This window comes from Ruegeria sp. CDSA077 (genome assembly GCF_059612265.1).
In genome coordinates, this window is sequence record NZ_JBXWQG010000019.1 from 1 (window position 1) to 55,635 (window position 55,635).

At 55.1% G+C, this 55,635-nt stretch carries 44 protein-coding genes and 6 pseudogenes; 32 read left to right on the plus strand and 18 right to left on the minus strand.

Features of this window, described 5'->3' with window-relative positions; all coding sequences use genetic code 11:
• From AC2FLE_RS20270 to AC2FLE_RS20280, 3 genes and pseudogenes are all read left to right on the plus strand, one after another.
• A pseudogene (locus tag AC2FLE_RS20270) lies at positions 1-158 on the plus strand (IS6 family transposase); the annotation flags it as partial.
• A 309-nt stretch (positions 159-467) separates the two neighbouring features.
• Positions 468-1,199, plus strand: a pseudogene (locus tag AC2FLE_RS20275) (IS6 family transposase).
• A 321-nt stretch (positions 1,200-1,520) separates the two neighbouring features.
• Positions 1,521-2,576 carry a tyrosine-type recombinase/integrase gene (locus AC2FLE_RS20280; protein WP_496699385.1) on the plus strand — a complete coding sequence of 352 codons (1,056 nt, stop codon included), beginning with the start codon at positions 1,521-1,523 and terminating at the stop codon, positions 2,574-2,576.
• A gap of 65 nt (positions 2,577-2,641) precedes the next feature.
• Here AC2FLE_RS20280 and AC2FLE_RS20285 read toward each other — a convergent pair whose 3' ends face one another.
• Both AC2FLE_RS20285 and AC2FLE_RS20290 read right to left on the minus strand, forming a co-directional pair.
• On the minus strand, positions 2,642-3,748 hold the full coding sequence (locus AC2FLE_RS20285) for a ParB/RepB/Spo0J family partition protein (protein ID WP_496699313.1): 1,107 nt from the start codon (positions 3,746-3,748) through the stop codon (positions 2,642-2,644).
• Positions 3,745-5,052 (minus strand): AAA family ATPase, encoded by a 1,308-nt coding sequence (locus tag AC2FLE_RS20290; RefSeq protein ID WP_496699314.1) that lies wholly within the window; start codon positions 5,050-5,052, stop codon positions 3,745-3,747. Before AC2FLE_RS20290 ends, AC2FLE_RS20285 begins: the two co-directional genes overlap by 4 nt.
• 458 nt (positions 5,053-5,510) lie before the next feature.
• On the opposite strand from AC2FLE_RS20290, the gene AC2FLE_RS20295 reads away from it, so the two are divergent.
• On the plus strand, positions 5,511-6,194 hold the full coding sequence (locus AC2FLE_RS20295) for a DnaA N-terminal domain-containing protein (RefSeq protein WP_496699316.1): 684 nt from the start codon (positions 5,511-5,513) through the stop codon (positions 6,192-6,194).
• A gap of 278 nt (positions 6,195-6,472) precedes the next feature.
• Here the strand turns inward: AC2FLE_RS20295 and AC2FLE_RS20300 are convergent.
• Positions 6,473-7,533: pseudogene (locus tag AC2FLE_RS20300) on the minus strand (tyrosine-type recombinase/integrase).
• Between the two features lie 49 nt (positions 7,534-7,582).
• Here AC2FLE_RS20300 and AC2FLE_RS20305 point away from each other — a divergent pair.
• Together AC2FLE_RS20305 and scpB are read left to right on the plus strand one after the other, a co-directional pair.
• The gene (locus tag AC2FLE_RS20305; protein ID WP_496699387.1) at positions 7,583-8,248 is read left to right on the plus strand and encodes a DUF1403 family protein; all 666 of its coding nucleotides are present in this window, start codon (positions 7,583-7,585) and stop codon (positions 8,246-8,248) included.
• Between the two features lie 3 nt (positions 8,249-8,251).
• On the plus strand, positions 8,252-8,845 hold the full coding sequence (gene scpB, locus AC2FLE_RS20310; protein ID WP_496699318.1) for an SMC-Scp complex subunit ScpB: 594 nt from the start codon (positions 8,252-8,254) through the stop codon (positions 8,843-8,845).
• A gap of 161 nt (positions 8,846-9,006) precedes the next feature.
• On the opposite strand, the gene AC2FLE_RS20315 is transcribed toward scpB, so the two are convergent.
• From AC2FLE_RS20315 to AC2FLE_RS20325, 3 genes are all read right to left on the minus strand, one after another.
• Entirely contained in the window at positions 9,007-9,873 is an 867-nt protein-coding gene (locus AC2FLE_RS20315) for a nucleotidyl transferase AbiEii/AbiGii toxin family protein (protein WP_496699320.1), read from the minus strand.
• Positions 9,866-10,483, minus strand: a complete 618-nt coding sequence (locus tag AC2FLE_RS20320) for a type IV toxin-antitoxin system AbiEi family antitoxin domain-containing protein (protein ID WP_496699322.1) — start codon at positions 10,481-10,483, stop codon at positions 9,866-9,868. Before AC2FLE_RS20320 ends, AC2FLE_RS20315 begins: the two co-directional genes overlap by 8 nt.
• 208 nt (positions 10,484-10,691) lie before the next feature.
• Entirely contained in the window at positions 10,692-11,810 is a 1,119-nt protein-coding gene (locus tag AC2FLE_RS20325; protein ID WP_496699324.1) for a peptidoglycan-binding domain-containing protein, read from the minus strand.
• 488 nt (positions 11,811-12,298) lie between these two features.
• On the opposite strand from AC2FLE_RS20325, the gene AC2FLE_RS20330 reads away from it, so the two are divergent.
• Positions 12,299-12,994: a hypothetical protein gene (locus AC2FLE_RS20330; protein WP_496699326.1), complete on the plus strand. Its 696-nt coding sequence runs from the start codon at positions 12,299-12,301 to the stop codon at positions 12,992-12,994.
• 153 nt (positions 12,995-13,147) lie between these two features.
• Here the strand turns inward: AC2FLE_RS20330 and AC2FLE_RS20335 are convergent, their stop codons facing one another.
• The gene (locus AC2FLE_RS20335; RefSeq protein WP_496699327.1) at positions 13,148-13,729 is read right to left on the minus strand and encodes a hypothetical protein; all 582 of its coding nucleotides are present in this window, start codon (positions 13,727-13,729) and stop codon (positions 13,148-13,150) included.
• A 551-nt stretch (positions 13,730-14,280) separates the two neighbouring features.
• Between AC2FLE_RS20335 and AC2FLE_RS20340 the strand changes: the two genes are divergently transcribed.
• Complete coding sequence (locus tag AC2FLE_RS20340; RefSeq protein ID WP_496699328.1) at positions 14,281-14,937, plus strand: hypothetical protein; 657 nt, start codon at positions 14,281-14,283, stop codon at positions 14,935-14,937.
• Positions 14,938-15,387: 450 nt separating this feature from the next.
• Here AC2FLE_RS20340 and sigJ read toward each other — a convergent pair whose 3' ends face one another.
• From sigJ to AC2FLE_RS20365, 5 genes are all read right to left on the minus strand, one after another.
• Positions 15,388-16,263: an RNA polymerase sigma factor SigJ gene (gene sigJ, locus AC2FLE_RS20345; RefSeq protein WP_496699330.1), complete on the minus strand. Its 876-nt coding sequence runs from the start codon at positions 16,261-16,263 to the stop codon at positions 15,388-15,390.
• Positions 16,260-16,802, minus strand: coding sequence for a hypothetical protein (locus tag AC2FLE_RS20350; RefSeq protein WP_496699332.1), 543 nt, complete (start codon positions 16,800-16,802; stop codon positions 16,260-16,262). The genes sigJ and AC2FLE_RS20350 overlap by 4 nt, the downstream gene beginning before the upstream one ends.
• Complete coding sequence (locus tag AC2FLE_RS20355; protein WP_496699334.1) at positions 16,799-17,185, minus strand: hypothetical protein; 387 nt, start codon at positions 17,183-17,185, stop codon at positions 16,799-16,801. The genes AC2FLE_RS20350 and AC2FLE_RS20355 overlap by 4 nt, the downstream gene beginning before the upstream one ends.
• A gap of 331 nt (positions 17,186-17,516) precedes the next feature.
• Entirely contained in the window at positions 17,517-18,902 is a 1,386-nt protein-coding gene (locus AC2FLE_RS20360; protein WP_496699335.1) for a transposase, read from the minus strand.
• Between the two features lie 319 nt (positions 18,903-19,221).
• Positions 19,222-19,638 carry a hypothetical protein gene (locus AC2FLE_RS20365; protein WP_496699337.1) on the minus strand — a complete coding sequence of 139 codons (417 nt, stop codon included), beginning with the start codon at positions 19,636-19,638 and terminating at the stop codon, positions 19,222-19,224.
• Positions 19,639-20,242: 604 nt separating this feature from the next.
• Between AC2FLE_RS20365 and AC2FLE_RS20370 the strand changes: the two genes are divergently transcribed.
• Positions 20,243-21,778: an AAA family ATPase gene (locus tag AC2FLE_RS20370; protein WP_496699338.1), complete on the plus strand. Its 1,536-nt coding sequence runs from the start codon at positions 20,243-20,245 to the stop codon at positions 21,776-21,778.
• Between the two features lie 232 nt (positions 21,779-22,010).
• Here the strand turns inward: AC2FLE_RS20370 and AC2FLE_RS20375 are convergent, their stop codons facing one another.
• Positions 22,011-23,396, minus strand: coding sequence for an IS1182 family transposase (locus AC2FLE_RS20375; protein ID WP_496699340.1), 1,386 nt, complete (start codon positions 23,394-23,396; stop codon positions 22,011-22,013).
• Positions 23,397-23,925: 529 nt separating this feature from the next.
• On the opposite strand from AC2FLE_RS20375, the gene AC2FLE_RS20380 reads away from it, so the two are divergent.
• The 4 genes from AC2FLE_RS20380 (at position 23,926) to AC2FLE_RS20395 (ending at position 25,834) form a co-directional block, all read left to right on the plus strand.
• Positions 23,926-24,711: an alpha/beta fold hydrolase gene (locus AC2FLE_RS20380; RefSeq protein WP_496699342.1), complete on the plus strand. Its 786-nt coding sequence runs from the start codon at positions 23,926-23,928 to the stop codon at positions 24,709-24,711.
• 162 nt (positions 24,712-24,873) lie between these two features.
• Positions 24,874-25,287, plus strand: a complete 414-nt coding sequence (locus AC2FLE_RS20385) for a VOC family protein (protein WP_496699344.1) — start codon at positions 24,874-24,876, stop codon at positions 25,285-25,287.
• A complete protein-coding gene (locus tag AC2FLE_RS20390; RefSeq protein ID WP_496699346.1) occupies positions 25,287-25,610 on the plus strand; it encodes a TfoX/Sxy family protein in 324 nt (107 codons plus the stop codon). The genes AC2FLE_RS20385 and AC2FLE_RS20390 overlap by 1 nt, the downstream gene beginning before the upstream one ends.
• A gap of 62 nt (positions 25,611-25,672) precedes the next feature.
• On the plus strand, positions 25,673-25,834 hold the full coding sequence (locus tag AC2FLE_RS20395; protein WP_496699348.1) for a hypothetical protein: 162 nt from the start codon (positions 25,673-25,675) through the stop codon (positions 25,832-25,834).
• Positions 25,835-26,402: 568 nt separating this feature from the next.
• Here the strand turns inward: AC2FLE_RS20395 and AC2FLE_RS20400 are convergent.
• Positions 26,403-26,762 carry a hypothetical protein gene (locus AC2FLE_RS20400; protein WP_496699349.1) on the minus strand — a complete coding sequence of 120 codons (360 nt, stop codon included), beginning with the start codon at positions 26,760-26,762 and terminating at the stop codon, positions 26,403-26,405.
• A 495-nt stretch (positions 26,763-27,257) separates the two neighbouring features.
• Positions 27,258-28,622, minus strand: coding sequence for a DMP19 family protein (locus AC2FLE_RS20405; protein ID WP_496699351.1), 1,365 nt, complete (start codon positions 28,620-28,622; stop codon positions 27,258-27,260).
• A 781-nt stretch (positions 28,623-29,403) separates the two neighbouring features.
• On the opposite strand from AC2FLE_RS20405, the pseudogene AC2FLE_RS20410 reads away from it, so the two are divergent.
• From AC2FLE_RS20410 to AC2FLE_RS20440, 7 genes and pseudogenes are all read left to right on the plus strand, one after another.
• Positions 29,404-29,595: pseudogene (locus tag AC2FLE_RS20410) on the plus strand (LysR family transcriptional regulator); the annotation flags it as partial.
• A gap of 56 nt (positions 29,596-29,651) precedes the next feature.
• Complete coding sequence (locus tag AC2FLE_RS20415; protein ID WP_496699353.1) at positions 29,652-30,224, plus strand: LysR substrate-binding domain-containing protein; 573 nt, start codon at positions 29,652-29,654, stop codon at positions 30,222-30,224.
• Positions 30,225-30,315: 91 nt separating this feature from the next.
• Positions 30,316-31,854 (plus strand): trimethylamine methyltransferase family protein, encoded by a 1,539-nt coding sequence (locus AC2FLE_RS20420; protein ID WP_496699355.1) that lies wholly within the window; start codon positions 30,316-30,318, stop codon positions 31,852-31,854.
• 62 nt (positions 31,855-31,916) lie between these two features.
• Positions 31,917-33,059 carry an NAD(P)/FAD-dependent oxidoreductase gene (locus AC2FLE_RS20425; protein WP_496699357.1) on the plus strand — a complete coding sequence of 381 codons (1,143 nt, stop codon included), beginning with the start codon at positions 31,917-31,919 and terminating at the stop codon, positions 33,057-33,059.
• 37 nt (positions 33,060-33,096) lie between these two features.
• Positions 33,097-33,954, plus strand: a pseudogene (locus tag AC2FLE_RS20430) (aminomethyl transferase family protein).
• 70 nt (positions 33,955-34,024) lie between these two features.
• Complete coding sequence (locus AC2FLE_RS20435) at positions 34,025-34,261, plus strand: glycine cleavage T C-terminal barrel domain-containing protein (RefSeq protein WP_496699358.1); 237 nt, start codon at positions 34,025-34,027, stop codon at positions 34,259-34,261.
• Positions 34,262-34,637: 376 nt separating this feature from the next.
• Positions 34,638-35,087, plus strand: a complete 450-nt coding sequence (locus AC2FLE_RS20440) for a cytochrome c (protein WP_496699388.1) — start codon at positions 34,638-34,640, stop codon at positions 35,085-35,087.
• Positions 35,088-35,203: 116 nt separating this feature from the next.
• On the opposite strand, the gene AC2FLE_RS20445 is transcribed toward AC2FLE_RS20440, so the two are convergent.
• Positions 35,204-36,094: a LysR substrate-binding domain-containing protein gene (locus AC2FLE_RS20445; protein ID WP_496699360.1), complete on the minus strand. Its 891-nt coding sequence runs from the start codon at positions 36,092-36,094 to the stop codon at positions 35,204-35,206.
• Positions 36,095-36,252: 158 nt separating this feature from the next.
• Between AC2FLE_RS20445 and AC2FLE_RS20450 the strand changes: the two genes are divergently transcribed.
• The 12 genes from AC2FLE_RS20450 to AC2FLE_RS20505 all read left to right on the plus strand — a co-directional run bounded on the left by AC2FLE_RS20450 (position 36,253) and on the right by AC2FLE_RS20505 (position 53,409).
• Entirely contained in the window at positions 36,253-37,017 is a 765-nt protein-coding gene (locus tag AC2FLE_RS20450) for an ABC transporter ATP-binding protein (protein WP_496699362.1), read from the plus strand.
• Entirely contained in the window at positions 37,017-37,718 is a 702-nt protein-coding gene (locus AC2FLE_RS20455; RefSeq protein ID WP_496699364.1) for an ABC transporter ATP-binding protein, read from the plus strand. Before AC2FLE_RS20450 ends, AC2FLE_RS20455 begins: the two co-directional genes overlap by 1 nt.
• A 93-nt stretch (positions 37,719-37,811) precedes the next feature.
• Entirely contained in the window at positions 37,812-39,026 is a 1,215-nt protein-coding gene (locus AC2FLE_RS20460) for an ABC transporter substrate-binding protein (protein WP_496699366.1), read from the plus strand.
• Between the two features lie 101 nt (positions 39,027-39,127).
• Complete coding sequence (locus AC2FLE_RS20465; RefSeq protein WP_496699368.1) at positions 39,128-39,985, plus strand: branched-chain amino acid ABC transporter permease; 858 nt, start codon at positions 39,128-39,130, stop codon at positions 39,983-39,985.
• A gap of 2 nt (positions 39,986-39,987) precedes the next feature.
• Complete coding sequence (locus AC2FLE_RS20470) at positions 39,988-40,944, plus strand: branched-chain amino acid ABC transporter permease (protein WP_496699369.1); 957 nt, start codon at positions 39,988-39,990, stop codon at positions 40,942-40,944.
• Positions 40,941-42,095 carry an acyl-CoA dehydrogenase family protein gene (locus AC2FLE_RS20475; RefSeq protein WP_496699371.1) on the plus strand — a complete coding sequence of 385 codons (1,155 nt, stop codon included), beginning with the start codon at positions 40,941-40,943 and terminating at the stop codon, positions 42,093-42,095. Before AC2FLE_RS20470 ends, AC2FLE_RS20475 begins: the two co-directional genes overlap by 4 nt.
• A gap of 2 nt (positions 42,096-42,097) precedes the next feature.
• Complete coding sequence (locus tag AC2FLE_RS20480) at positions 42,098-43,120, plus strand: zinc-dependent alcohol dehydrogenase family protein (protein ID WP_496699373.1); 1,023 nt, start codon at positions 42,098-42,100, stop codon at positions 43,118-43,120.
• Positions 43,121-43,122: 2 nt separating this feature from the next.
• Positions 43,123-44,682, plus strand: coding sequence for an AMP-binding protein (locus AC2FLE_RS20485; protein ID WP_496699376.1), 1,560 nt, complete (start codon positions 43,123-43,125; stop codon positions 44,680-44,682).
• A complete protein-coding gene (locus tag AC2FLE_RS20490) occupies positions 44,669-45,712 on the plus strand; it encodes an enoyl-CoA hydratase/isomerase family protein (protein ID WP_496699378.1) in 1,044 nt (347 codons plus the stop codon). Before AC2FLE_RS20485 ends, AC2FLE_RS20490 begins: the two co-directional genes overlap by 14 nt.
• Positions 45,713-45,724: 12 nt before the next feature.
• Positions 45,725-46,621: a 3-hydroxyisobutyrate dehydrogenase gene (gene mmsB, locus AC2FLE_RS20495; protein ID WP_496699380.1), complete on the plus strand. Its 897-nt coding sequence runs from the start codon at positions 45,725-45,727 to the stop codon at positions 46,619-46,621.
• 852 nt (positions 46,622-47,473) lie between these two features.
• Positions 47,474-50,821: an ATP-binding protein gene (locus tag AC2FLE_RS20500; RefSeq protein ID WP_496699381.1), complete on the plus strand. Its 3,348-nt coding sequence runs from the start codon at positions 47,474-47,476 to the stop codon at positions 50,819-50,821.
• A 710-nt stretch (positions 50,822-51,531) separates the two neighbouring features.
• The gene (locus tag AC2FLE_RS20505) at positions 51,532-53,409 is read left to right on the plus strand and encodes an adenylate/guanylate cyclase domain-containing protein (protein WP_299985808.1); all 1,878 of its coding nucleotides are present in this window, start codon (positions 51,532-51,534) and stop codon (positions 53,407-53,409) included.
• A 306-nt stretch (positions 53,410-53,715) separates the two neighbouring features.
• On the opposite strand, the pseudogene AC2FLE_RS20510 reads toward AC2FLE_RS20505, so the two are convergent.
• Positions 53,716-53,998 (minus strand): annotated as a pseudogene (locus tag AC2FLE_RS20510) (DDE-type integrase/transposase/recombinase); the annotation flags it as partial.
• A 407-nt stretch (positions 53,999-54,405) separates the two neighbouring features.
• Positions 54,406-55,425, minus strand: coding sequence for an IS110 family RNA-guided transposase (locus AC2FLE_RS20515; RefSeq protein WP_496699383.1), 1,020 nt, complete (start codon positions 55,423-55,425; stop codon positions 54,406-54,408).
• Positions 55,426-55,635 lie beyond the last annotated feature (210 nt).

Here is a 55,635-nt window from a genome sequence, read left to right on the forward strand (position 1 = left end):
TTATCAAGCGTCGTGTACGGCATATGTGTGGGTTCAAATCGTTCAGATCCGCATCAGCCACTTTGGACGGCATCGAAGTCGCCAATATGATCCGGAAGCGGCAATTCTCAAGTGATACGACTTCTGGCTTTCAGCTATTCGCAGAGATCGCAGGATAGGTGTATCCAGTAAGTCGCTGACTTTGACCGTTCCAAATGTTTGCGACACATCCGGGCCCGATTCAATCCGGCCCTCTTTTGGTGATCCTCCTCCACTGTAGTATTCCGCACCAATAGTTAGAAATCAGAGGATTTGGCCTTCTCCCCTTGTTCAGACCACCCGCCTGGAGACTTTCCGGGGGTTGAGACTCAGGGTGCTTGTAGCATGTTTGAGCCATTCATCAGAGAGATCGATGGGTTGTTCCCGATCGCGCGGTGAGGGCGAACTTCGTTGTGGCACCGTAAAGTTATAGCACGACCTTTGTTGATATTCGATGGGCCAGCAAGACCAAATTCAGTCGCTCTTCCCTTTATCGCCGCCATCGTTTTCCCCCAAACGTGATCGCCCACGCGGTTTGGCTGTATGTCAAGTTTCCACTCAGCTTGCGCATGGTCGAAGATTTGTTGGCCGAGCGGGGCATCATCGTCTCGCACCAAATGATCCGCATGTGGGCCAAGAAATTCGGGCGTGAGTACGCAGCCGACATCCGCCGCAGATCGGCAGGCCAGTTTGATAGCAAGTGGCATCTCGACGAGGTTGTGATCACGATGCGCGGCAAGAAACACTGGCTAAGGCGCGCAGTCGCTCAGGTCGGTTTTGTCCTGGATGTGCTGGTGCAAAACCGCCGCAATGCAACCGCGGCCAAGCGCCTCATGCGCTAACTTCTCAAACGACTGGGATCAATTCCACGCGTCATGATCACAGACAAATTGCGTTCGTACGGGGCAGCAAAGCGCAAAACTATGCCCGATCTGGAACACTGATCGCACAAGGGGCTGAATAACCGAGCGGAGAATTCCCATCAGCCAACACGACAGCGAGAAAGGGTGATGAAACGATTCAAATCGCCGGTGCAACTGCAGCGTCTTGTTTCCGTCCACGATCCCATCGCAAACTTGTTCCAGCTGCCTCGCCACGAAATGACATCTACTAAATTCCGGGAAATGCGATCACTTGCTATGCAAACCTGGCGCGAAATCGCACGGATTCCAACAACGTAATCCAACGATCCAGGGAATTCCCCAGCCTCGGTCAGTTAAGTTTACGGTGCCATGACCGGCAGTCATTCACGCACTAATTCCGAAAGCGTCAATGGTCAAAAGTTTGCAACAGAACCGTTGAAGCGATGAAACGGAGATAGAGCAATAGCTTTAGGCGAAGAGGGAAACTCCTGTGAATCAGCGCATATTATCACCTAACGCGCAAATTCTTTAAATTATGACTTCTACCTTCACATGTTGGAAATTGTTCCATTACACTCGATAAGTATCCCTTATCATGTTTAATTGATTTTCAGCAGAATCCGGCGTAAATTGGTGCCCATGAAGCCCCCTGCCCCATATATCCCCACCGCCTCCCCTGCTCTCTCCGCTGCCGATCAGGAGGCGCTGACAGATCTCTATGTGCGCGGCACACCGGAGAACACGTTAAGAGCCTATGAGCGCGATCTGTTGTATATCACCGCCTGGAAATCCGCACGCTTTGGCACGGCGCTGGACTGGCCGGAATCCGAAGCCACCGCCCTCGCCTTCATACTTGATCACGCGCGTGACCTAAGCGACGCACTGGAAACGGATGTTGCCCATGAAACCGCCGAAGCGCTGATCATACAAGGGTTGCGCAGATCCCTCATCTGCCAGGCCCCCTCGACACTGGACCGCCGTATCGCCTCCTGGCTTGCGTTTCACCGGATGAAGAACCTGACCAGCCCCTTTGGTGCGCCACAGGTCAAACAGGCCCGGGCCAAGGCGCGCCGGGCGGCCGCCCGCCCCCCTGCCCCAAAATCGCAGCACCCGATCACCCGCGACGTGCTGGAACAGCTGCTCGCCACCTGCCGCGGTTCACGTCGGGACTGCCGCGATCGGGCCATCCTGATGCTGGGCTGGGCCTCGGGTGGTCGACGCCGCTCGGAGATCACCGGGTTGATGCGCGAAGATGTCTCTCTCAAGGAATTCGACGACAAAGGCCTCATCTGGCTGTCCCTGCTGGAGACCAAGACCACCCGCAAAGGTGAGACGCCACGTTTGGTGTTGAAGGGCCGCGCAGCACAAGCCCTGGCGCACTGGATCGAGGTGGGAAAGATCGGCGACGGAGCGCTGTTCCGACCGATCTCGAAAGCCGACAGGGTATTGATGCGCCGCCTCAGCCCAGATGCGATCTACCAGATCGTCAGACACCGATTGAAACTGGCGGGCCTGCCAGACGGCTTCGCCTCGCCGCACGGGCTGCGTTCGGGCTTCCTGACCCAGGCGGCGTTGGACGGTGCCCCAATCCAGGCCGCGATGCGCCTGTCGCTACACCGATCGATGGCCCAGGCGCAGAAATATTACGACGATGTGGATATTGCGGAGAACCCAGCGACGGATCTATTGGGGTAAACCTTTGAAACACAAAACGCCGGGTCAACGACCCGGCGCTAGAGTTTTCAACAACGATCCAAATCTTACCCGCGGGTAAGATCGTCGTCCTCTTGCAAAGCGTCGATCAGCGTAGCGATTGCTTGCTCCAACTTGGCACGATCGACCCGGGTGAAATCCAGATCATACCGCAACTCGATCCGGCCGGTTGAGGCTGAGCATTTGGCCACCCCTGCCCTGCCCGATACCTGAAACGTGGTTTTCGCACGGCGGGTCTTACCAGCACCTGGGGTAGATGTTTTTTTGGGATCACTAATGCCCGGCTCTACAAACGACCGAAGAATGGCGACCTCGCGCGGTCCATCCCGGTCTGGTTCAGACATTACCACAGTACTTACATGACGGATCAACCCGGGATCAGTGTCGAGTTTGCGCTTCAGTTCGACTCCTAAGTTGCGCGGGATGTCATTGGGATACTTTAACACCTTATCCAGCATCATCAGCAAACTTGCAAAGGAGCGTATGTAGCTCCGTTTAGTATAGCTGGCGGACTTGAAAAGAACCGCGACCGCCTTGTCTACGTCCGGACACTCATTTGCCGGGTCCAGTGCATAGGCTCGCGCCAAAGCGCCCATCTCGGCAAAGGAAATACCCTTACGGATCAAGTTCTCATCCACCATACGCCGGTAGCTATCATTCACATCAGCTGCTTCGGAAACACCGGCAGGGATTCGGGCATAGGTCTCGTCACCGGTTTCTTCATGTAAAGACTTGAAAGCCGACAAACGGCGCATCCCTTGAATCAATTCGAACTGTCCATCAGCGCGACGCTCAAGCCGAATAGGATTGGACAATCCGATATCTCGGATCGACTCCCGCAATTCTTCAAGCTCGGGATCAGGTCCGGCTTTACGGTCGCGTGTCAGTTTTTCGGTAACAACATCCGACAAGGCAACATGTTCAATCACCAAGCCTTCAGACCGAAGCCGGACTAGCTCATGCGCCAGTCGATCGTTCTCTGCGCGGATTGTATTTTCGGTCGATTTCTGGTCGCGCAGTACATCAGCATTTTCAGAGATCGCTGCCGCCATTGGCCCACGACGCTTTTCCAATGCCTTGTCCGGCTCCTTGCCAACTGGGATATCCTCCATCGCTGGCATGTCGATGTCAAACATTCTGCGTTTGCGGCTCATGCGTCATCCTCCAGCTTATCCCAGGCCGACAGCATCACGCCCCGGAATTCCTCATACACATTGTCAAACGTCGAGCGCGCGCGGCGCCAGGTTTCGCGGGTCATTTCACGATAATCCATCTCATAGACGGAGCTTAGGAAGCGACCGGATTGTTCTACAGCCCGGGTCATCTCAACCGGGTGCTCCGCGACATGCTCGCCGAACACTTTCCTGAAGGCGTCGAACATCGCAAGATGAAGCGCGTTGCCTGGCTCATACCGAGTCAATAGAAAGCGCAGTTCGCAGAAAGTCTTAGGCAATCCGATCTTACCCGTGGGTAAGGTTTTGTCGAACCCATAGGCAAGGTCCTCCAACGCCTCGGCAAGTTGACCGATGAAAGACGTTGTTGAATCGTACTCCCAATACCCCGGACCCGAAGGCACATAGAGCATATCCGCAGCAAACACCGCATTCATAGATTGATAGCCAATTGCAGGCGGGCAATCGAATAGGATCAGGTCATAGGCATCATCTGGAATCTGATCCAGATACCGGGATACAGCGGCAAAAAAGGACCACTCGGGGTTTAGATGTCTGTATTGCGCCGAGGCAAATTCGACAAAGGCAGCGTTGGCGCAGGACGGAACCGCATCGATTGATGACCACGAGGTCTGTTTGATGAAATCCGCGATCCGCAGATCACCCAGGCCCAAATCGGTAATCGCTGGCGGCAACTCGCGGCGGGGCAGGGCGGTGCCGGATTCGGCGGCGGCAGGACGGATGTTCATCCGTTCGGTTTCACGGATCAGGTCGCGGGCCATAATGCCCCACACGGTGAAATCCTCAGCCACATCAGTCAAACCCATGGAGTGGCTGAGTGTGGCCTGCGGATCAAAGTCCACCACCAAGACTCGATAGCCGTCCAGCGCAGCGGCGTGGGCCAGATGTAGGGCAACAGTGGATTTTCCTGCACCACCTTTGAAATTGGCGACTGCCGCCCGAATGGCACGCTTGCCTACAGGCCGGGGCGGCATCAGGGATTTGCGATTCACCTTGAGTCGCCTGCGCAGTTCATTCACCTCTTCCAGACTGAACCAACGCTGACGCCCATCAGGCTCCACCTCACCCCCGGGCAGAGAGGGATCCGCTGCCAGTTTACCGCGAAAAGTTGATTGATTGACGCGAAAGATCAGCTCGGACACCTCCCAGCTTGAAAATCGGCGGAGCGTTTTTTCCATCTCGGGGCTAAAGGTCTGCTGGCGAATCCAGCCCTGCAGTTTGAGGGACTGATTGCGCAATGCGTTTAGGTCTTCGTGCGTGTACATGCCTCGGGTCTCATTAGTTAGGACGCTATTTGTTATATGTTTCTTATTTACGCCTGATTTGCGCTTTAGGCAAAACAAATTATTATGAGACTGCGATCTTACCCCTGGGTAAGAAAACAGGGGTTTTCACCGCCGGAATCGATTCGCTCAACCCATCGGCTCACAAATGGTGAAGATATATGTCCTCTTGCAACATTTAGGGGGACGTCACATATAGAATTGCTCTATATAGGGGGACATAAGTTGACATATGGGGGTCAAACAAGATGTCCCCCATCACCAATACTTCACCATTTTTCTTTTTGATTGTAGAATTGGGCCAAGTCGAAAATCAGTCTGTGCTTGACAGAATCGTTGCTTTGGACGCTAATCAAGTAATAATGATGAAAAGCGTTGGCAAATGACGCAAAACCAGCGATACCCCATCGCTTGAGGCAGACAGAGCAACGAGAATAGACATGCAGGCTGCAAAACCCGTCGGGCGAAATGCGCCCGCGCTGAAATATGACATTCTCTCGGCGTTGGCGGCTCATGCCTTGTCCGGGGACAAGCACCGTCAGCGCAGTATTCTTCGTATCATGGTTCTGATCACCACACGCTATAATTGGCGCAGCAATGAATTGTCGATGGGGCGAGAAGAGATCGCCCGGCTTTGGTCCGTGAATGAGCGGACGGTAAAACGAGAAATGGCAAAGCTGAAGACCATGGGTTGGATTGCTGTAAAACGTCCGTCTGCTCGGGGGCGCGTTGCGGTTTACGAGCTGGATCTGAAACAGGTTATGGTCGACACGACTGAAGTTTGGCCAATGATTGGGCGCGATTTCCAAGCTCGAATGACGGACGAGTCAGCCGAGGAAACCAACATTGTGCCGTTTAAGGTCAAGGCCACAGCACCGGACACAACAAACAAAGATGTCTGGGCACAGGTACAGTCGATCCTGCATGGGCGCGATCCTGAATTGTGGAGCAGTTGGTTCCAACATTTGACCGAAGCGAGGAGGGCAGGGGGCGTCGTAACACTGATAGCGCCCACGCGTTTCATGGCAGACTACATTGCCCAGAAATGGACCGGGAGATTGCTGGCCGCCTATAGCCGCGTGGACCCCGAGGCCAAGAGCATACGTATTGACACCACAGAATAATGGTCTTGGTCACTAAATGGCTGGCAAGGTGGAGAAGGGCGGCGCATAACCGTGAGTTCTTTAGGTCGGCGGCTTAGTTGGGTCACTCCCAGTACTACGACTGACAGGTCTGAAGTTTTGCTCCAGAACCATCGTTCTATTGCGACACTACCGGTCCGGGATTCCGTAGAAATTGGCAATCTCCGACATCAGAGAGTCCCGCAGGTAGAAGGTTTGGCTGAGCCGGGCGCGGCCAAGGTCTTCGAGACCTTTCATGGAACCGGATTTTTTGCATCCTCTCAGCGCCCCGCCGCTTTGGTCAGGTTCACGCGGAAGCGGTCGCGGCGACGCTGATAACAGCGGGTCATTTCGGCGGACGCGTGACCAAGCTGTTTCTAGACATAGCGCTCATCGACCTCAGCCGAGCTGGCCAGACCCGCGCGCAACGAGTGGCCCGAGAACAGGGCGAGGCGATCTTTCTCAGGTAGGTCTGACCGAATGCTGCTTTTCAGCAAGGTGGTTTTGATAAGACGGGCGACGTGTTTGTCGCTGAGCCGAGTTTCTAAGGCTTTCTTGCCATCTCGCGTGGTTCGGACAAATACCGGCCCAAAATTGATTTTGGCGAAATGCAGCCATTGCTCGCGCGCATGCACCGGACAGGTCTGGTCGGAGGACCCGCGCCCGATCTCAACCTCGTGCCAACCGGTCTTGGCGTTGAGTGTGAGCAGGGTGCCGCCGGTTTTGCCTTCGATGATCTTAATCCAACCACCGGTGTCCATGGTGTCGTCCTTGCCAATATCCAGGCTGACAATCTCGGAGCGCCTGAGTCCGTCGGCAAAGCCCAGAAGCAGGATCGCCCGGTCACGCATCCCGCGCAAATCAAAGGGCAGGGTGGCCACCATCATCAGAATATCCCCCGCCAGGATCGCCTCTTTCTGAACCGGTGGGCGCGCATGTTTGCGTTTGATGCCCGCGAGCACCGCGGCGATGTGCCTGTCCTTACGGTCAAGGGTAAAGCCGCACTGCGCGTAATTCCAGGCTAGCCCCGAAAGGCGGCGTTCGATGGTCGAGACCGACAGGGGTCGGTGTGCCGACTGCGATGGGGGCCCATTCGTCGGGGCAACAAGCTCGGTCAGGTAGAGGCCAATCATCTGCGGGTCGGGGCAGGGTGCCGAAAAAGGGTCCTCCCCCTGGCGGCGGCATAAGCCTTGTTGGTGTTTTCGGCCGTTGAGGCTTTGGCGTAGTCGCGGGCGGTGTCGACCAGTCGATCGAGCGAGCCGGAACCTGCGACATGGGAGGGCAGAGCAATCGGATTGCTTCTAGCTTGATCTCTCTCGTCTCCGTCGTTTTGTTGGCTCATCTTAGGGGTCTCCGAAAATTGCGCGTACGAGCGAAGGGGGAGGCAGCGCATTTCGGAACGGGCTGCAGAGTTGCGGGATGCAGTAGCGTTTTTACGGCCTGGAGACGCTGCCGGTCCAGCGGGTGAGGTTTACCTGTCATGGCGACGGGCGGCGTGGCGACCGCGCTCGATCAAGGCCCTGCATCGCGCTCTGCCGGAATTGGATCTGGACCAGATCGCAACCTGGCTGGACGCGGGGCAGGGGGCACCGATCCCTGGAGCCGCGGCCGTGCTGCAAGCTGTGGTCGAGGATCGACCGCGTGATCCCATTACGGCGCTACTATTGGCCGACGCGGCTTTGGCGCGGGCGCTCGGATGGACGCATGTCCTCCCGCTTCTGGCGCTTGGTCTCAAGTGCGGCGATCTGCGAAAGTCAGATGAGGAGTTTCGGTTGGCCTGCCATCGAGCGACTACTGCAGCAGTCGCGGAAGCGACAAGACAAGCCGCCGATCTGTCACACCGGGCCGCGCGATTGCGAGACGTTGCACACAAGCTGCGCCCCAAAGGAGCGGAGGAGGCTGTGGCAATGTTTCTGGCATCTGATGCTGTCGCGCCGACGGTACTCACCTCGCTGCGCTCCGACCGCGCGGCGCGGCGGTTTTGTGACCGTCTGGTGGACCTCGGCGCCATACGCGAACTCACCGGGCGCGACACCTTCCGGCTCTACGGAATCTGAGCAATGGCCAAGGACCACAAAGAAGAGGCGCTAGACCGGGAGTTGGAAGAATTGCCCGCCGAGTTGCGCTGGCGCGAATGGATGCGCCGGATCGAAGCCGTGCTCTTTGCGTCCGCCTCGCCGGTACCACGTGAGGATTTGGCGCGCATTGTAGGGCAGGGGGCGTCGGTTGACTTGTTGCTCGATGACCTGGTTGCTGATCTCGAGGGACGCGCGTTTGAATTGGCGACGGTGGCTGGCGGTTGGTTGTTGAGGACAAGGTCAGACTATGCACTGGCGATCCGCGTGGCAGCGGACGTTTGCGAACAGCATTTAGACCTGCGCGAAGTCGACGTCGCTGTGCTGGCCGCCATCGCCTATCACCAGCCTATCACGCGATACGGATTGAAGGACATCTTCGGCAAGGAGATCAGCCGCGATCTGATCGGCAGATTACATGCGCAAGGACTGATCGGGACAGGCCCACGTTCGCCGCGGCGCGGGGCGCCTTACACTTATGTCACGACCGAGAAGTTTTTGATCGCATTCGACATGGCGACTCTGCAGGACCTGCCCGACCGAGAGCAGCTCGAGGACGCAGGGCTGACGGAGGCGTGACACACAGTTCTGTCGCTCAGAATTTTGACTGTGATGAGTTATAGAAATGAATCCTATAACTCATAGGCGCGTTGCGGCGAAGCGCACTAACAGGGCAGCAAGGCAGTCACGCCGCGCGCGGTAGCCTGTGCCTGCTTGCTTCCGATGGAGGTCTGGTTTTCTCAGGTCGCACGACCGACGCGCGCGCAGATCGGTTCAAGCATCGCCCAGATATCATTGACGACGTCCGCGAGGCTCATGCCTTCGATCTCGGTGGCCTCGGAATAGGCGCGCCACTGAGCAGACTTTGTCGCGTCGCTGGCGAATGCCTCGGACAGTCCTGGCGGTCGCGCTTGCGGCACCTCCGTTTGACGTCGTTCAAAAGTCTTTTTGATGCTGGCCTGCAAACTGTCCAAATTGAGGTCCACTGCCTTCGGCAGCGCCCATAAGTCGTAGTAGTCCTTCATCCGACCGTTGATGATACCGAGTGCCACGATGGCCTGGAATTTCTCGGCGATGACCGTTTCGGGGGAATAGGCGCGCACCGAAGCGGACGGAAAGCCGAGCAGTGAGCCGTAGTCGAGCGCGTAGTCGGGGTTTCCAAGCGCGTCTCCGAACCCGACATCGATCGTGATCGGGATCCGCGTCTTTTCGAGAAAGGCAGTCGTCTTCAGGCGCATGCCGCCGTAGACCTGATCGTCCCTGATCGGTGCTGCTGTAAGGTTGGCGTCGTCAAAGATCAGGCCGTCATCTGCGTCGATTGCCAGAATCTCGGCAATGGCCGCCTTAAGGGTTTCCTCGTCCTCAGCACCGAACGACAGGAAATCTACGTCCCTAGTAAACCGGCCTCTGTCCTTGGTCCAAAGGGTCACAAGCATACCGCCTTTCAAGACGAAGCGGTCGCGATGTGCAGATATGGACAAGCGGTAGATGAGCCGCTCTAGGCCAAAGGCCACCAGAACGACGTCAAAGGCTTTTTCTTCCGTTCGCGCAAGGTTCAGAAGCCTTTGGCGCACCGAAGCCGCGATGTTCTTGGGTGTGTCAGCCATTCGATGTCACGGCCTCGAGGTAGGGGCGCATCTGGTTCCAGGCACCGTAGGTCCGCGCGGCCTCAGCAATCGCCGATGGTGTCGCCTTTCGCTGTTCGATCGCGGCCTTGAGCGCCTCGATTCCGACCGATCGATCGACAAGGCGCTGGTTCCGGAACGCGTCCGCAAGCGTCTTGGGAATCGTGTACATCCTGAGCGTTGTCCCACCCACCGGGTGCTCCTCGACGCCGCCCGAGAAATAGGGTTCGCGGAACCGGACGGTTCGGATCTTCGGATATGTGATCTTCGGCTCCCAGTCATTGGCGCCAATCGCGATCCAGACACGACGCGGCAGTTGATCTGTGATGCCGTGAAACGCCAGTGCCGACGTGAGGCAGATGACCGCATTCGGTGCCCGCTTGGCGACTTCGATCAGAGTCTCGTGCGTGTTGGGCGCGCTGTCGGGCAGGCCGTAAAGCCCCCGACCAAGCCGAAGGATGTCTCCGGACCGCACCGAACGCGAGATTGTTGCCGCCGAGACACCAACACCCTCAAGATCCCGTGCGCGTGCTGGCGCATGGGATTGCAGATATTCCAGGAGGCGTTGCCTCTGTGTCAGAACACGGACCACTGATAGGTAACCTCAGACAAATGTAATTCTAGTCCGAGGTTTTCTAACACAACTTGGCTGATGTTGCCAAGACTATGGAACATTGGGCATTCAGCCACCCTTCTGCAGGGAGGGCGGTTTCCGGACTTTCGCTGCATATTTGTCCGAGGTCTGTGATACACAGATAGGCGTGACTGCGTTCCGCCCCACCAAGGCACTCCCGAAAGATTTACGGCAACTTGGATAGAGTCCTCAACGGACCTTCCAGCGGGTCGCCGTTGTCACTAAAACGGGTTACATCTTCGTAGTGGGAGTAGAAGGTATCAACGGATACACCGAAGGCACTTTCAAATGCCTCTTTCCATTCAGCGCCTTGCCCTAAATTAGCATAGAACGTCGCGATAGCTGGGTAGCCATATAGGTCTATCAAATCTATCGCGCCTACAGTGCCCGCCCGATACACTTCCGGCTTACGGGATTGCACTACTCGCTCGTGCTCTAATTCGGATAGTTCAGGAAAGCGATTTTCCAGACGCCTATAGTTGACGATGCGATAGTCCCAATCTGGCGTGTTTAGCGCGACTTTGTTTCCAAATGCTTGTGCGATACCTTCGGCGAGCCAGACTGGTCCATGACGGTTGAGAATCTTATCAGCAGAGTGTCCGACGTTAATCGCACCACCCAACTGATACTGGAGCAAATGGGTGGCTTCGTGCGCGACAAAAAAGTCTAGCCAAGTCTGCTCGATATTCGCTTGAACCTCCGGATCGTCAGAAACACAAATCCACATGAGTCCGGGAAGGACTCGCCCTGAGATCCCTCGAAATGAGCCACAAGCATCTGCAATGGAACTAGAAGTTTCTCGATGTTCTACTTGTGCGTATTCAGAAATAAGCGCCTTCAGCTCAGAAGTGCCGCCAACGACGATAGTATCTCGCCCCGCCAATTCTGTCTGGAACACTGCTTTCATGCGTTTGTAGGTGTAAGCGACTGAATCCTCAATACGGTTGCGCATTTCGGTGCTTACAGACGGGCTAAAGACAATCTGGTAGTTCTGGGTTTCATTTGCGGGCCAGAATTCTCTTAAGTTCGGTTCAATCAAACCAATTTGGCGGCAAGTTGCATTTCCTAAGGAGAGGTCGAGGGTGTGTTCAGTTACTCGCTGCTTTTTTTTCTGAAAGCCATCCAATGCCTCCCGGGTTTTCCGACCGGGTTGACCATCAATTGGCCCGGGATCAAAACCAGCAGCTGTTAGTTGACTTTGAACACAGCGAGCGCCCTCGACTAATTGCGCCGTAACCACTGTCGGCAAAATCGCCACGAGGAATGCTAAAAACAAGGAACGCAAGCTGAATCTCCTTCGTAATCGCTTTGGGCGAGCTTACTTCGCGTGCACTATTGCGCAAGACCTTACTCGGGCACCTGAACCTGCTTTGCACTGCCAGCGTATTTGACCAGTTCGACCGCCATGATGGGTTCTCATGGGCCCACTCGAAATACTCCATACAGGCGTTTTCGAGCGCTTCGGGCGTCTCAAACTTTGGCTTGGTACCGGCTGAGCTTAGCGCCATCCGGAATCTATTGCCCGGAAAGAAGCGACCAGATTCGTCCTGGTCGTTTATTATCTGCCATTCGCCACTTAGTCCTGAATGTCTGGAATATGCAGCTCGCGACGTGCTGCACATGCGAAAAGCCTAAGTTTGGCCGACGGCGGCAAAGGGCTGCGAGCTGCATGTCCCGCACATAGCAAGACCAAGGAGCGAACCCAGTTCTGCAGACTTGAACCGTACTGTCAGAGCAACCATTGTCGGATCTGTACTTTCAGTGTGGGGTAGCATGCCTAAGCAAGCGGACAGACAAAAGAAAGAGGAAGAATATTGGGCTTGCCAGGCTGCACTCAAACTTGACGAGCATTGGGTACTTGTTCCGCGAGAAACACCTGACTTCGAAGTCATTTCTTCAGCTGACGAATTTGGCTTGGAGGTTACCGAATGTCACATCGGACCTGATAGCAGTAGAGGTTCGACCAGGCGCGCTGCGGAAGGTAAAAATCGAAAATTTCTAGAGGCGGCGAGGCGAAAGTATGAGTGGGTCTCCGAAGTATGCCTCAATCTAAAATACCTTGGCCCTGTGAACGACCTGGCCATGGAAGAACTCGTTGACGCGTTGCTAGATGCCTCATTGGAAAGGTTAGAAGTTTTTGCCAACAGCGTCGAAATAGTTTTCGCAAGCGGTAAAGCCTTGGTCCGTCGTACCACAAATCCCCATTGGATTTTGATTCGTGACCATGTTGGCTGGGTTTCCCAAAACGGAGAGTTCCTTCAGCGGGAAATTGACAAGAAAGCTCGTAAGCTCACGAAATACCGGGAAGCGTACGCCGACATTCGCCTGCTTGTGGTTCCGAACCGCATCCTTAACAGCGGGAAGCTGTTGCTTAAGGAGAGATTTCGACCTGATCTTCGGGGTTTCGACGCCGTGTATTTCTTTTCATATCCAGACCGCGTGACACCTTTTTACTTACAGAAGGACTGATCGGGTCGCTACTTGGGCATCTGGTTTGAACAGCCCCTTTGGGCTACGACCTGCCGAATGCGCCCACAGCACCGAGCCCACGCCAGAACGACCGCTCAGGGCTCTTCGATCTGTTGATGCCTGCCGCAGAGAACGACCGCTTCGAGCCTAAACCTATTCGCTGTTTAGCTCCCATCCCATGGTGTCTGCCATCGACGATGGGATGATGACTAACAGGATGCGAGAAAGCATCAGGCTGTCTAACGTGTGGCCGTCGTTGGCGTCACCATTTGTGTCCAACCGCGCCCCGCGTAGATGTCTGAACAGTGACCCGTTGCTTTGGTGGTAACAATTGGCGACTTTGCTCCAGTGGAACATCTCCGTTTGCTCTTGAGCCGGAGTATTGATTGCGGTCACAAGCCCAGCCACCGCATTTGTGCATTGATCAGAGATATTTGCGAGCTCCCAGAGGGAAAACTCGCGGGTCTGCGTCGCTCTGCTCAATCTCGCGTCGTCAGTCGTATCTAGCTCGCTCTTAAGCCATTCAAGCTCGTTCGGCGATAGCCTTGGAAGTCGGTTGTCAAAGTCCTGCCAATAAGCCTGAATCGCTATCGCCATTTCGGTGCGCTGATCCTTGTTGGCATAGATATCGGAAAATGGAATCGCTGCGTAGGTGCGTCTAGCCGTATCTATGTCTGTGTAGGCGCTTGCCGAGGTGCACACGCACAAAAGAATTGAAACAAGATATAGGCGCAATGAAACCTCGGGTATAGCAGGCGAATAGCGGGAACAAAAAACCAAATGGAGCATCACAAGATTGCACTCTATCCTAGCTGCGTACAACAGCTTTGTACGCTCACCTGTCTTTGTCACCTGACGACGGACGTCCGGTATCTGCGGTTCGCGACTTGCTGCACTCGCGATAGACCGAAGCGTGATCAAAGGCGACTTTGGGCTCAAAAGACTTGTTCAGGCTCACCGCAGAGAACGACTGTGCAGAGCCGATTTTGTTGAAAAACTCGAAAATTTGAAAGCTGCAATTTTCTGCCAGAATCCGTTGCGATGGCTCATTCGAAACCAAGCGCCAGGTAGAGCTTCTGAGAGCCTCAGGCATTGCTAAGACAGGTCTGGGGCCGACCCCCTCGATGAATTTTCAGAGGTGGCTTTTATGGGCAAGTTTTTCAACCATTTTTCTGAGAAAGGGAGTTTTTCAACAATATCAGCCCAATTTGACGGACGCTGCGCGCGGAACGAATGTCCGCTCCTGCGTGTTCGACAGAGCCTGAGTTTCAAGTTATCTAACCGGCATGTTGATCGATGAAAGCATGTTGGCGGAATTTCGTGGTGAAGACGGCCTCTGCCGTTTGAAGCCAGAATACGGTGGCCCGCGTAAATACGCAGATTGCCCCAAACTGTTGGCGGAGCTGGTTGAATCTGCAAAGCGGCCAAACTTGATGCGAGACGGTTCTCTTAAGACCGTATTCACTTGGGACTACTTCGAGGAGCTGTCCGACCGTGTCGATCATGGTGTCGTCGCAATGCTTGCGTTCACGAACCTTGTGCCGGTGCTACCTATCACGAGGAATTGGGGGGCCTTCCAACACCAAGGTGCCGGGTACGCGTGCCGCCAAATAACCTTCATTGGCACTGTGCTGGAACCCAAACCCGCAATCGAGTCGGCATTCTTCGAAATCGCGCGCGCCAACTATTGCGCCTGCGGAGGCTGGTTCGAAGGTCCTGAGACTGATGCGACAATAACAGAGAAATACATCGCCACTGTTCAGGAACTCGGCATGGTCTGCGGTATCGGAGCACGCAGTGAACTATGTGAAAGCGTTTACCCAGTCGAAGCTAATCCTGTTTCCATGGGTATCTGCTTCGACGATGTTGGTGATTTGACATACCTAACCGAAGATGAGCACGTAAAGCCGCTGATATTGTTCTTGTCTTCAAATTCAGACTGATAGGTGACCAAAGCCATCGTTATTGACATCCTCTGACTTTCTTGAAGCTGACATTGGGACAAATGCCGCGAAAGATGGCTTTGTCCGCAAAGCTAAAATTGCAAAGTCCAGTTGTGAAGGTCCGCTTCGGGCTGATTGTGTTGAAAAACCCCGATTATCGCGAAGAAGGGTGAAAAACTTGCCCGTAGATGGCTTTTCCGGAAATTGTCGAGGGGGTCGGCCTAAGACCCGCGTTGGCGATGTCCGGAGCTCTCAGCGGCCCTACCAGGCACTGGGTTTCAATTTTTCCGGCACAACAGATTCTGGCGGAAAAATGCAGCTGTCAGGTTATCGAGTTTTTCAACACAATCGGCTCTGACCGCCAGTTGGTGCAAGCCGCAGAGAACGGCAGCGCTGAGCCTATTTTGACTGACTTCCGCTGCGCAGCCAATGACCGCTGTCGCGATTTCTCTATTGCTCGACCACCCCAAGTTTGTCTGGATTTCTCATGATGTATAGCCAGGCTATTTTCCCATTTTCATCGGGTGCAAGCGTTGTGACGGAGTCCAGCAGCCCGAATTGATAGCGCAACAAGGCGGGTTTGGTATTCACTGTTGCTACCCGGGTCGTCCAGCCCGGTTCATGGCGTGCTTTTTCGTACAAAGCCTGGAACACCTGCAAAATCTCACTGCCACCTATCAATGGACGCCGCGCCGCGCGTTTTTTCGCTCCACCGTCAGAGATTGCCACGGAATTGGGTGTCAGCAATGACAGAGCGGCGTCGAAGTCTTCGGCCATGATCGCCATGAAGAAGCGTTGGCTCAAGTCCGCGACTTCTTCCGGAGTTGTATCGAAACGGGGGCCTGAGTCCTGCAACTTCTTTTGCGAGCGGCTGACAAGTTGGCGACAGGCGGCTTCGGTTGCGCCAAGGGTGTCTGCAATATCCGAATAGCTGGCGTCGAACGCCTCTCGCAGAATGAATGCCGCACGCTCTCGTTCAGTGAGCCGTTCCATGGCCCACAGCAATGCCAGCTCGCATTCCTGGGCAAGCTCAAACGGATGCACAGGCTCTTGCGATTCACCTTGAATCAGGGGTTCAGGAAGCCAGGGGCCGACATAGACCTCGCGTTGGCGATGCGCGGAACGCAACGTGTCGATTGCGATATTCGTAGCGACCCGGCGCAGCCAGGCCGCCGGGTTGTCAATCTGGGTCGTGTCGGTTGCTGACCATTTCAGCCATGTGTTTTGTACAGCGTCCTCTGCACCCGCTCGCTCACCCAGCATGCGATAGCACAGTGATGTCAGCTTTGGGCGTTCCGCTTCAAATATGTCTGCGACCGTGTTCATGATTGATGCGATACCATTACTGCCTCGCCCTCGACATTCACGCGGCCACAGGTTTGACCGAAGCCAATGCCACGTTTCAACACGGGGTATATCCGTCCGCTTGATGCGGCAAAAGAGGCTGCAGTGACCGCCGCCGCGCCAAAACGTGCTTCAATTTCCCGTCGTAAGCCGTCTAGTTCGGGGCCGTCCGCTATGGCCGCCTGGGAAAACCGGAAGCCGAGGCCGACATCCCCTGCCGCCATCGCTTCGCCTTGAAGGCAAAGTGTGAGTTTGTCCCTTGGAACGCCTGCCTCAAGCGCCATATCGACGATCAGTTGGACACATGGCCCGCAGTCACCGTCCAACGTCGATCCAAGCATTGCGCCAGCCCAGACGTTTTGGGCGTCGTTAGGACCACGAAATTGGCTGTAAAACGGTAGCATAGACACTCGTATCCCCGCCGATGCCGAAGTATCAGCGATATGTCTCATGTAGCCCGTATCGTAATTGTATCGCGATCCGAACCGCTGAAAGCCCATTTTTAGAAGCGTGCGGATCATGGTGTTGCCCTTTCTGACTTCAGGGTGAGCGCGGAAATGAACCCGGCAAAAGCGGGTATCTGGATCCCTATCAGGTTGGTGAGCGCAATCAGATCCACCGGAGTGCCGCGATGAAGCCAGATCCAAATGTGAAACAGCGCATGCAGGACGAGCCAGGACGCGCCGCAGAGTCCGGCTGATTTGTCATGTTTGACACCGGCCCAGATCAAAGCCACTCCGCTTGACAGATAGGCAAGGGCGACATCCTTCGCAAAATGAAAGTTCAGTGGCCCTGTGTATGCGACCCCCGGAACCGTGTCATACCAGTGTTGCGTGGCGGTCCACATGTAGGCGGTAGTCAGAACTGAAAGCCCTCCAACCCCAATCAAAATTTTTCTTCGCATCTTATCTCCAAAACTGAGGTTCCAGATAAGACGATTCAGAACCAGAGTTTGTGACGAGCTTCAAAAAGCGGCCATTGGAGCAACTGCAGCGAATTGTTGCTTTTGTCCTGCGTCATCGCCATCTGCGTGCCACTCAGAGAATGTCCGATTTGCGTGGTTCGTGACCTGCTGCATGAGCGAAAGACCGAGGTGTGATCAAGGTCTGGTCAGGGCTCATACTACCCGTCTACGCATACTGCAGAGAATGTCGGCAAGGAGCCGATTCTGTTGAAAAACAACGTGTTGCTGGCGCAGAAAGTTGTGTTCAAACGAAGCGCAAGCGCCTTTCTGATCATGCTTTGCACGTTTGCTGCGGTGCAGGAAAGATCTTGGCTAGTTTGCGGAGGTTTTGGGCGGTTGCGGCGAGCAGGAATTCATCGTTCGCGCCGCATGGACCGCGTAATCGCAATCGTCCCAATCCGAGGATGCGTTTCAGATGCGCGAAGAGCATTTCCACCTTCTTTCGCAGTCGCATCGAGATCGCATATTGCTTTGTCTTGGCAATATCACGGGCAACCTGTCGGGCATTTTCATGTTCTTCGCGGGTGATCTTGCGTGCATCTGCTTTCGGACAACACATCATCTTCGATGGACAGGCTTGGCAGGTGTGTTTCAGAGCCTGGTACTTGGCAACGCCCTTGCCTGTGGGTTTACGGTTCGGGTCAGAATAATTGCGCCGGAACTGTTTGAGCGGCTCACCTTCGGGGCAGATGTATTGGTTGTTCTCAGGGTCCCATTCAAAGTCGGTGCGGGACCATGTCCCGTCTGTGCGACCAGCTTTATCCAGCACGGGAATGTGTGGTTTGATGTTGCGATCAACGAGCCATCCCAACATCGGCCCTGAACCATAGGCGCTATCCGCGATGAGCCGTTCAGGATCAATATCATGCCGATCTTTGACCCGATCCAGCATGGTGCGCACTGATCCGACTTCGGCTTGTCGGATCGACCTCGTTCCTTCAACGTCCACGATGACGCTGTGGTCAGTGTCTATAAGGTAATTAGTCGAATAACTGAAGAATGCTGGCCCTTTGCGTGCTGCGGTCCACTGGCTTGCGGGATCGGAATGGGATGTGAACTTAGGTTCAACCTCAGATGCTGCGCCAAAAGCTGCATTGTCCAAGACATCCAGATATTCCCTCACAGCACGCGGAGCATCCTGTGGCGTGATCGCTGATCTGTCCCAATCTTCCTTCGGTGTCGAGTTTTGTTTGTTTGCGTCCGCTTCAATCAAGCTGGCGTCGGCAGCAAGACATTGGCCGCTGACCAAGCCATCCGCGATGCACCGTGCGACGGTCTTCTCGAACAGATGCCGCAGCAGTTTACTTTCTCGAAAGCGCCCATGCCGGTTCTTGGAGAATGTCGAATGGTTCGGCACTGCATCAGATAAATCGAGGCGGCAGAACCAGCGATACGCGAGGTTCAAATGCACTTCTTCACACAATCGACGCTCTGACCTGATGCCGAAGCAATAACCAACCAACAGCATTCGGATCAGCAACTCAGGATCAATCGACGGGCGACCTGTGTGGCTGTAGAACTCTGCCAAATACAGCCGGATGTCATCCAGATCCACGAACCGATCAATCGACCGCAGCAGATGATCTTGCGGGACATGATCCTCCAGCGAGAACTCATAAAATAGCGCCGCCTGTGCTTCCTGCTTCGGTCCCATCATAACCAAACCCCCCGCATCCTTACGAGAATTGAATCAGCGGCGGCACCTCAAATCAACAAGAGTTTTTCAACGGAATCAGCCCATTGCGGTCATTGACTGACTCCAACCATTCGCTAGCTTAGCAGGCCGATCACAGCCCTAAGCGGACCTAAAAACTGGACTTTGCAGTTTCGTAGATGCGGACAGAACTGCCGTTGAATAACCGCTTCACGTCAACTTGCTTCGGGAATACCAAACTCATTCTGGGCGATCGAGCCGGGCAAAAAGTCTGCTCTGGCCCTGTCAGGCAAAACGCCCATTCGAACGAAGAAAATGTTCATTAGCTTCGGGTACGGTAGCCACGCTGGGTGTTAATATTTCGGAACTCTGTTTGCACTCGCGCCCATTCGTGGAGATGCTTTTCACAATCCACGCGCAGCTCTCGGTCTTCGCGCACTCTCGGATCTTCCGTGATAACGTAGTACTCGAGACCTTCAGAGCCCCATTCCTTTGCAAGATCGACAATTATGCCTTGCCGAGCGGCCTCTTTCTCATTGTGCGCCCCATTGCGGTGTTTATCTGCCCACCTCATATGAGAGCGGTTGCGTCCGCGCATCGAGTTGCCCGTTTCGCCAATGCGAATGGATCGGGTCGGCCAGTGAACCTCGGCGTAAATACCGCCGTGCGTCGGCATGTTCGCCACGTTACCTTCACCTTCAATGAAGACCAGATTGAATTGAACAGCTCTGTAGATCATTAGACAGGTAACGTATCAACGAACGCTGGGTTCCTGCAACTGCATGATCCCACCAACTGTTCTTGACGACGAAGACCTGTACGGTTTTGGGAATCAGAAGCGCCGCCGAACAGTTGCCTTGCGTTACAGCCGAACTTCATTCATCGCGCAGCATCAGCCAATAAGGCCACGGTGTCGCCGTTCGCTGCTTTTCGTATCAGCCACTGAAGGCAGCCCAAAGCGGACATTGATCTTTGGTTTTTACCCACGTGCCGGTTTTCATTTAAAGTGATTACGCTTCGTTCCCCACGCTGGTAATGGCACTCGAAGGCAGGTTTGCTTGGAAGTTTTAGAGTTTGCCACTCTAGTGAGTTGACAAAGAATGCACCGCCCTCATTATTCCAAAATGTGGATATCAGAAGTCAGCATTGCAGACACATTTTCGTTTGGTCCAAAACAACATCTAAGGGGTTTGACAAGATTTAACCTAATAGTCGGGAAAAATGGTTCCGGTAAAAGCAATCTGTTCAAAGTTATCGGAGACCTGAAAACTAGGTCGTTAGCCTTAGATTCTACTATCCCCGTTGCCATCCGGAACGATCCAACCTGCAATATGGTCGTTCACGTGTTCGAGCTTGACCTGCATGATCGAAACAGAGACAGGTTTCCTGCACAACAAAACCCTGAAATTGAGATTACCTACGACTTCGAGCGTTTTGCGGCAGGGAGCGGCTCAATCTGTTTCAAACACGGCAATCTTGTTCGTGGCAACTTTCCAAAATATTCCCAGTGCGTCAAAATCTTCAGTCATGATGATCTTGGGACGTTTGAATTTCCTTTGTCCTTTCAGAGTGCTTACAAATCTGTTTTTGGCTATCTGAATTTCGCCATGCATTACATCTTTGAAAAGGGAATCTTGTTTAGTGAACCCAATTTTGTGAATGAAGATAAGCATTTTATGCAAAGAGGCGACTCCCAGCACCCACAATCATCAACTGGAGAAGAACGCAATTTAAGTAGGCTCTCATCCGGTCAAACTTACTGCGCTGCTTTAGTTTTTCACCTCGTTTCAGCTATGCAACCAGTAATTCTGATTGATCAGCCCGAGATGCATTTGGAACCGAGGGCTCTGCGGCGCTTGCTAGACTTCATTGCATGGATGACCCGAAACTCAGATGCCCCCCAAGTTTCGGAAGAAGTTATCAATTTCACTGATGCTGTGCAATTTGAATGGGAAAACTGGTTTTCTTCAATGGGCGCTGGACAGTTTGGCCAAACACCAAGTAACCAGGTTTTTCATGAGTCCAACGAACCAAGGCACAAAAATCGGATTAACAAACAGATATTTATCGCAACTCACTCCAGTGCGCTTATTGGTCAGTTCGGCAAGTTGGGGAGCGATGCCTCAGTCTTCCACGTCAAACAAGAATTCTTCGAGAACAATTATGTTGATTCTTTCAAAGATGACACGAGTGGAAGCGATTCACCTATCGTCGAACGGACTACAGAGTTTTCAGTAATCAATAGAGTCTCAACAGATTCTTGGGAAATTCTTGAAAGTCTGGGGTGTCGAGGGTCTGACATTCTTCAATCAAATGGCGTTGTCTGGGTCGAAGGCCCATCAGATGTAATCTACATCCAAAAGTGGATTGATTTATATCGCACTGAGGCTGGCCAACCACCACTTCGCCGTGGCAGGCACTACCAGTTTTTCATGTACGCGGGGGCACTGCTGGACAGTTACTATCTGATCGAGGAAGGGACAGAACAAGAGCCAGAACTTTTGAAGCTCGTTGAAATGTTTAGTTTCAGCAGAAACGCCTTCGTTGTGATTGACAGCGACGCGATCCAAAGGGATGGCAATATCATCGACCAATCGGGCTTTCGGAAAGCTAAAGACTACATAGCCAATCAGATCCGAGCGCAAAGCGAGAACGGAGCGAATCTTGGCATCTGGTACGACGCCTTAAACCCAAATGTAAGGACGATTGAGGATTACCTCGATTCGGCGTCTAGATCGATCAATGGGAACACCAAAAAGCTGAAAGCCTTGAGTAGAACTGCGAGTTGGGGAGATGGAAAATCTCTATCTGATTTTCCAAATGGATTGCAGGAAAAGATTATGGGTTTGGTGGAAGTTATCGAGACTTGGAACCGATGATATTCAGCAGATATTGCGAAGCGGATTTCAATCTACTTGGATTGCTAGCTAACCGTTGCCACCTGTGATCAAGAAGAGGGTTTGCAAAGTCTGCTTTCTGCGCATAGCCGCCGCTCGTGAGGCGCAGTGCTGCAAGCGCGGCGAATGTCAGCTTGGTGGCGATGGTGTTGAAAAACAACGTGTTGCTAATGCAGAAACCAATGCCCAGAATTTTCCGCGAGTGCCTTTCTAATCAGGCTTTCTGCGTTTGCTGCGGTGCGGGAAAGATCTTGGCCAGTTTGCGGAGGTTCTGGGCGGTGGCTGCGAGGAGAAATTCGTCGTTCGCACCACATGGGCCCCGTAATCGAAGCCTGCCCAGCCCGAGGATACGTTTGAGGTGGGCAAACAGCATCTCGACCTTCTTCCGAAGTTTCATCGAGACCTTGTATTGTCTGGTCTTGGCAATATCGCGGGCAAGTTGACGGGCGTCTTCGTGCTCTTCGCGGGTGATCTTACGTGCGTCCGTATTCGGGCAGCACTTTGCCTTAGATGGGCAGGTCTGGCAGGTCTGTTTGAGGGCGCGATAACGGGCTGTCCCTTTTCCGGACGGGACTCTCTTGGGATCCGAGTAGTTGCGGCGAAACTGTTTCAGCGCATGACCCTCGGGACAGATGTATTGATCGTTTTCGGCATCCCATTCGAAGTCGGTGCGAGACCATGTGCCATCGGGACGTCCGGCCTTGTCGATGACCGGAATATGCGGGTCGATACCCCGGTCAACAAGCCAGCCCAACATCGGCGCAGATCCGTAGGCCGTGTCTGCGATCAGCCTCTCAGGGTGAAGGTCGAACCGCTTTGTAACCCGGTCCAGCATGGTCTTTGTCGACCCTACTTCGGCCTGCCGGATGGACCTGGTCGCTTCGACATCCACAATCACGCTGTGATCTGTATCGATGAGGTAGTTATCGGAATACGCAAAGAACGCTGGCGCCTTGTGCGCCGCTGTCCATTGACTGGCTGGGTCAGAATATGATGTGAACTTAGGCTTGACCGGCGACGCAGCACCAAACGCGGCATCATCCAGAGTTTCCAGATATTCCCGAACAGCGCGCGGTGCGGTCTTGGCATCGATCCGTGCAGCATCCCATTCCTCTTGTGATGCTGAATACTGCTTGGTCGCCTCCGCCTCAATCAAGCTGGCATCAATCGCCATACGCTGGCCGCTGACCAAACCTTCTGCAATGCACCGCGCCACTGTCGTTTCGAACACGTGCCGCAAGAGTTCACTCTCGCGGAACCGACCATGACGGTTTTTGGAAAAGGTCGAATGGTCCGGCACTCGATCAGTCAGATCGAGGCGACAGAACCAACGATATGCAAGGTTCAAGTGCACTTCCTCGCACAACCGCCGTTCCGACCGGATGCCAAAGCAATACCCCACAAGCAGCATGCGGATCAGCAACTCGGGATCGACGGAAGGGCGACCTGTATGGCTGTAAAAATCCGCCAAATGGCTGCGGATACTGCTCAGGTCAACAAATCGATCAATCGACCGCAACAGGTGATCCTGGGGAACGTGGCCCTCCAACGAGAACTCATAGAACAGTGCGGCCTGAGCTTCCTGTCTTGATCCCATCATTACCCAATCTCCCATTCAATACAGGAATTGAATCAGCACGAGGGCTTTCGATCAAGACAGAGTTTTTCAACAGAATATGGCCATAGTCGACAACAGGCGCTCGTTATTGTTGACTTTCGAATGTCGACTGTGAGCCCATGTCAGTCATTTCGATTTCATACTGCGCGCGCACGCAGAGGCAAATTTTCTGCACAAGCACGAAATTCCATGACGCGGTGCGGCGGCGATTCCGGCCATTCGCGCATGGCGCAGCATTTTTTGAGGTGGGAATTTACAGATCGCGGGACAAAGCGAGCTTTCGTAGCGTACGAACGAATGTCGGTTTTAGCGACAGCATTTTTTTGGCAGTGCCTGCATTGTTATAAGTAGCGGCTACCCGAAACACTTCATACAGTTTGCAAGATGGGAAACTGTTTCAGATACCAAAGCATGAAAGTACGTATCTGATTAGGACAAGAAAGGACGTTCGGCAGTCTTTGCCCATTCTCCGTGCTCTACAAACAGATTGAAGCAGAAAGAAGACAGCCAAATGACCAGAAACTTCAAAGATAAGGGGTTCAATCTAGCGTACAGGGATAGCGGCCCAACGGGCGCGCAGACGCTGGTTTTCGTACACGCAATGTCATTTCATCAAGACATTTGGCAGGATGTCATTTCCCGGATGCCAGCCGGGCTAAGGATCGTGAGTTACGATCAGAGAGGACACGGCGAGTCTGAGATGCCCGCTCTGCCTTTTTCACTAGACGATTATGCTGACGATGCCATCGGCCTTCTTGATCATCTTGAAGTTCAGGGATGTTACCTGGTTGGTATTTCATTCGGTGGACTCGTCGCCCAGCGGATTGCAGAGCTGCGCCCCGACCTCGTAGGGCGCCTCGTACTATCTAACACCGCAACGAAAATCGGTGTTCTGGAAGATTGGATGGAAGGGGCTACCGCGGCCCGCACCGAAGGATTCAGCCGAAAGAAAATCGAAGACACCTTTCAGCACATGTTTTCCCCCGCATTTTGTCAGTCGTCTCCACGCTATGAAGAATTGATCGCTCGACGGCTGCGTTTGCCTGTTGAGGGCTATGTTGGCTGCTGCCATGCAATTGGCCATGCAGATTTGTCAAAGACGGCCTCCCGTCCCACCCAACCCGCGCTTGTAATTGGCACCGACAATGATGTCGTGACCCCCAGGGACATCGTTGAGGAACTCGCTACTTCTCTCCCAAACTGCGAGTTCCAACTTATCCGGGGAGCAGGGCATCTGCCTTGCGTTGACAAACCCGAAGAATTTGCTGACTTACTTGTGTCGTTTTTAGATTTGTAGGTTCAGAACCCGGTGAATTTCGTCCAGCACATGCAGTTGGCATTCGTGATGCTCGCGAGGAAGCGCCATTGAAGACCTGTTTTCCGTCCGATTTTTTCAAGAAGACACTGTGAAGACATGCGGCACTAAACATAAATTCAACGTCTTAAAGAAGGACGATCAATGATGAAACTGGGTTACACAATTCTCTACTGTAAAGACGTGCTTGCAACCGTGGACCACTATGAGCGGGCCTTTGGCTTGAAACTGTCGTTCATCCATGAAAGCAAACTCTATGCTGAAATGGCGACGGGCGAAACGACATTGGCATTCGCATCGCATGAAATGGCGGAAGCAAGCGATATAGCGATACAGCCGAATAGCCCAAAGCAGGCGCCCGGTGGGTTCGAAATTGTGTTTTTGGGTGACAACATTCCCACCGCTTACGAACAGGCGTTGGCGAATGGGGCAATAGCGGTCAAGCCACCGAAAACCATGCCTTGGGGGCAGGTCGTTGCCTACGTTCGCGATATGGATGGCTGTCTGGTCGAACTCGCAACCCCGATAACACAACGCAAAGAAGCATCGGCAGACTGATGGCAACCGACCCCCGCACAATCGACTTGCTTACCGACAGCCTCTCCGACGCTGGTGCCGTTTCTGCCAAGAAGATGTTTGGAGAATACGGAATCTACTGTGACAATATCTTCATCGGCGTTGTGTGTAACAATAGTTTTCACCTGAAGCCTACAAAGGCTGGTTTGACACTTGCACCTGGCATTGAACTTGCGCCCGCTTATCCAGGCGCGAAACCTAGCATGGTTGTGCCCGCCGACCGTTGGGATGAGTATGACTGGATTGTTCCTCTGGTTAGGACCACTGTCGCGAATTTGCCACCACCCAAAAAGCGCAAAGGCTAACATAGACGTGCGGTTATCAATGTTGAGAATTTCATGTCTTCAGTTCGAAAAAAGAGGACCTTATGACCAAAATAGTTAGGCAATGGAGTGGCTGGGCATCCCAGGACAAGGCCAGCGATTATCCCGCTCATTTTTTGCAAAACGTTGTTCCCGAACTCGAAGGCATCTTTGGTTTCATCAGCGCCGATTTGATTTCCAGACGAGACGGCGGAATGATAAAATAAACCGTAGTCTCCAAGTGGGAGTCGATGGAAGCTGTTAAGCTCTTTGCAGGAAGTGATCCATCACGAGCTATTGTAGAAGCACAAGCCGTCGCCGCGTTAGAGCATTTTGACGATACGGTAACTCATTTCAATCTGGTCCATTGCGTGACGTCAGCGCCCGTGGGGTAGATTTGAGAGTTCAAACACCGGAGGGGTTCTGCTTCATCGTAACCTTCAGGGGACGAAGATGAATTAGAAGCCCGGAGCATCGAAGGACAGCGCTGACAAGCTTGTAAGAACTGTCCGCCGCAAGACGCGCCAGACTTTTTTGCGGAAGAGAAGATCCGCATTGTTTTCGCCCAACTGGCCCAAACGTGCGAAAGTGGCCGAAATTCAGAACAATCCAAGAAAGAGCAAATGCAGCAGTCCTTTGCTGCATGAACTGGTAAGGAGCGGACAAAAGAGAGTTTGTCCTCTGCTTATTGAATGGTCGTTTTCGGGAGGCCGCCATGATCAACAACAGACGAGTCGATCACCGGGGATCACGTGTTTCGGTTTCTACAATCCCGTGGTGAATAGCGGCAATTGGCTATCGCAGTTCACCTCGGAACTTGGCGATGCGGGCAGCTTTAGTGACTGGACCACCGCCAATGCCGATGGGTATTTGGGTGGGATTATCTTGCGACTGTTTGATCTTTTGTACCCCCGCGGAGGCCATGCCAAAAGCCGAGATATAACTACCTGCTGAGATTTCCTTGGCATAGGGAGCCGTGACATTGGGGCTGATGCTGCGTTCGCCTCCACGCGCCTCGCCAGCGGTCCAAGTAGGACCCTTGTTACTAACAAGCTGATCTCCAAGATTAAGATCTCTGGCGAATGATGAATTTGCTGCGACGATGGCCACAACAAATGCGAATGTGACCACCAATAGATTGTTTGAATTGATCATCTCAAGAACGTTCCTTTTTGAAAACGCGGTCCAGGTTGCGTCCCTGGCGTTCACTAAGATGTGCGAATTGAAACGTGACCCATGTTCTAAGGTATCGAGCTTTGTACGAAATGCAACCTAGGGTGTCGCTCCACAGCCGCTAGACGGCAAACTTTTCGTGAAGGAAATTCCGACTGTCAACTCGGAGTAACTACGGGGGCGGACCTACTCTTCCTGTCCTCAACGGCCTCCGAAGCGGACATCTATCCAAGACTCAGCATTGGTTGCCTTGAGCTCTTTCGGCAGCTTCGCCGCTCGATCAACGAAGGGCCGGTTCAGTGCCGGGTGCCTTTCGCTGCGACCCGTATCAACTGGTAAGGCGCGGACGGAGCAGACTTTGATGCTCTTGATACAAACGGCAGTAGACCCGCGTGTTACAGACCTTTTCCAACCACCATTGTGAACCGGTCAGATGCGGACAAAAATTCCGGGAACAATTTACACCCTACACATACTTTAAGCCATGACTCCTGAGCTTTGACGCACCGCGTGCAAGTCTTCAAAGGGATACACTATTGTGTTGTCTCCTGTGCTAATCTGTATCTCTTTCGCCGAGGCGACGACGCGCAGTTGAGTGCTGCTGACTTTAAAGCGCCAGCAGATGCGGTCGGCTTCGACCAGATCGAGACGCCAATTAGCCGGAGCAGTACTGTCCTGTCTTTGCTCCATCCACAGCGCCAAAGCCTCTGGGAGGTGAAAACGCCTGTTGAGCGCTGCTATTTCGTCTCCGACAGATTTGGAGACCTTGCCCAGAATGCGCGTTTTACGAAGGGCGCGCTTGCGGATTGCGCGTTTAATTGCCCGCTCGTAGCGGTATTTGGAAGCGGTGAAATAGAGCAGGCTGGAGATAAGCCCACGCGGAGGGTTGGCAGTATAGCTATTAAAATCAATCCCATGTTCAAGCAAACCGTCTGGGTCGCCTGTAGCTTCAAAGACAGAAATGCAGTCTTTTCCGAGTTCTGCAATAAAGGCTTGATCGCCGCTCGTTGTTGTCAGCACACCAGTTTTCTTGGGACGGCGGGTCTTGGCGGCTCCTGCGCGCAAACACTCTGCAGGTGGCAGGTGCGCGCCTTCAGTGAATAGACTGAGGGCTGCACATGTTGCGGGCTTAGGCAATGCCTGCGCCAGGTCGGCCAGGCGGGCAATCATGCGGGCTGCCTTTGCAACCGGATCAGCGAAAGCAGCAGCCTTTACCGCCGCCTCAAATGAGTCTTCGGAAACGATCGCCATTGGCTCGAAATTGGCCAAAAGCCGGAGCTCTTCAATCTCGGAGATTATGGCGGGAAAACTCACATATCCTTTTTCATAGCTGCACATGCTTAGGAATGTTTGTGCATGGCTCACAGGCAAGGAATTTACGCGTGCGAGCCATGCCTGTTCGTCCACCGTATCGGCCGAAAATAAGGCTGTGTCATAGGGTTTGAGTGCAGGAGAAACGCGGGGGTTAAAACCCGTCTGTGTTGCGGCCTCTTCTGGGTTTTCCGACATCCAGATTAGTACATCACGCATAATGGCCAAGGTTTCCTGCATTTCGTAGCGTTCGGCAGCTTCAATCGCCCAGCTAAGAAACTGTCCGGGATCCCCGTCATAGTAATTGCGGGCATTGCCCATGAACTGGCTGTGGCCCCCATTGCGAACATTGCCGAGGTAATAGCCGAGTAAAAATGCGGCGCGAAGGTCAGGGTTGAGACGGTCCCAAGAAACACCGGCCTCAAGAAGAATGTGCATTTGCTTCTTCAGCAAATATGAGGCAAGTTTGCTCCCTTCCTTCGCGTCGGGTGTCAGGAACAAAGGGAAAATGCGGCTTTGTGGTGCTGGCAACTACTTTTTCCAAAAATGTCGAACTCTAAACCTCTGCATACAACGGTAGAACTTGGCTTGAAAGCGGACAGACATGCAGCGCGCAGCATTGGTCGAAGTGGGCTCAGCGCGGCCCGATGCTCGCGCGGCAATGCCGTTTGATCGGCTGATCGAGACCGGCCACAGGAGGATCGGGTCCAGTCTTTGATCTTGTGTCATGTCGTTCAATGCGCGGACGTTGGGAAATCAGGAGAAATAGTTCGCGCTTCAGGCGGCGAAACCAGGGAGTGAGCCCACCCCGGAAGTCTTGAATTTTCGCTACGCGCGCTCGCAGCGCGAAATACGCCGTGATTGCATCATATTCATCACCGCCGCGCGACGTGAAAAGCGACCATTCAGGCCAAGCGCAGCGAAATCTTGACAGGCAACGCAGCTAGAAAATGCCTTGCAACCTGTGGTCAGAATTTGGCGATTCATCGCCGTATCGTCTCGCAGAATACATTAGCATCACGCTCTAGCTGCATTTCTTCGACCTCGTGAAGGCAGGGATTGAACCAACATAGAGCCAAACGGCATGAGCAATGATCTATGGCGGGAAACGGTGACTCTTGAAACTGATGGGGGGTTGTGCATCGCGACTAGATAGGTTGAATTCAAATCTCAAGCAATCGTCCACGCGTCACCGTGACATCGCCCTCTCACTTGTTCCCCGCATTGCGGTCCGCACCCACCAAAAAAATATCTTGATTGGAAAACGCGGTCAGTACAGGTCTTGGGCGGGCAAACAAAAGGGAGTCGTGAATTGAAAAAATACAACCTCCCCTCGCTACCGCAGCTGCACACGTTTGAAGCGGTTGCACGACGGCTGAGTTTCACCGCGGCCGCAAATGAACTGTGCCTGACGCAAAGCGCGGTCAGCCGGCAGATTAAGGCACTTGAACAGGATCTGGGCCGTGCCCTGTTCCGGCGGGGCCACCGGTCAATTGCGCTCACCAATGACGGACAGCATCTGTTCGAAGCCGTGACCCGGGGGCTTAATGAAATATCGGGATGTGTGGACAGCTTCCGGAGATTGACCTGCGCGTGCTGGCCACCGATCAGATGGTCGCTTTGCCGCAAGCGGACGTGGACGTGGCTGTTTTGTTTGGCAGGGGCGACCGGGATGGCGTAGCGGCTCATCCGCTGTTCGGCGAACGCGTCTATCCTGTCTGCAGCCCTGGCTATCTGCGCGATCATCCGGAATTGCAGCGGTCGCAAGATTTTCTTGACCAGACACTTTTGCATCTGGATGGCGGCGGCAGTATCTGGGGTGCAGTAGACTGGCCAGTCTGGCTTACGCAACAAGGGGTGAGCGGGCAGCCCGTTCGCCTGGGGATCCGGCTGAACAGCTATCCGATGGTCCTGCAGGCCGCTCAGGCAGGGCGCGTCGTCGCACTGGGCTGGAGCTATATCACCGATTCTATGCTGCGGATCGGGGAGCTCGTCTGCCCCGCGGGCACGCCGATGGATACCCAGAACAGCCATTACATCGGATCATCCCTTGAGGCAGAAAAACGACCCGAAGTAAGGAGTTTTGTCTTCTGGCTCGCACATACAGCAAAGAAGGAAACGGCACTCGCATGATTTGAGGTAATGCCACGCATTCGAAATTATCGTTTGAGGCGGGGAGCAATCAGCGGCCAGATACTGCGAGTTGAATCGCATGAGGTCTGCCATGTCGGCACCAGCCGCCGTAGCCGTGGCAAACCTGAGGCACAGCCTGCCGCGCCCCCTTATTGGCCCCGGCATGATCGGCGGCCAGTATCACCCTCTGACCCGCAGCGAGATGGGGCGCATCCACGAACTGGTGCTGCAACTGCTCGAAGATCTCGGTCTGTCACAGATCACCCCCAGCCTTGAGGCCCGCGCCGTCGAAGCCGGATGCTGGGTAGACGGCAATGGCCGCCTGCGCTTTCCCCGCGCCTTGGTCGAAGATGTGATCGCCCGCACCCGCCGCAAGTTTACCCTTCATGGGATTGATCCGGCGCATGACATCGAAATCGGCGGCCGCCAGGTGCATACCGGTACCGGCGGTGCTGCGCCTACGATTATGGATTTCGAGACCGGCAAATACCGCGAAAGTACCGTTGCGGATCTCTATGATGTGGCCCGTCTGGTGGACCGGATGGACAATATCCACTGGTATCACCGCTCAGTTGTGGCGCGCGACACCACGTCCATTCTCGATCTCGATATCAACACCACCTATGCCTGCCTGGTCGGCACCTCGAAATCCATCGCCGTCAGCTATACCGACGCCGCCAGCGTCCGCGCTGTGCAGCCTATGTTGGATTTGGTGGCAGGAGGCGAGGGCAAATTCCGGCAGCGCCCCTTCTGCACCGCCGTCTGCTGTCATGTCGTGCCGCCGATGCGCTTTGCCACCGAAAGCTGCGAGGCGCTGGAAGCCGCCGTTGAGGCGGGCATGCCGATCCTGCTGGTCGCTGCCGGCCAAGCGGGTGCCACCGCGCCAGCCGCGCTTGCCGGAGCCGTCGCGCAGGCCTGTGCCGAAGTGATGGCCGGGCTGGTGATCTACAACATCATTGATCCCAACTGCCGCGGCATCTTTGCCACCTGGCCGTTTGTCTCGAACCTGCGCACCGGTGCCATGTCCGGCGGCTCGGGCGAACAGGCGCTTCTGTCGGCGGCTTGCGCCCAGATGGCGGGGTTCTACGATCTGCCCAACTCGGTGCCCGCAGGCATGACCGACAGCAAACTGCCCGATACGCAGTCGGGTAGCGAAAAGGGCTATACCGTCTCGCTGGTAGCCCATGCCAGGGCTTCAATGATCCATGAATGTGCCGGGATGCATGGCAGTCTGATGGGCACCAGTTTTGAAAGCTACATGCTGGACAATGACCTGCTGGGCGCCATCCTGCGCACCGTAAAGGGCGTCGAGGTCAGCGAGGATACACTGAACTTTGATGTGATCCGTGATGTGGAAATGGGCGAAGGCCATTATCTGGGTCATCCGCAGACCTTCAGCCGGATGAAAACCGACTACCTCTACCCCGAGATCGCCGACCGGCGCAGCATCAGCGAATGGCAGGACTCCGGGGCGCGTGATGCCCGCGATGTGGCCCGTGACAGGGTGCGCAAGGTCTTGGCGGAGCATTACCCCGACCACATCCCCGGCGAGATCGATCGCAAGCAGCGGGAATCTTACAACATCATCCTGCCCCCGCCCCGCATGCGCCCCGGAAACGGCGCCTGGTAAAGCTGACATTAAAGGAAAAAATTATACAATCCCAAGCAAAAGTGGTGATCGTCGGTGGCGGCATGATGGGGGTGGGCCTGGCCTACCACCTTGCCGAAGAAGGCTGGACCGATGTGGTGCTGATCGAAAAGGGCGAGTTGACCAGCGGTTCGACATGGCATGCGGTAGGACAATGTCCCAGCTTCATCGGCAATTACAACATGGCCAAGATCCACCATTACTCAAATACGCTTTACCCGCGTCTGGAAGAAATCACGGGTCAGCCAGCGGGCTGGCACAGCTGCGGCGGCATCCGGCTGGCGACGACCCAGGAAGAGGTGGATTGGTTCAATTATGTGGCTGGGTTCTCGGCCAATGTCGGCTTCCATATGGAGGTGGTTAGCCCCGACCGTATCAAGGAGCTGAAACCCTGGCTGCGAACTGACGGTGTCATCGCCGGGGCCTATACCAACATGGACGGACATGTGGACCCGTCAAGCGCGTGCAACGCCATGGCAGCAGGCGCGCGGCAGATGGGTGTAACGATCATTCGCCGCAACCGGGTGACGGATATCAGCAAGCGGCCTTCGGGCGCATGGGAGGTGGTGACCGAGCAGGGCAACATCACCTGTGAACATGTGGTCAACGCAGGCGGCTGCTATGCGCGCGAGGTCGGGCTTTGGGTCGGCCTGGACACACCGATCACCAATATGGAGCACCATTTCCTGGTGACGGAGGCGCTTGACGAATTCAAGACTTGGGATGGAGAGCTCCCGGTGATGCGCGATCCGGCCACAGCCGGATACTACCGTCAGGAACAAAAGTCCGGGCTTGTCGGCATCTACGAACACTACGGCGCCAAAGAAGCCTGGGACCACCGCGGAGGTTTTCCCGAATGGGAGAGCGAGAACGAGCTGTTCGACGGCGATATTGACCGCATCGCCCCTTGGCTGGAGCAGGCGTTTGAGCGGATGCCGATCTTTGCCAATGCAGGCATCAAGCGCATCATCAACGGCGCTATTCCGCATACGCCAGACGGCAACCCGCTGGCCGGTCCTGCGCCGGGGCTGCACAATTTCTGGCAATGTTGCGGCTCGTCCATCGGCATCGCCCAGGGTGCCGGTGTCGGCAAATACCTGGCCCAGTGGATGGTCCACGGTGATAGCGAGATCAACATGTCCTGTACAGATCAGCGCCGTTTTGGCGGTTTTGCCGATCAGGACTAAAAGCTTCGAAGATTACCATGAGATGTTCGTGACCCCGATGCCAGGGTGCGAAACGGCGGCAGGGCGCGAATCCCGCACCACGCCACTTTATGAGCCGCTCAAGGCCAAGGGCGCGGCCTATACTCAGGTGTTCGGTTGGGAGCGCGCGAAATATTTCGCCCCCGAAGGTTTTGTCGAAGATCTGCAGTTCCGTCGCAACAACACTTTTGAAATTGTCGCCGGGGAATGCAGGGCCGTGCGCGAACGCGTGGGCATCTGCGACCTGTCGAGCTTTGCCAAATTCGACGTCTCAGGTTCCGGGGCCGAGGCGCTGCTTGATAGCCTAACCGCCAACAAGCTGCCGAAGAAACAAGGTGGTATCAACCTGACCCATGTGTTGTCGGACAATGGCCGCATCATTGGCGAATGAACCAATACACGGTTCGCCGATGATCGCTTCTATGTCCTGACCGGCGCAGGCGCCGAGTTGCAGGCTCTGGATCATCTGAGCGTGGCCGGAGACAAAATGACCGTGACCAATATCACGGATGACTACGGCATGCTTGTCGCTGCGGGCCCGAAATCCCGCGACACGCTGGCACCACTTACCGATGCTGATCTGACGAACGCGTCTTTCCGTTGGCTGTCAGGCCAGTAAATCACCATCGCCGGTGTCCCCGTTCGCGCCCTCAGGGTGAACTATGTCGGTGAACTTGGCTGGGAGCTGCACGCTCCAATGGCCGATCTTGCCATGCTTTACGATGCGATCTGGGCCTCGGGCGAGGAGCATGGCATCGCTGATTTCGGCGTGCAGGCGGTGAACAGCCTGCGGATGGAAAAGGGCTATCACGGCATGAATGCGGAACTGACCAACGAGATCACCCTGATCGAAGCTGGCTGCTCCCGGCAAGGGTGATTTCAAAGGACGCGCGGCGACCGAGAATCTGCGCCAGCAGGGAATTGCCACGAAGCTCGTTTATGGTGAAGTGGCCGCCACAGATTGCGACATCTACGGGCGCGAGGGGGTGATGCAGGGTGACAAGGTGGTCGGCGTCTGCACCTCGGGCGGCTACGGCCACGCCACCGGCAAGAGCCTGGCCTTTGCTTATGTCGACCCGGACGCAATCGCCGGACTGGAGATTGTCATCCTCGGCGAACGGCGTGCCCTGACATTGCTGGATGCCCCTGCCTGGGATCCGTCCAATGCACGGCAAAAGGTATGAAAGCGCGAGAATGGGAGAACAGCTAATGACCAAAGCCTATTGTGTGGTGACCTATAAGCGCATTTCAGATCCGGAACGCTTTGCCGTTATGCGGCGCTGGCCCTGTTGAGGCCGTTTACGATCACTGGCTTTGATCCGCCGCCTCCCCGTAACCTTTCCTGAACACTGATCCTGCGCCTGCAAAGCGCAATCTCAAACTATTTCAGGAAAACAAGATGACACTTTCCAAACCGGCTTCCGGCGCCGCTCCTTGCTGTAGCTGCTCATGCCCATAGCGGTGCAACAGGCATCGTAAAAGAACGGATGGATGGCATGGGAGTTATGAAAGACAGCATGAAAGTGCTGGCTCCGATGATGCAGGGAAAAACGGCCTATGATGCAGCCGCAGTTCGCGGAGAGGCAAAAAATCGGAGCCCATGCGGGTGAAGTCCTGACGACGCTCTTTCCGGAGGGTTCAAATGGGCATCCATCTGAAGCCAAGGCTGAGGTATGGGCCGATTGGGAAAGTTTCGTCGATCTCGCGGAAAGATTGCAGACCTATTCTGATGGCTTGGCCTCGGCGGCGGAGAACGGGTTGATGATGTCAGAAGCCCAACCGTTCAGGCTTGACGAGTTCACTCAATGTGCAATGCGCATGCCTGTGACGGGAAGAGGCGCCGCTCTATCGTCTCCTCAGCGCTCAGAACCGATTTCGACAACAATACCCTCAAGGCACAAAAGAACTGGGCCAAGCGGATCGAAGTGTTCGTGCTTGGTTATTCCAAGTTCACTGCTCAACTCCGGATTCGAAACTTGCGATCGCTGTGCTGTTGCTCGCATGGTGTGAGCCGCTCTGGGGCACGCACGCATGTCTTGCCGGTTAACGGAACGTTGCACCTGTCCCGGAGAGCGTTCTTCCAATCCATCGAATGGATCGACGACCAAGTCCTGACACCAAAAGCCCTATCTTGTCCGCATTTTCGAAAGCCAGTCGCGAATTAGCCTGGATGCTTTGGTCTTCTGTGTGCCTTTCGGCTCCAGGACGTAATACCCAAAGACTGTAGGATATGTTTTGCCTAAGGGGTTTAACAATGCGCCGCTTTTGAGCTCGCTAACAACCAACCGTTCGGCAAACAGCGATACTCCGCCCCCGTTTATGGTAGAGCTCAGTTGAAAATGGCGGTCCTCCAGAAGGGCCTGGGCCTGCATTGAAGGCATGGAAGGCATTGTCAGCTTGGCGTTGTCAAACCACTCTTGCCACATGGTTTCGTCGTCAACGTGAATTAGAGTCTGGCTCTGCATGTCGGCTTCGCTGTCAATGGGGTTCTTGTCCAGATACTCGGGGCTGCAGACCGCAACCATTTCTTCGTCCCACAGGCGCGTGATGTCAAAGCCTTCCCAACCGCCGCGCCCCCATTGAATGCCGATATCCGCCTGCGTCTCAGGGGAGTCCATTGTGGCATAAGTATTGTGGTGCTTCTGGAAAGACATCTGCAGACCTGGGTAGGCTTCCCAGAGTTCTCCAAGACGTGGCGAAAGCCACCTGCTGGCAAACATCGGCGGCACAGCGATGCGTATTTCATCAGGCTTGCTAGAAATCCTGTCCAAACCGGCTTGAATGGCTTCAAGCCCTTCTGCGACATGGCTGGCCAGAAAAACGCCCTTTCCGGTTAGCGTTAACCCGCCGGCATTTCGGTTGAATAGTTTTACTCCGACGTCCTCTTCCAATTTTTTGATATGATAACTGATTGAGCTTTGACTTATGTTCAGTTCTCGTGCCGCTGCAGCCGCACTTTTTAATTGTGAAACTGTGTTAAATACCTGAATCGAATAAATATTTTTTATCGCCCTCACTGTATGCCCTTACTGCCTGCTTTATCTTTAAGGAAAGCACTGCGCCTTCTAAAAATTAGAATTAACATGAGAATCTTTGTATTTCCATAAGAATGAAGCAGGCCTTACGGTCTTTAAAACCGCGACAAGCATCAGCGTGGTTCGAGGAGGTTTGTGTGATGAGCGAAGTGCTGGAGGTCAAAGGCCTCTCAAAATCATTTGGTGGTGTTCAGGCGATCAAAGACCTGTCTTTCACCGTGGGACATGGCGAAGTTGTTGGGCTTATTGGTCCAAACGGATCGGGCAAATCCACGACGGTGAACACTCTTGCCGGCACCTTTCCGGTGACCTCGGGAGAGATCCTGTTGGCAGGTGGCCATATTCAGAACATTCCCGAATATGAGCGCGTGGCACGGGGTCTCACACGGACCTTTCAAACAGCGAGCCTGTTTTCGGATTTCACCGTCCGCGACCAGGTGGCACTTGGTGCGGAAACAACGCGCCGGTCGAGTGTTGTGGCCTCCATCTTTGGCCTGGGCACCCATGCCGGGGAAGAGGAAGCGGTTCAGTCGCAGATCCATGATGCCCTGGAACTGACTGGGCTGCTGCCCATCGCTGACAAACAGGTTGGGACAATCTCTTCGGCAGAACAGCGGTTCTTGATGATTGCGACAGCTCTGGCGTCAAACCCCAAGGTGCTTTTGTTGGATGAGCCCGCGGCGGGAATGATCTCGCATGAGCGCAAGACGCTGACGGACATGATCAAGCGCGTGCGGGACCTAGGCGTCTCAGTCCTGGTTATTGAACACCATATGGCCCTGATCATGGAGGTTAGTGACCGGATTGTGGTGTTGAATTTTGGTCAGAAAATTGCCGAAGGCACGCCTTTGGAAATTCGCGAAAACAAAGCGGTTATTGATGCATATCTCGGAGAGACAGCCTGATGTTGGAAGTTCGCAATCTACACGTTGGCTATGGCTCTATCGAAGTGACCCACGGTATCAATCTGGACGTCAAAGAAGGCGAATGCGTTGCCTTGATCGGTGCCAATGGGGCCGGGAAAACCTCGACGCTGCGCTCCATCTGCGGCCTGACACCAGCTCGCAAGGGCACGATCAAATTCGCTGGCGAAGACATCACCAATCACAGTGGTCATTCCACCGTCAAGGCAGGTATCACCATGTGTCCCGAAGGGCGTCAGGTGTTCCCGCAAATGAGCGTGCTGCAAAACCTGCGCATGGGCGCCTATGTGCGCAAAGACAAGGAACAGGATGCAGACGTTGAGAAATACCTCGATATGTTTCCGATCCTGCGTCAGCGGGCTTCGCAGGCGGCAGGCACCCTGTCTGGTGGTGAGCAGGAGATGCTTGCCATTGTCCGCGCTTTGATGGCCCGCCCCAAGCTTTGCATTTTTGACGAACCCTCGCTTGGTCTGGCGCCAAAGATTGTCGCTGAAGTTGCTGAGACCATCTCTCGGATCAAAGAGATGGGGATGACAATTCTGTTGGTGGAGCAGAACTCTCTGATGGCGCTGAAACTGGCGGATCGCGCCTATTTGTTTGAGGCCGGAGAGATTGTTTTGGAAGGCACAGGCGAGGAGCTGCAATCACATCCAGACGTGGTGAAGGCCTATCTCGGACACTGAATTCAAGCCAGGCATTGGCTTGATCTTTGGAGCGTTAGGGGCGCTCCGGATTTTCCCGCATTTGGGAACGCACATCGAAAGGGAGGACGCAGTATGCGTAATCGGAAGGCATTGACAGGCGTGGTGGCTCTTGCTGCTATGTCAATGGGCCCTGCTGTTTGGGCAAAGGATCTGACACTGGACATCGGCGTGAGCGATGCGCTTACCGGCGGTGCCGCCGTCTATGGTTTGCCGCAATCAAATGCGGTGAAACTGGCGGCCGAGGAAATCAACGCCACTGGCGGTGTTCAAGTTGGCGACGACACTTACATGCTGAATGTCATCGCTTACGATGATAAAGCCAACCCAACGGAAGCTTCGAATTCCGTGCGCAAGCTGCTGGACCGTGATGGTGTGAAATACATTCTCGGCTTTTGCTGCTCGGGTGCGACCGGTGCGGTGGCCTCGTTCATCGAAAACGAAGATGCAGTAATGCTGGTGGGGAACGCGGCCGAGCGTTCGATCACGACGCGTGAAATTCCAAACCTGACACGTACCCGCCCGCCAGCTGATTACACCGGTGCAGCGGCAGGACGTTTTGTTGCTGAGCAGGACCACAAGCGGATCGCGGTTCTGGGCGCTTTGGAGATATCTTTCTACGCCAGCTATGTAGATGCGTTTGAAGAGCAGTTCGTCAAGAGTGGTGGCGAAATCATCACCCGCGAGGTCTTTGCCTCTAAAGACCGCGACATGACCCCGCAGCTCACCAAGATCCGCGAAATGCAGCCCGATGCCATTCTGGTTGTGGGCTATGTTGAACCTGCAGCGTTTATCTACCGCCAATCGGTTGAACTGGGTATCGACGCTGCACGCTATGGCTTTACCAGCGGCAGCGAAGAGCAGTTCCTGCGTGTTGCCACCACCGAACAGATGGAAGGTGTTTGGGACCTTCGCCCAACCGAACTGACGCTGCAGTCGACAAGCGAAGCGGGCAAAGCCTATCACGCCAACTACACTGAGAAATTCGGTATCAGCCCATCCCCCAGCTCACCTTATGCCTATGACCAGACCTATGCTCTGAAGTATGCGCTAGAGGCGGCGGGCACCGTGGAAGATACCGAAGCCGTTGCCGCAGCGCTGCGCGGTCTGGCTGTACCAAGCGAGACTGTCATGCAGTACCTGCCAGTTGATGGGAAAATGTTCGATGAGAACGGCCAAGCCTATACCTCCAATGGTGCATTCCAATGGCAGGGCGGCAATTGGGTGTTTGTGCAAGATCTGCCTTCTGATCCCAAAGCCTACTCAGAATTCCTGAGCACGCTCGACTAATCTCTCCCGGACCGGCGCTTCTGCTTTTTGTGGCGGCGTCGGTCAATTTGAAATCTCCCGGACCGGCAGCTTGTCCGGCCACCGGTTCAGAGGATCCGGCAATGATCGAAATCATTCAGCAAATTATCAACGGTGCGGCCATTGGAGGCGTGTATGTCCTCATTGCCCTCGGCTTGACGACCGTTTTTGGTATCTTGGGTATCGCCCATTTCGCCCATGGATCGGTCTCCATGTTTGGCGGCTATCTCACCTTTTTCTTTGTCACTCAGATGGGCTTTCCGCTGTTTCTGGCGATCCTTGTCGCATTGGTTGTCGGCATGTTGCTCGGGGTCGCGATCGAACTCTTGGCCTATCGTCCGGTGCGCAACGCCGATCACATCAACGCCTTTATCGTCGCGCTGGGTCTGACCATGATGGTCGAAGGGATCAACCTGCATTTCTTTGGTGCCGAACAGGTGGTGATCCCAACCGGGTTTTCCAAGGTCTTTGAATTTGGCGGTATCACCCTGCCAGAGCTGCGTCTCTATGTGATCGTTGCGGCAGTGGCTCTGATCGTTGCGATGACCCTGTTTGTAGAAAAAACCAAAACCGGGCAGGCCGTGCGCGCGGTGGCAGAAAACCGCGATGCTGCCATCCTGATGGGCATCAATGTCAAGGCAATCCCATTGGTTGTTTTTGCCATGTCTACCGTCTTGGGCGTCTGTGCTGGCGTCATGGTTGGATCCCTTTTTGCAATTGCCCCCGGAGTGGGAGAAGGCCTGGTCGTAAAAGGCTTTGCGGTGCTCATTCTCGGCGGTCTTGGCTCGATCCCCGGCGCGGTTGTGGGTGGTATCGTTCTTGGCATCACCGAAGCCCTGGCAGCAGGCTTTATCTCCTCAGCCTATAAGGACGTGATCGCATTTGTGGTGATGATCTTTGTCCTTCTGGTCCGTCCTCAAGGTCTCATGGGAAAGGCGTGAAAATGAACCTCTCAATCAAACACGCCTTTTATGGCTTGGCCGTGCTGGGCATGTTTGCCCTACCACAGTTCATCACAGTGAAATACTATCTCCACCTCAGCATTCTAGCATTGGTCTGGGTGATTGCTGCCCAGGGGCAGAACCTGATCCAGGGCTACACCGGTTATGTCTCCATTGTCTGCGCCGGCTTTATGGGCATCGGTGCCTATAGCACCGCCCTGCTGGGGCAGAACTTTGCTCTGCCGACCTGGATGACCATCGCTCTGGCGCCGTTGATCACCGCCGTTTTTGCCCTTGCGACCGGCTATCCCAGCCTGCGCGTCAAAGGCCACTACTTTGCGATTGTGACCCTGGCTTTCAACATGGTGATCTTCATCGTGCTGTTTAACTGGACCGATCTTACCAATGGCGAGGCAGGCATCACCGGCATTCCAAAACCCGGCTATGGAAAAAAGGGGCTGATCAATTTCCATGATCGTGAAGTCTACTACTACTTTGTCCTGACACTGGCAGTGGTGATGACCGGCTTGGCGGCCTTGATCGTGCGTTCTCGTGTGGGTCAAATCCTGATGGCCATTCGCCAGAACGAGGATCTGGTTGGTTCGGTTGGTGTTCCAGCCTGGAAGTTCAAGCTCTTTGCCTTTGTCGTCAGCGCCATGTTCGCTGGCCTGGCAGGGGCGATCTATGCTCATTACCAAAGCTTCATCAATCCCGAGATCTTTGGCGTCGCTCAATCTCTGGATGCAATCCTGGCGGTGATCATGGGCGGTTCCGGGACCATTGCCGGTCCAGCGATTGGCGCTTTCATCGTGGTCTTCATGCCCGAAGTGCTGCGTTTTGCCGACAGTTTCCGTCTGATCCTCTATGGTCTGATCTTGGTTCTGGCCGTGATCTTCATGCCACGTGGCATTGTTGGGCTTGTTGGCGACATTCGTAAGAAGCTAGGCGGCAAGGCATGATATGTCTGTCTTCAGAAGAAGAGGGCCATCTGCAGCAGGTGCGAGACTTCGCGCGCGAAACCATTGCACCTGCCTCGACCGGTTGGACGCGCGGCAACTCGCCAGAACCTCAAATCATGACAGCCGCAGCCGATCTTGGTTTGCTGCGGCTGCAGGTGCCTGTCGATGATGGCGGGCTTGGTGCCAGCTTTTCGCTCAAGGCTGCGACCTGCCAAGTCTTGGCGGCTGCGGACTTCGGTCTGGCGATGTCGATTGTGAATACCCATAACGTGGCAGCGAAGCTCGCCACGCATGGCAGCGCCTCTTTGAAAAAGCGTTACTTGCAAGCGCTGCTCTGGGGCCAGGAACAGGCATGCACTGCTCTAACCGAGCCAGGAGCTGGATCAGATGCTGCCGCGATGCATACCCGAGCGATAAAATCAGGCGATGGCTGGGTGCTCGATGGTGAGAAAACCTGGATTACCAACGCACGTAACGCTTCCACAGCCATTGTGTATGCCCAATGTGGGGAGCATGGCGCGAGTCAGACGATCGGCGCATTTCTTGTCGATTCAACGGCACCAGAGTGCAGCCGCAGTGCGATTAGATCGGATTTTGCCCAATCCAGTACCGGCACCGGTAGCCTGCGTATAGTTGGACTGCATTTGCCTGACGAGAACCTGCTGGTTCCTCCTGGCGAGGCCTTTCGTTCCATCATGACCGAGATCAACGGAGCGCGCACCTATGTGGCCGCCATGTGCTGCGGAATGCTGGATATGGCACTGCAAACGGTGACCGAATATGGCAATAGCCGCAAAAGCTTTGGCCGAACACTCTCCGCCCATCAGGGGTGGCGGCTGCAAGTGGCGGAGGCAGAGACTGTGCTGGCGGCAATGCAGGGTCTGGTTGCCAAGGCTTCGGCGATGATTGATCGCGATGAAGACGCCCAGCTCACCTCTGCTCAGGCCAAGATATTTGCAGTACAGGCCTGCAAAACCCACCTGCCGGTCATGCTTCACCTGATGGGAGCAGAGGGGCTTAACCCCCAACACCCGTTTGCACGCCATGTCGGCGCGGCACAGATTGCCGGTCTCGTAGATGGGTCTACCGAAATGCTTTTAGAGCGCGTCGCAAAGCTGGCGCGCCCTGTTTCCCAACATGAAGGGGTTTGATCATGACAATACGCGTTTTCGAAGTCAAAGGCGACTGGGGCTTTGATAATCTACAGCAGGGCACACGTGAGCTTCCCGAGGTTGGCAAAGGTGAAATTCTGATCAAGATGCATATGGCGTCATTGAACGCCAGGGACTTGATCGTACCAGAGCGGGGCTACGGTCGTGCGACCGGGGAACTGCCTTTGATCCCGGTGTCAGACGGGGTCGGTGTCGTGACACAGGTCGGGGAAGGGGTGACGCGCGTCAAAGAAGGCGATCGCGTCTGCCCCACCTATTTCCAGAACTGGACCTCTGGCGCGCCAAGCCCAGAGCGCTTCAGTTCTGCGCTGGGTGGCCCTCTGGATGGGGTTATGGCGGACTACCTTTGCCTCTCTGAAGAAGGGGTAGTGAAGGTGCCAGCTTATCTGACGGATGCCGAAGCAGCCACCTTGCCCTGTGCTGGGCTGACAGCCTGGAGTGCTGTCAACACAGTTGGTGGAATGGCAGCGGGCGACAAGGTCTTGATCCAGGGTACGGGTGGGGTCGCTCTGGCGACGCTGCAATTTGCCAAGGCCCATGGTGCGCATGTGACGATGATATCGTCTTCAGACGAAAATCTGGAGGTCGCGCAGAAACTCGGAGCCGATACCACGTTCAACTATGTCACCACGCCAGACTGGGCGAAGGCGAGCCGGAGCATCACGCAGGATCGGGGCGGCTATGACTTTATTGTGGAACTCGGCGGTGAGAAGACCTTGCCTCTGTCTCTGCGTGCGGTCCGACCGGGTGGCACCATTTGCATGATTGGCGTTCTGTCCGGACTGGCGATGAATGCCTCTCTCGGGCCGGTGGTTGCGCGCCAGCTCCGCCTTCAGGGCGTGACGGTTGGCCATCGCGATGGTTTTGAGGCGATGTTGCGGGCCATGGAGCTGCACCAGATCCGCCCGGTGATCGGTGAAACCTTTGACTTCCAAGATTTCAAAGCTGCGCTTGAACATGTGCGTAGCAGCGGTGGGCTTGGCAAAACCATAATTAAGTTCTGATCATGCAAACAGCTCAAGTAATCAAATCCCGGAGGATCGCACACTCCGATCCCGACCGGTTGGCCTTCCGGATGTGTGCGACTGGTGAAGAGGTGAGCTTTGCGCAGCTCGAAGCCCGTGCTAATCAGGGCGCCCATGCGCTCCGTGCAAGTGGGCTACGTAGCGGGGATCACATTGTTATCTTTATGGAAAACCGCCGAGAATTCATGGAGACATGTTTTGCGGCAGACCGGGCGGGGCTTTACTACACCACGGTAAGCACTCATCTGACCACGGATGAAATGAGCTATATCATCCGTGATTGCACGGCGCGGCTGGTGATCACCTCGGATCGGTTTGCGGCTATCGCGGCAGATTTGCCAGAGGCCACCGGCGTTCCTGTTGCCATGGTTGGGAATGTGCCTGCGAACCAACGCGGCTGGACGGCAGAGTTGTCCCAGCAGCCCGAGCACCCCATCGCAGATGAGGCCCAGGGACTGGATATGCTCTATTCCTCGGGCACCACCGGCTTTCCCAAGGGCATCAAATGGGAGCGGGAGGACACCCCGCCCACCGATGACACGATGCTGATGACCTTGCTCAGTGATCTCTTTGGCTATAGCGAAAACAGTCGCTATTTGTGCCCTGCGCCCCTGTATCATGCTGCGCCACTGCGCCACACCATGGTGACGATCAAGCAGGGCGGCAGCGCCTATATCATGTCGAAGTTCGACGCAGAGCACTCTTTGGCCCTGATTGATCAATACAAAATCACCCACAGCCAATGGGTGCCGACAATGTTCGTGCGGATGCTGAAACTGCCGGAAACCGTGCGTCAGTCTTATGATATGTCGAGCATGGAAATGGCGGTACATGCCGCTGCCCCATGTCCGGTACATGTGAAATTGGCAATGATCGACTGGTGGGGGCCTATCATCCACGAATATTACGCCGGCACCGAAAACAACGGCCTTACCTCGCTCAACACCAAAGAATGGCTTACCCATGAAGGCTCGGTTGGCAGTGCCAAGCTGGGCATCCTCCACATCTGCGATGAAGAGGGCCATGAGCTTGCGGCAGGTAGTGTGGGTGAGGTCTATTTTGAAAGCGGCCACCAGTTTGAATACCATAACGACCCAGAGAAGACCTTCGCTAGCCGCAATGCTCAGGGTTGGACTACGCTAGGTGACATAGGTCGGCTGGATCATGACGGGTTCCTGTATCTGACCGACCGCAAGAGCTTTGTGATCATCTCGGGTGGGGTGAATATCTACCCGCAGGAAACCGAAGATCTGCTGCTCAACCACAAGAGCATCCTGGATGCTGCGGTGATTGGTGTGCCGAACGAGGATTTTGGCGAAGAGGTGCGCGCTGTAGTGCAGCTTTCACCCGGAATAGCGCCAAGTGAGGTCCTCGCAGAACAGCTCATCACCTACTGTCGGGCGCATCTATCTGCCATTAAATGCCCCAGAGCCATTGATTTCAGAGAGGAGCTGCCCCGTTCCCCCACTGGAAAACTGTTCAAGCGGAAACTGCGAGACGCATATTGGCGCCAACTGGAGACCGTCAATGCCGACAGATGACAATTCTGCCCGGAACCATGTCAGAACTCGCGTGGTTGGCAAAGCCGGATGGGTTACACTAAACAGAGCTGATGCCCTGAATGCCCTGAGCCATGATATGTGCCTGACCATCGAAGACGCTCTAAAAGGTTGGGCCGCTGATGCCTCTGTTGCACTTGTGATGCTCGACGCCCTAGGGGACAAGGCATTTTGTGCAGGCGGCGATGTACGGTCTCTTTATAATAGCGGCATGATGGGAGATCATGACAAGGCCCGCAGATTCTGGCGGGATGAATACCGTCTGAACGCTATGCTGGCTGATTATCCCAAGCCGGTTTTCTCCTTCATGCACGGGGTTGTCATGGGGGGCGGAGTCGGCTTGGGCTGCCATGTGCAGCACCGTGTGGTTGGCCGCGACAGCCAGATTGCGCTGCCGGAATGCAGCATCGGATTGGTCCCTGATGTTGGCAGCAGTGCCCTGCTTGCGCGGGTGCCGCACGGTGCAGGGCGGTTTCTTTCGCTCACCGGGCACCGGATGGATGCCGCTGATGCGGTGTTTGCAGGCTTTGCTGACTACATAGTGCCCGAGGCCGAATGGGGCGCTCTGAAAGATCAGTTGGCGCTCACGGGGGAACCGGACAGAATAAACACCTATGTAGAGCAGGCCGGACCGTCTTACTTGGCGCAAAACAGTGCCGAGATCGAACAGGCATTTGCTTTGGGCAGCGTGGATGAGATTTTCACGGCACTTGAGGCATCGGGTACCGGTTTTGCAATCCGGGCGGCCAAGATAATGCGCCGTGCCTCTCCCTTGTCCCTGGCCTGTGCCTTGGGCATCCTGGACCGGTTGGCAGCCGACGCCCCGATTTCCGAAGCGCTCAGTCTGGAATTTCGTTTTGTTTACCGCTGCATGGAGCAGTCTGACTTTCTGGAAGGCATCCGGGCGGCGGTGATCCACAAGGACCGAAGCCCCCATTGGCGCGGCTGGGAGGCGGGCCTTGTACAGGACATGCTGGCGCCGCTTGGCGCAAAAGAACTTCATCCCGTCTAGGAGGACATGACCATGAGAATAGGATTTATTGGACTGGGCAATATGGGTGGCCCCATGGCCGCCAATCTGGCCGCAGCAGGCCATCAGGTGACGGGGTTTGATCTGGCAGCCCAGATGCCCGCAGCTGTCGCCCCGGCCGTCTCGGCGGCTGCTGCGGTCGACGGGGCTGAGGTGGCGATCACCATGCTTCCCAACGACAGCATTCTGCGCAGCGTAGCTAAAGAAATCCTGCCCGCGATGCTAAAAGGCGCGGTGTTGTGCGATTGCTCGACCGTGAATGTGGCCTCGGCCCGCGCAGTGGCCAAAGAGGCCGCTCTGCACGGGGTTGGCTTTCTGGATGCTCCGGTCTCTGGCGGCGTCGGTGGCGCGGCGGGGGGCACCTTGACCTTCATGGTTGGTGGCAAAGACAGCACCTTTCAAATGGTTGCTCCGCTCTTTGATATCATGGGGCAGAAGGTCGTGCATTGCGGCGATTCCGGCGCCGGTCAAGCAGCCAAAATCTGCAATAACATGATCCTGGGTGTCACCATGATCGCCACCTGCGAAGCCTTTGCCCTGGCCGATAAGCTGGGCCTGGAGAGGCAGAAGATGTTCGATGTTGTCTCGGCGTCTTCAGGGTATAGCTGGACGATGAACGCCTATTGCCCGGCACCCGGGGTTGGCCCGTCTTCGCCGGCGGATAATGGATATGCTCCCGGTTTTGCGTCTGAACTGATGCTAAAGGATCTGCGTCTCAGCCAGCAGGCCGCAGAGGTCGCAGATGCAGACACGCCAATGGGGCGGATAGCAAGGGACCTTTATACAGCTTTTGTTGAACAGGAGGGGGGCGAAGGCAAGGATTTTTCAGCCATGCTTCCGCGTTTCAGCGACAGATCCCGCTGCCAAGAACCATTTTCCAACTGCACCTAAAATCCGATTGGTCCGGCGTCTCTGCATTGGCCATGAAAGTACTTCTGAGCTTCGACTGAATGGCCGGGATTCCCTCCGCTATGCGGCTTGAGTTTTTCGGACGTCGGTCAATCTGAAACTTGGCGGTCGCAATCCGGACCATCCTAAAGAGGACATGACCTTCAGTCGTCGCTCAACCCCGATTCTTCCCAACCTTTGACGGCCAGTGGGTTGCCCGTCTCCGTGTGATGACCAGTCGAGGTGCACGGCTGCGTTGCCGAACTGTTCGCGCCGCACTGGCGAGGAAATGCTGCGTGAGCGAACGCACCGTTCGTAAAAGGCTGCAAAGTCCGCCTCTTCCTGTCCAAAAGCCACGCAGCGAAAGCGCCGTTTTGATCTACCGTTCGAGCCCAACAAGCAATGACCGCTTCCATGATAAGGGCTGCAATGCAGCGAGGAGCCCGTCGCATATGCAAAGCCATGCTGCGTCAGCGAATAAGAATAATCCAAGGTCGGTTTTCCGCGTTGCTGTCATATGGTGGATGCTCCCGTTCGACTGCCGATCAATGTCTGCTTCAAGGAAGCTGCACTGCGGCGCTCGGCCTGATGGTCAAGGTCGGCTCCGGGCCGTGTTCGAGGTTCACAAGTTTGAAGGGCAGGGGCCATGCTACGCTGCATCAGACGCCCAAAAGAGCCAATAGCGATCACAATAGCAATGTGACTGCGGCATGGAGTGGTTGCCAAGTGAAAATGTCGGCTGAAACTTCAGTCTGTTACGCGTCGAGCAAGTCCCGGCGGAAGACGGTCGAACCATAATCGGCAAAGCCTCGCCTAATGCTTGCTATCTGGTAGGATGACCATAGGGGGACTCGAATGGTGGAAGATCTCAAACAGTGGCTGGAGCGGCTTGAACTTGGAAAATATGCCGATTTGCTGGCGGAAAACGAGGTCGCCCTTCTGGATCTTCCCCACGTCACCGAGCAGGATTTGAAAGACCTAGGCCTGCCACTTGGCCCCCGTCGTCGTTTGCTGGCGAATGCCGTTACGTTGGTACAACAGAGCCCTGAAACGTCTGTAGATGATAGCGGCCACCCGGTTCCCACGTCCGATCAATCTGCAGAGCGACGCCAGCTGACCGTGATGTTCGTGGATTTGGTCGGCTCAACATCCCTTTCAGCAGGGCTCGACCCCGAAGAAATGCGGGAGGTGATCCGGGGTTTCCAGAATGCTGTTGCTGGCGAGATCACGCGCCTTGACGGCCACGTTGCCAAATTTATGGGTGACGGCGCGCTCGCTTATTTCGGCTGGCCAAGAGCACACGAAAATGAAGCTGAACGAGCAGTTCGTGCTGGCATGGCATTGCTTGAGGCCATTGAGCGTCTAAGTGCGCCGGACGGAACGCCGCTGGCAGCGAGGATGGGTATCGCGACCGGGTTGGTTGTGGTCGGCGATCTTGTCGGCGAGGGGTCGGCGCGCGAAGAGGCAGTGGTGGGCGACACACCAAACCTTGCAGCGCGCCTTCAAGAGCTGGCGAGACCGGGTCAAATCGTAGTGGCCGAAACGACAAGTCGGTTACTGGGTGGCCTGTTTGAAGTCGAAGACCTGGGCCAGCACGATGTAAAGGGCCTTGCAGTCCCAGTCGCCGCCTACGCCGTGGTCGGTGAGCGGACATTGGAGAGCCGGTTTGCCGGACGAGATTCAACGATTATGTCAGAGATCGTCGGTCGGGATCAGGAACTGGCGTTGCTAATGGAGCGATGGGGGCAAGCTAGAAAAAGCGAAGGCCAGATGGTCTTGCTGACGGGAGAGGCCGGGATTGGCAAATCGCGTATTACGCAAGCCCTGTTCGACGAGGTGCGCGACCAAGATCACACGAAAATCCGCTATCAGTGTTCGCCCTACCACACCGACAGCGCCCTCTATCCAACGATCCAGCAATTACGCCTGTCTGCCGGGTTCGCTGCGCAAGACGACAACGACGCGAGACTCGACAAGCTCGAAGCGTTGCTGGGGCAAGGCACGTCAAACACCACTGCTCACGCACCGTTGATTGCACCGTTGTTGGCACTTGACGCGGAATCGCGTTACGGCGCGTCCGACCTCAGTCCGGAACAACTGCGTTCACGGCTGCTCCAGGCTTTGGTCGATCAGCTCGTGGGTTTAGCTGAGACGCGACCTGTCTGCTTTGTGATCGAAGATGCCCACTGGATTGATCCAACAACGCTGGAACTCGTTGAGCTGGCTTTGAATTCGGTCGCGAGTTCGCGCATCTTGGTTCTCATGACCGCTCGCCCAACGTTCGAACATGGCTTTGGCGGTCATCCGGTTGTTACCCGCCTGATGCTGAATCGACTGGGTCGTTCGCAGGTTGCTGACATTGTGGCGCGTGTCGGTGGGGGTAAGTCTCTGCCCGATCCAGTTCTCGACGAGATCGCGGCCAAGACCGACGGTGTGCCGTTGTTCGTCGAAGAAGTTGCCAAAGTGGTTCTGGAGTCTGGCGCGTTGCGTGATGAGGGCGGTGCCTATGTGCTGACGGGACCGCTCAGCGCACTGTCCATTCCGGCAACTTTGCACGACAGTTTGATGGCGCGCCTGGATCGTTTGCACCCGGTCAAGGAAATCGCACAGATCGCATCTGTGATCGGTAGAACCTTCGATTACCAAACGCTTGCTGCTATCACTTTCCACTCGGGTGGTGACCTCGCGGCGGCGCTGGATCGCCTAGTAGAAGCGGAACTGTTGTTCCGTCGCGGCACACCTCCAGAAGCTAGCTATCTTTTCAAGCATGCGCTGGTGCGTGATGCAGCCTATGAGAGCCTTTTGAAGTCACGACGCCAAACAATTCATGCCGACCTGCTTTCGGCGCTAGAGGCAAAAGGCGACGCACAGCCAGAGATCCTCGCCTACCATGCCGAGCAGGCCGGTGAGACGGAAAAGGCGATCCAGTATTGGGCCCGGGCCGGCGACGATGCGTTTGCGCGTCCAGCCCACCGCGAAGCCGTAAACCACTTCGAGAGCGCCTTGCGTCTGGTGCGCGGTGCAAAGGACAGCGAGTGCGACAGAGAACGGGAATTAGAGCTACTGCTGCGGCTCAACCATACAAACATGGCTGGGCGCGGCTACGCACATCCCATTACGGTTGACGGATTTGCCGAGGCGCGCCGCCTGGTCAATTCTATCGGCGATTCACCACACCGGTTCCCGATCTACTACGGCAATTGGGTCATTTCTCATGTCAGCGGCCAACAGGCAAACGCGCTCGAAATTGCCGAGGAAATGTTCGACGCGGCAACGGGTGACCACAACCCAGATCATTTGTTCATGTCTGCCCGGTCCTTTTATCTCAGCCGAACGATGACCGGTGCCTTTAAAACTGCGGAAAGAGACTACGAACGAGTGCTTGAACTGTACGACCCGGAACGCGAGTCGGATCTCACGCGGCAGTACGGTCAAAGCCCTCATTTGGGTCTGCGGTGTTACCGTGCGATTGGTCTGGCCGTTCGCGGTTTCCCGACCATGGCATGGGAAGAGATGATCGGAGTTCCTGAGCATTCCGAACAGCTGGGTCATTCGAACACCATCGGTTACGCCTATACCCACTACGGCATGCTGGCGTGGCTGCTTGGTAAGCACGAAACGGCCGAAGAATTCAGCCGCCGGGCGATCCAGGTGGCGGAAGAGCATGGGTTAGTGATGTGGAAGGGGATCGCAATGTTGGTTCTTGCGGCTGTGTTGCCGTCAAGGGGCCAACCGGAAGAAGCCATCGATCTGATGGAAGAAGGCATGGCACGATGCGAAGAATCAAACACGCATGTTTATGTCCCTTACCTCTATTCCCATCATGTCGCAAATCTGTTGGCGGTAAACCAATATGAGCACGCGGCAGAAGCTCGGGACAAAGTCATTGCTATGATCGATCAGGGTTCAGAACGGTGGGCAAATGCCGAGATTTTACGGATGCTCGGAGACTCTGAACGGGCCAGTCTAGATGGAAACATCCTTGCCAGGAAGTTGTATATTCAGGCACTCGGAATTGCCCGAAAGCAGAATGCCAAACTGTGGGAGTTACGTACCTCGGTTGGGCTTGCACGCCTGATGCGAGACGAGGGTGAAACCAGCACCGCTCAGGAGTTGCTGGCTCCGATTTATGCCTGGTTCAGCGAGGGGCAAGACATCCCGGATCTCGCCGAGGCAAAACGGCTTTTAGATGAGTTCTCCTGACTCCATGGTGACGGCGACACAGCCATTGGCGCATCCCGCATAAATCGATTGCAAGAGCCGGAAGCATCTCTGTGATGGTTTAACCATTATTCACACACACGGCGAAGGTCTGGAATGCGGGCTGCAACCTCGGCATTTCGACCCTCGGTCGCGTGACCGCTTTAGGGCCGTCTGTGGCATGGGCGGACGGATCAGATGGGCGATATGCTGCGGTCGATCTAATGGCTGTAGTGAGCCCTTCTTGACCGATGCTGCAAATTGCGCGAATGCCCGGTTCTCCAGACCGATAAGGCAACGGCTTACGCCGTACTCATTTTATTGATTGCCCTTCGGGCTAAAAGGAATTCGGCCCCTTGGGCCTCATAAGTATTTTTGTTTTCTCCGCCCTACGTCCTTATCAAGACGTAGCCCGGAACCCTAACCAAGATGCGGAAAGATCACAGATCAAGCCACCAGCAAAGGCACACGCGGAAAGCTCAGAGCAGATTTGCTTTCAATGGAAGCAAGCGGATTTTTCAGAGCTTTCGCTAATTGCCTTTGTACAAGCGGAGAAGGCAGGCAAGGGCTAAGTGTTGGAGCGCGCAAACATAATCGGCTCTGCTCGCAAACATCGCTGTTTTCAGCTTACATTAGCGTGACAATATAGTCGCGTTCAGCTCACATTATTTGGCCTAGGTGTGAAATCATTGCCATAAGCAGAGGAGATTTCAATGTCGGACAATGCTGTACAGCGACGGCTCGCGGCTATTCTTGCCGCTGATGTAGTGGGCTACAGCCGGCTGATGGGGGAGGATGAAACGGGTACGCTGACCCGGCTGCGGCGACTCCAAACCGAGTTGATTGAACCTTTGCTGGCCGAGCATAGCGGTCGTCTGGTCAAGTTGATGGGTGACGGGTTTTTGGTCGAATTCCCTTCGGTTGTCGCCGCCGTCAGCTGCGCCGTTTCGATCCAAAGACACGTGGCCGAAAAGTCGCTCGACAGTGACGATGGCGAGCGCCTGCAGCTTCGCATCGGCATCAATGTCGGCGATATCATCATCGAAGGCGACGATATCTACGGTGACGGTGTCAACATCGCCTCGCGCCTTGAAGGCTTGGCCGAACCCGGCGGCATCTGCGTGAGCCAGAACGTATACGAACAGATTCGCGACAAGCTGTCGTTCCGCTTCAGCGACCTCGGCGAGCGCGAAGTCAAGAATATCGCCCGTCCGGTGCGTGTTTTTCAGGTCTTATCGAGCAAAGACGGCGCCCCAGCAGTCTCAGCCGAGCACCGCCGCCCGCCGCGCTGGGTGCTGATCGCCGCCACGCTGGTGCTGCTCCTCGCCCTTGGCGCCGGCGGCGCTTGGTGGTGGCTGCAGGGACTAGCCGGCGGTGGGGGCGGGAAGGAGCCGTTGGTTGCGGACGCACCGGTGATCGCCGTGCTGCCTTTTGACAACCTCTCGGACGATTCTGCCCAGGACTATTTCGCCAATGGCCTGAGCGAGGATCTGATTACCGATCTGTCCAAGCTGCGCGGGCTTACCGTCATCGCCCGCAACTCGAGCTTCGCTTTCAAAGGAAAGCAACTCGATGTGCGGGAAATCGGCGAAAAACTGGGAGTTCGATTTCTGATTGAAGGTAGTGTACGTAAGGCAGGCGATCGGTTGAGGGTAAACGCACAGTTGATTGACGCGGTTTCAGGTAATCATCTCTGGGCCGAGCGCTGGGATCGACCCAATGGCGATATATTTGCGGTTCAGGATGAACTGACAAGCAAGATCGTCGAGACTCTGGACGTCAAACTATCCGAGGGCGAGCAGGCCCGTCGCTGGCGTGGTCAAACAAAGGATACACGGGCGTATGATCTCTACCTGCAGGGCCGCGCATTGAGATTAACTTTCAGTGAGCAGGATGTTGTTAGCGCACTGCCATTGATTGAGGAAGCCTTGACCCGAGATCCGGGTTTTGCCGCTGCCTGGGTAGAACTCGGATGGCTTTACTGGTCTCACGTGTGGCTTGGCATGACCGATGATATCGAAAGCTACAAACAAAAGTCCCTGGATGCCACGAACAGGGCCATCGCTGCCGACCCCGATTTCGGGGATCCACATATGTTGTTAGCCGAGATTGCCTTGTACGAAGAAGATTTCGGAAAGGCCTCTCAACAAGCGGAAATTGCTGTCGAACTGTACCCTGGAAATGCCGACAATCTGATAATTCTGGCGTACTATACCTCTGAATCATCTCGTACCGAGGAAGCGTTGAAGCTGACGCAACGCGCATTTCGCCTCAATCCACTGCCACCCCCGTACTATTACAGTATTCGCGGAATCGTTTTAACCAGCTTAAACCGCTTTGACGAAGCCGACGAGGCATTCGGGCATTGTCTCGAACTGGCGCCTGAATACGTTTCCTGTTACCGATATCGTACCGCGATGCATCTCGAAGCCAACGATATCGAAGCAGCCAGAGAAGCGGCGAGGGAGGTGCTTCGAGTATTTCCGAACTACAGCATCTCCAAACACGAGTTCTGGCACAAGCAAACCACTGACCCGGCCGAACGGCAACGCCGGATAGATCTTTTGAAATCGGCGGGCCTACCGGAATAAGAGCTCGAGCTGCGCGCACAGATATATCGTTACAGCAGCTCGCGTTGTTACATAATGTGAGCTGAAACTGGCTATGTTTGCGCGCTCCAACAGCTAAGGCTGCCGCCTCGTGCTCTTCAATCAAAATAATTCTGGCCGTGGCTCGGCAAGAGCCTGCGCCCGCACCAAGACCAGAACGATTTTGATTTCCGTTTGCTGCCCGCTTCTCAGCGAACGCCAGGGATGCAATGGGATTGCACCCGCATATTAAAAAAGGGTGTTGTCACGTTAACGCCCAGTCCACAAAGAAGTGCTGTTTTTCGGAATTCAAGCGGCTTGAGTGGCGGCATTCCAGGCGTCAAAGGCTTTGAGACGGTGATATCGGATTGTTAATGCGGAGCGGCGGCGAGCGGGAACGCTGAAGCAATTGCGGATGGCTGAGTGGGTCGCCACGAACCTCTGCAACCCTCCTGGAGAGCGATGGCATTGCATCGTCCGTTCCCGCTTTCGGAAAGGGAGATGACTGTTTTCAGCCCGATTGTTGAGGCCCTTTTGAGACCAATGATCCAACCCCGGCGCAACCTCTCGCTTGAGCAGCGGCATAGCTGCGATTGGGTGCTTTTGCTAAAGCGGACGTCTGCGTTCTCAACTAGAATGGCGGTTTTGTCCCACAGAACGCTAGTTCCCCAATCCCTTCATTTCGCCCTCGCAGCGAACGACCACTATCGGGCTCTAGGGCAGAATCTTGACGGTGGGACGAAGGTCCTCTGTGGGTGGCTCCTGCATTGCAAGAGGTTTTTTGGCGATTTCAGCGGTCATTTTGTCAGTACCGTCGTCTGTCCGGCCTGTTTATGCGGTGGTGTTCCGCTGGCCTTGATGAATTCCGCGAGCAAGGTTCCAATCGGCTAATCGACCTTAGAAGAGGGCCGCAGACCTTCCCGGAGTGTCCTTGCTCTTGGTTGACTTAATTCCGCATCATCACTTCAACGTCTTGCATCTCGTAGGCAACTGGAGCGCTTAGAACGCTGGTTGCCGGTATTCCTGTTTTTTTGTCAGCATCGCCCAGACGGCCCGGGCTGCCTTGTTTGCCAAGGCGACTGTTGCCAGCCGGAACGGTTTGTCTGCGATGATCTTCGCTGTCCACAAATCGACCTTCTCTGGCGAACGTTTCGCCATCACAGCGCGCGATGTCATGCCTACGACCAACAGCTTGCGAATGTAGCGATCACCCTGCTTCGTGATCTTGCCAGGACGTTCCTTGCCACCGCTGGACTTGTTCAGCGGGGTCAGTCCCAACCACGCCGCCAGATCACGTCCGGTCCGGAATTGTTTTGCATCGCCAATCGTGGCGACAATCGCTGACGCCGTGATCGGTCCGATGCCAGGCATGCGCATCAATCGGCGTGCGTCTGCACTTAGCAAGGCATGTTGCTCAATCATCTTCGAATAGCCCTCGATGCGCTCATTCAGGCCGATGAACTGATAGCACTGGATGCCGAGCATGCCATTCACGATCTCCGGCATTTCTGGATGGTCGCCATCAAGGTGACGCTTTGCAAAAGCCGTCACTGCTTCGATCCCAATGGGCAAGATATGCCCAAACTCACGCAAAAGGCTGCGGATCATGTTGGCCAGTTGGGTGCGCTGACGGACGGCCAGATCTCGAGTCCGGTGGATTGCGAGAATGGCTTGCTGCTCCTCCGTCTTGATCTCAACAAAGCGCATGGTCGGGCGACGGACCGCTTCACAGATTGCCTCAGCATCAACAGCGTCGCTCTTGCCGCGCTTCACATACGGTTTGACGTATCCGGCGGGCATGAGCTTCACGTCGTGCCCCAATTTGCGCAGCTGGCGGCCCCAGTGATGGGACGAGCCGCAGGCTTCCATTCCGACCCTGCAGGGCGGAAGCGCCTCAAAGAAGCGGAGCAGCTTTGCGCGCTTGATGGCTCTGTTGAAAATCACTCGACCGTTCTCCGAAATGCCGTGCACTTGAAAAACATCCTTGGCCAAATCCAGGCCTACAGTTTTAACTGTCATTGGGTGGCTCCTTTCCTAGCAGTCGATGATAACTGCATTTTGGCACATTCGATGCCGGTGGAGCAGGAGCCACCCACCTCATCCGCATTGGGCCGCGAGCGCCTGTTACCTATGCCAGCCAAGTTTGACTGCTGCTGCATTTGTCTCAAATATCTTTGGCGAAATAGTGCAGATGTGGGCGTAACGAGGGTTGATCCTTGTACGTTGTCG

What these genes read in the sequence shown, in the direction of transcription:
- AC2FLE_RS20280 (WP_496699385.1), top strand. Translation starts at nt 1,521, where the DNA reads ATGAAGCCCCCTGCCCCATATATCCCCACCGCCTCCCCTGCTCTCTCC.
- AC2FLE_RS20285 (WP_496699313.1), bottom strand. Translation starts at nt 3,748, where the DNA reads ATGAGCCGCAAACGCAGAATGTTTGACATCGACATGCCAGCGATGGAG.
- AC2FLE_RS20290 (WP_496699314.1), bottom strand. Translation starts at nt 5,052, where the DNA reads ATGTACACGCACGAAGACCTAAACGCATTGCGCAATCAGTCCCTCAAA.
- AC2FLE_RS20295 (WP_496699316.1), top strand. Translation starts at nt 5,511, where the DNA reads ATGCAGGCTGCAAAACCCGTCGGGCGAAATGCGCCCGCGCTGAAATAT.
- scpB (WP_496699318.1), top strand. Translation starts at nt 8,252, where the DNA reads ATGGCCAAGGACCACAAAGAAGAGGCGCTAGACCGGGAGTTGGAAGAA.
- AC2FLE_RS20315 (WP_496699320.1), bottom strand. Translation starts at nt 9,873, where the DNA reads ATGGCTGACACACCCAAGAACATCGCGGCTTCGGTGCGCCAAAGGCTT.
- AC2FLE_RS20330 (WP_496699326.1), top strand. Translation starts at nt 12,299, where the DNA reads ATGCCTAAGCAAGCGGACAGACAAAAGAAAGAGGAAGAATATTGGGCT.
- AC2FLE_RS20340 (WP_496699328.1), top strand. Translation starts at nt 14,281, where the DNA reads ATGTTGATCGATGAAAGCATGTTGGCGGAATTTCGTGGTGAAGACGGC.
- sigJ (WP_496699330.1), bottom strand. Translation starts at nt 16,263, where the DNA reads ATGAACACGGTCGCAGACATATTTGAAGCGGAACGCCCAAAGCTGACA.
- AC2FLE_RS20350 (WP_496699332.1), bottom strand. Translation starts at nt 16,802, where the DNA reads ATGATCCGCACGCTTCTAAAAATGGGCTTTCAGCGGTTCGGATCGCGA.
- AC2FLE_RS20355 (WP_496699334.1), bottom strand. Translation starts at nt 17,185, where the DNA reads ATGCGAAGAAAAATTTTGATTGGGGTTGGAGGGCTTTCAGTTCTGACT.
- AC2FLE_RS20360 (WP_496699335.1), bottom strand. Translation starts at nt 18,902, where the DNA reads ATGATGGGACCGAAGCAGGAAGCACAGGCGGCGCTATTTTATGAGTTC.
- AC2FLE_RS20365 (WP_496699337.1), bottom strand. Translation starts at nt 19,638, where the DNA reads ATGATCTACAGAGCTGTTCAATTCAATCTGGTCTTCATTGAAGGTGAA.
- AC2FLE_RS20375 (WP_496699340.1), bottom strand. Translation starts at nt 23,396, where the DNA reads ATGATGGGATCAAGACAGGAAGCTCAGGCCGCACTGTTCTATGAGTTC.
- AC2FLE_RS20380 (WP_496699342.1), top strand. Translation starts at nt 23,926, where the DNA reads ATGACCAGAAACTTCAAAGATAAGGGGTTCAATCTAGCGTACAGGGAT.
- AC2FLE_RS20385 (WP_496699344.1), top strand. Translation starts at nt 24,874, where the DNA reads ATGATGAAACTGGGTTACACAATTCTCTACTGTAAAGACGTGCTTGCA.
- AC2FLE_RS20390 (WP_496699346.1), top strand. Translation starts at nt 25,287, where the DNA reads ATGGCAACCGACCCCCGCACAATCGACTTGCTTACCGACAGCCTCTCC.
- AC2FLE_RS20395 (WP_496699348.1), top strand. Translation starts at nt 25,673, where the DNA reads ATGACCAAAATAGTTAGGCAATGGAGTGGCTGGGCATCCCAGGACAAG.
- AC2FLE_RS20400 (WP_496699349.1), bottom strand. Translation starts at nt 26,762, where the DNA reads ATGATCAATTCAAACAATCTATTGGTGGTCACATTCGCATTTGTTGTG.
- AC2FLE_RS20415 (WP_496699353.1), top strand. Translation starts at nt 29,652, where the DNA reads ATGTGTGGACAGCTTCCGGAGATTGACCTGCGCGTGCTGGCCACCGAT.
- AC2FLE_RS20420 (WP_496699355.1), top strand. Translation starts at nt 30,316, where the DNA reads ATGTCGGCACCAGCCGCCGTAGCCGTGGCAAACCTGAGGCACAGCCTG.
- AC2FLE_RS20425 (WP_496699357.1), top strand. Translation starts at nt 31,917, where the DNA reads ATGATGGGGGTGGGCCTGGCCTACCACCTTGCCGAAGAAGGCTGGACC.
- AC2FLE_RS20440 (WP_496699388.1), top strand. Translation starts at nt 34,638, where the DNA reads ATGCAGCCGCAGTTCGCGGAGAGGCAAAAAATCGGAGCCCATGCGGGT.
- AC2FLE_RS20450 (WP_496699362.1), top strand. Translation starts at nt 36,253, where the DNA reads ATGAGCGAAGTGCTGGAGGTCAAAGGCCTCTCAAAATCATTTGGTGGT.
- AC2FLE_RS20455 (WP_496699364.1), top strand. Translation starts at nt 37,017, where the DNA reads ATGTTGGAAGTTCGCAATCTACACGTTGGCTATGGCTCTATCGAAGTG.
- AC2FLE_RS20460 (WP_496699366.1), top strand. Translation starts at nt 37,812, where the DNA reads ATGCGTAATCGGAAGGCATTGACAGGCGTGGTGGCTCTTGCTGCTATG.
- AC2FLE_RS20465 (WP_496699368.1), top strand. Translation starts at nt 39,128, where the DNA reads ATGATCGAAATCATTCAGCAAATTATCAACGGTGCGGCCATTGGAGGC.
- AC2FLE_RS20470 (WP_496699369.1), top strand. Translation starts at nt 39,988, where the DNA reads ATGAACCTCTCAATCAAACACGCCTTTTATGGCTTGGCCGTGCTGGGC.
- AC2FLE_RS20475 (WP_496699371.1), top strand. Translation starts at nt 40,941, where the DNA reads ATGATATGTCTGTCTTCAGAAGAAGAGGGCCATCTGCAGCAGGTGCGA.
- AC2FLE_RS20480 (WP_496699373.1), top strand. Translation starts at nt 42,098, where the DNA reads ATGACAATACGCGTTTTCGAAGTCAAAGGCGACTGGGGCTTTGATAAT.
- AC2FLE_RS20485 (WP_496699376.1), top strand. Translation starts at nt 43,123, where the DNA reads ATGCAAACAGCTCAAGTAATCAAATCCCGGAGGATCGCACACTCCGAT.
- AC2FLE_RS20490 (WP_496699378.1), top strand. Translation starts at nt 44,669, where the DNA reads ATGCCGACAGATGACAATTCTGCCCGGAACCATGTCAGAACTCGCGTG.
- mmsB (WP_496699380.1), top strand. Translation starts at nt 45,725, where the DNA reads ATGAGAATAGGATTTATTGGACTGGGCAATATGGGTGGCCCCATGGCC.
- AC2FLE_RS20500 (WP_496699381.1), top strand. Translation starts at nt 47,474, where the DNA reads ATGGTGGAAGATCTCAAACAGTGGCTGGAGCGGCTTGAACTTGGAAAA.
- AC2FLE_RS20505 (WP_299985808.1), top strand. Translation starts at nt 51,532, where the DNA reads ATGTCGGACAATGCTGTACAGCGACGGCTCGCGGCTATTCTTGCCGCT.
- AC2FLE_RS20515 (WP_496699383.1), bottom strand. Translation starts at nt 55,425, where the DNA reads ATGACAGTTAAAACTGTAGGCCTGGATTTGGCCAAGGATGTTTTTCAA.